We start from the raw sequence: 57671 nt of genomic DNA, 5'->3' as shown, positions 1-57671 counted from the left end.
AATCAGGAACAGTTTTCTAAGTTTAGAGATATGGCAGACCTTAACTTTAGGTCGTCTGACTTTGCTTCAGAAGAAACAAAAGGAAACGTATTCTCTAGTATGATGTCTGGTATTAATCTGTTCTTGCAAGATAACATTGCTAAACTCACGTCTAAAAATTCTATTGACCTAGAATCAGTTGGTTTCCCACGTCGCTTATCGGTTAAGTTTCGTTCAAGTTCTAATGTAGCTATGCGTAACGAATACGCTCATAAAACTGCTAAGGTGACAATTACCAGTCAATCGGCTTGGGGTAAAACAACTAGACAAGTTCTTCACGTAGATGCTGCAACGGCTTTGATAGATGGTGAAGGTTATCTTACCTATGTGATTGAACCAAAACTTCCTGATCGGTTCATAGTAACGATAGATTTCAACCATGAAAATAATGGTGATTCAGCTATCCGTAACAAGACCTTCCAATTCTCAGCTGAGAAAGTCTATAAGAAGCGTGGTAAAATCATTGCGCTGGATGAATACTCTAGGAAACCTATTTTGGATTATATCAAAGTTACTGTTCTCAATGAACAAGATGATAACCTTCTCCAAGAAGGAGATATCGATTTGATTTATTCAGACAATCCTAAAGTGATTTACCTGGTAACACCACCAAACCGTACTGAATATAATAGTATTGTGTCGCTGTTCTTGGATCAGCTGTTTAATGCCAATTATGAGTTAGCTCTGTCAAATGGCCGTAAGTGCGTTAACAGGATTCTTCATATCCTGGATGAGTTCACAAACATACCAGCAGTTCCTCATATGGATACTAAGATTTCTATTGGGCTTGGTCAAAACATTTTATACTATCTCTGGATTCAAAATCTGGAGCAGTTGACCGATAAATATGGTGAAAATATCGCAGCAACTATTCAAGATAACTGTTCGCTTAAAATCTACGTTAAATCTACCTCTAATAAAACTAATGAACGCTTCAGTAAGGATTTAGGAACACGGACAATCACACGTCGCAGACGTTCTAGCAATATCTTAGATGAAGCTAACCCTAACGTGTCTATTGAAAATCCTAAGCAAGAATTGCTAACACCTACACAATTAGCCAAACTCCAGGAAGGTGAAGCGGTTATTCTACGTGGGGTTAAAGGTCGAGATAACGTTGGTCGTAAGGTAACGACAGATCCAATTTTCTTGCACGAGAAGACCAGCCTTCCTTACCGTTATATGTTCCTTCAAGATGAGTTTGATCACTCTACGACATTGGCTGATATTCCAGTAAATAGTGAGCATAGAGAGCTTGATCTTCAAGATATAGCAGTAGGAGCACAAAGCACTTTTAATAAAATTATTGATTGGCGTACGGCACTAACTGATCGTATGAGAAGTAACGGAGAACCTCCTCAATTAGCTACAAGAAAGCAGCAACCAAAACCTTTATCTCAAGCTCAGTTCACCTCTCCAGATGAACTAACACATGCTATTATTGCAGATGTTTTTGATGAAGAAGAGGATGACGATATCTTCTTTGTAGATGATGTAATCTAACTTAGAAAAAAAGCTCTTAGAGTTTATCTCTAAGGGCTTTAAAATAGAATAATTTAGATATTGCCTAAAATTTTTCGAAGTTTGTTTAAAACAATAACACCATACTCTACGTCTATCTCCCTTCTAGAGGAAAGTAACTGATAGCCTAAATTTTTAAGTTTGTAGGCATGGCTATTAGTAGTATCACTTCCTGAATCGAAATGAATTTGAGAGGCATACCGATTGTAGATTTCCTCTAATTCAGTATTTATATAGTTAACTGTTTCTTTGGCTTTAGGATCGTTAGATTTCCCTAACTCAATTAAAAGTTCGTCAATGTGATTAATGGTTTTATCTAATCGTTCTAATGGATTCATGAGGGCCTCCTATTTGATGATAATTCTACTATACTAAGTTCTTTGATGAATTTCAAATAAAAAATGAAATATTGACTTAATATAAAAATATTTACAAAAATAATAATTAAAATATGTATTTTAATATTGATAACAATAATAATTTATATTATAATAAATATATAAAATAAAAGAGGAGCATGGACATGAAAATTATTTCTTTTTCAAAAATTAAAGGTGGTGTAGGTGCTACAACAAATGCCTTGTTACTAGGTCAAGAGTTAGCTAGACGAGGGTTTAAGGTTTTATTTATGGATAAAGATCATCAGTGTAATCTAACACATTATTATGATATTTACCAAGAGAGCGGAACTATCGCAAATATCTATACAAAACAAGGAAATGTAGATATCTTACCTGTTGCCCCTAACATTGATTTAATACCTGGTTCTATGAGACTAGATGAAGTTGAACGTCAGCTGGAAACTAATCCAAACCAAAATATGTTTTTATATGACTGGTTAGATGATCACTATGACATTCGTGAACTAGGTAATTATGACTATGTTATTATAGACTGTCATCCAGACTTTGGGATTGCTACTAGAAATGCTATTGCAGTCAGTCATATTATTATTAGCCCACTTATTCCAAGTGACTTCGCTTTTGAGGCTAAAGAAAATTTAGAAATTCGTTTGGAAAATTACCGTAAACAGGAAATTGTTCGTCCAAGTCGTGAATCGTTGATAACTGCTAAACTCTATTTTCTTCCAAATATGATTAAGCATAATACTAAGAAATCAAAAGAGTTATTACAGGCTATTGATGGTGAAGTCAATATTTTAGGGCAAATCCCACATAAAGAACTTTTTAATAGAATTACAAAAGATCATACAATGATTGATATGATGTCTGATAAAGCGACTTATCAGGTGCATCGCTCTTTCTTCAGTCAGATTCAAGAGACACTTGAGCAAATGATTTCTATTATTGACGAGAGTTGATAAATGTATTAAAATAGTTATTAAAATAAATATAAAAATAGTTATATAAATCATGATTAAAATAGCTATCAAAATAAAAAGGAGAAAAGATGGCATTTACTTCAAAGAGAGAACGTATTGAGAAATCGCTTGGTGAAAAGATCCAAGCACCACCTCAATCAACTAAAACAAGACGAGCAGGAAGACCACCAGGTAAAATAAAACATCCTTACACGTTCACTTTAAAGCCAAAAAATCGTGAAAAACTAGATTTAATTGCAGCTGCTGAGGGTCATAGTGGGGCTTCAACTTTTTTAGATAACTGGATTGAAAACTATAAATTGGATTCTTAGAAGGTGAAATAAAAGGGATTACTAAGCGATTCATATATTTATTAAAATCATTATATAAATAATTATTTTTATTTTGGTAAGCTCCGTTTTTTAGTACCCTTAGACAAAGTAAACTGTATTTGTTATAATGTAATCAGCAAATTGAGGAGAAGGTTGTTATGAAAATGAAAAAATTGTTTAGTCTATTGATGCTAGGGCTTGCGCTTATTCTTCTAGCAGCCTGTGGTCAAAAATCAGCTGAAGATATTATCAAAACAGAATTAAAAAATAGTTATACAGGGTATTCAGAAAATCCAGGTGGCATTTATCCATTTAGAGCTGGTGATGATGTATTAACCTTTAATAAAAAAGATAATTCGATTACTAATAGGTATGGGAATATGAAATATTTTTCAGTTATTTCTGATCAGGAGCTTCCTTCAGGAATAAAAAATACTATTGATGAGTTAGAATCTGAATTAAAGGGAACTGATAATTTTACCATAATTGTTAGTCGTGAAAAGAATCCGACACGTAAAGATTCTGAAGGTGTTTATCAAATTGCGTTAACAGATAAGGGAAAAAGTATCCGTATTTTTGAGTTAGGTAGAGACCAACGAAGTTTTGGTTATTATGATTTTTCAGGAACATCTAAATAATGAGAGAGTCTCGCATAGGCGAGGCTTTTTTCATATTTCCTGTGACTTGTCCGCTTAACGCAGGAATTTTCATTATCCCTTATGATGGAGGTATCTTATAAAGAAAGTAGGTACCTTATGTGAAATATGATACTTATTCCGATTTAGTTAATGACCTAGAAACTGGTTTTCTAGATTGGAATGGTGCGACTAATGGGAATATCACAGGCGAGAATGCAGAAAAGATGGCTTCATTTTATAAATATTGGAGTAACTACCTTGATTCAACCCCAGCCTTTCTCTCCTTTTTAGCCTATATACCAGGTGCCATTGCCAAAGCTCTATATTCCATTACAGCGAGTCTAGAACATGTCTTTAATAATATGTTTAAGCTCTTTGGACTATTCGGATATTTAGGAGATAACAACACTGTTATCGGACAATTTTTCTTCTGGTTTCAGGTGATAGGAACAACACTATTTAGCTTGATTTTAGTTGTTTCTGCAATAGCTGGTGTTTTTACTAAGCCAGTCAAATACAAAGGGGTGATAACTAACTTCCTTCTAGTAACGATGGTTACGGCTGTGTTACCTTTGGCTTTAACATCCGTTTCATCGGTGATTGCTCAAGATGCAATGAATATTCAAACCGTATCTAGTGAAGCACCTGATGGAACTGAACACTATTCATCTTTGGCGATTCAACCAATGAAAAATAATGTGGTAGATCTTAAAGTATTGATTGATAATGATTTTTCAACAGAGCTTTTTCCGCTGGATTATTATGGGTATATCAAGCCCCCTAAAGAAGGCTCAACTCCAGTCAATAATATTACAGATAGCATTGACAAGAGAGATACTACTGACTTTGCGACACGAATTGATTTTGGGGCAACCTATGGAGCTTCAAATGCAGATTTATTAAAAGAAATGGAGGATAAGCAAAAAGGTTTAGAAGGTTTGTTTCTGCATAAGCTAAATGCAAATCAAAATGGTGTTGAAACTATTACTAAGCATCGAATTGTAGGTGAATTAAATGCCTTTGAACCAGTCTATATGCGATACAAGGTTAACTGGATAGGCATGTTCATGCAGTACATTATCCTGATTGTCCTATTGATTTCCATGTCAATCAAATTGGTTAAATCGGTCTTTGATATTGTGATTGAGGCTATGATTTCACCACTTCAGGGATATACTTCTCTATCAAACTCTAAGAAGTACAAAGAACTCCTACGAACCATAGGAGGAGCTCTTGCAGGTATCTTCTTTGAAGTAGTGATTATGCGTGTGACGTTGGAAATCCTACGTGACCTACCAACGTTATCGGTGTCCGCAGTCACTAAGCTATCAGGTGGTTTCTTTGATGGTCTTGGTATGTGGGAACAATGTCTTGCGGCTTCACTTGTTTATATTGGTGTCTTCTTTGCTGCTATGCAAGGGGTATCAATGATTGAACGTTGGCTTGGCGTTTCTACTGGTCATAGTGATACAGCCCAACAACTCCTTGGAGCGATGATGATGGGTAATGCCTTTGCGACAGGTGCTGGAGCTATCGGTAACGGAGCTATGGCTATGGGAGGCTTTGGACTTGATATGGCTAAGAAAGCTCCTGGAGCAATGGTAGCAGGAAGTAAAGTTCTTGGAAATAGTCTGGCAACAACTGGTGGTGGAATTCGAGGTGCTTTCAATGCTGCTAAAGATCAAGGTGCTTTGAATGCAGTTAAAGGTGGCTTGAGTAACATGTATAGTGCTGCTGACCTTGCAGGTAAAGAGGCTGTCGGTAAAGCGAAAGACTTTGCAGGTGGTATAGCAGATAACTTAGGTCAAAAAGAGCAGGCTGCCCATGATGCTGTTTATAAAGGCATGAAAAATGATGCAGTTCCGCCACGTGCAGGATTTGATTCAACAATCAATCCAAATGCAGAATTTACCTTAAATCCTTCTGGACAATATGGAGGGGAAAGTTTATTCTCAGATGAGCCTAGCCCATTTGAAAATACAGATAGTGGCCCAAGTGGTGGTGGTATTACAGATCCAACAGTGACACCAGCAGAACCGTCTGGCGAGGCCTTCGGTGGCATTAGTGATCCAACTCCACCAGCTAGAGACATTCCTCAATCTATTGAAAATAATCCACTTCCCAATGTTACCCATGAAGCACCCAAAAAAACTGAAGGCTCAACGGTTTCTAAACGTAACTTCCAACAATCAATGAACCAAATGCAGTACATGAACCAACAAATGCAACAAGCAGGTCAGCGTATGCAAGGACAATCTCATATAAGAGGTGCTGAAATTGATGAAAGTGAAGAGTAAGCTCTATGTGTGATGTTGCAGGTAAGGTTGTTGTGATTACAGGAAGTTTACGACCAATGAGCCGACAAGATGTGATTACCTTCCTGGAGAAAAAGGGAGCAATCGTTCAAGGATATGTCTCTGCTCAAACAAATATTCTTCTTGCAGGTCATAAACAACTAGATCTTTTTGAACCAGATAGACGGTCTAAAAAGTATGAAGCTGCAATATCCAGAATAGCAGAAGGGCAAGAAATCACAATTTTGTCAGAAGAATCATTCTTCAATATGGTTAAGAAGTCTCAATCTTGAGGCTTCTTTTTTATGTAAAAAGTTATATAACTTTTTGTATAAAAACGGCTCTTCAGTTTGAGATGATACAATTTGTCCGCTTAACGCAAGAATTTTCATTATCTCTTATTATGGAACTATACAAGAAAGGAGTTAGATAAATGGATGAAAAATACGGTGTTCCACGTGACATCTATGCCAAAGTAAAAATCATAGGACTATTCATGGCCGATATTGTTTTTGTAGGAGGCTCAGCGGTTGCTGCGGTTTCTATTGGAACTAAGATATTCCCAACGAGTCAATGGGCACAGTTACTTGCCTTTATTATTTTGACACCGCTTATGTGTCTCTATCTAGTTTTACCAGCCAATGGCGGAAAGAAAAATTGGCATAGCATGCTTCTCTTTTTCAGGAGACGACGGAAACGATACATTAGTTTGAATTATCAGAGAGGAGAGAAACGTTAATGGCTATTAAACAAAATCAAAAGCAGCCTGAAGTTAAACGACAATTAGGGCGTAAGCAGGAAAAAAAGCACAGTCAAGAATATTTTGACCTTCATTCATGTGTAGAATTGCTTGATGTAAAGTCAATTATTGATAATCGTCAAGCTTACATTCAATTAGTTGATTACGGTTATCTTCAGTTGATGGAAATACCAGGAAAAGACTTAGGATCACTTTCCTATAATGAAATTCGACGAACAATTGATATTTTTGAGAAATGGTTGACTGACTTTAACACTGATATTCAGATTGAAACAACAACCTTGCCAACTAATACAGATACTCAGATTATGGATCTTCGTCATCATTTGAGCCTCGTTCGGCAAGAAAAGGCAAAATTACTACCTAATTCACGTCGGTACTTACAGCTTCTTGATCGTGAGGCCTTACTGATCAATGAGATTCAAGTTGAAGAGAGTATTCAACAAGAAATCTACAATACAGAGTTTATTTTGTGGCTCTTTGCACCAACTACAACGGAGTTAGATGACCTAGTACGTAAGGCTAAGTCTTATGGGAATAATGATTTTGTTCCTCAAGAAATAACCAGGGTTAAGAAAGAACAAATTATCAAGCAATTCAATAACATGAACGAAAAAGTATAGGAGGATAACATGCCAGAACTTTCAAAACGCAGACAAAGACAGTTAAAAGCGCAAGGTTATGATCTTGCTTTTCTCAGTCGCATACAACCACAAGGTAACATTGATTTCAAAAAGGATGATCGCTCCTGGATCAGTGGGGACGGTTATCATACAGCACTTCATTATTACGAATACCCCTCAGAAGATTTAGACCGTTTCTGGTTATCAGATTTAATGCTGATTCCAGGCACACGTTCGTTTTTATCTCTCTATCGAGCAAATAACAAAGAGCTGAAGCAAGAAATCAAAGATGCTATTGAGGAAAAATCAACTCGTATTACTGGAAACAGTAAGATAGTTGATAACCAACAAGAACTAGATGAAATCAAAGACTTAACTCAACTGGATAGAGACATTACCAAGAAGAATATTGCGATGCTAGGAATGTATGTTCGGAACTATTCTTCTGCATCAACTAAAGAAGCTCTCTTCAAGCAAGTAGAGGATATTAAAGACAAGACTTCTAACTTTAAGTCAACCATCCTTTCAGGTGAACTTGACTTTGAATATCATGCTCCATTCATACCAGCCCAATATCAAATTGATTTACCCAACCATAGACGAGGTATTCCTATTAGGGCGCATGATTTGGCCGGTGGTTATTTCTTCAATCACACCAAACTAGAAGATTCTAAAGGTGTTTACATGGGATGGACACCAACCAAAGGAGCCGTTAATTTTAACTTTTTGCAACGTGATCAACGTCGAACTCGTTCCTTTATGATTATTTCAGGGAACCCTAAGATGGGGCAGCGTTCTTTTCTGTTGAAGCATACAGATGGCCTTTATGCCAAAGGAAACTATATTCGTAACTTTGATGCAAATGGGACATTTCTCGATCAGACGAGACACCAGCATGGTCTGATTCTTGATTTATCAGGTGAAGCTAACCGTATCAATATTTTCCAAGTGTTCCCAACAGTAACAAATGAAGATGGAACAGAGATTGATAAGAAGAAATCCTATAATCTACATATTCAGAAGTTAAAGAGTATCTTGAAACTACTTAATAGTGAAGTAACAGGGGATGATTTAACAACCTTCGGTAAGATGCTCAATGAGTTTTATATTGAAGAAGGTTTGTGGGCACGTAATCCTAAGTTGAATCCAGAGAAGTTAAAAGCGACTGATTTAGTAAATGAGGAGTATCCAGTCCTAACAGATTTTATCCACTTTGCGGAAGACTATAAGCGTAGTTTATTGGCACAAAGTCAACCAGATGAAATTGAAATTAAATCTGTTAACCGTATTCATAATACTTTTGATGAACTGCTAACAACAAACTCAGAGATCTTTGAAGGCACAACTGAGTTCCAGGATATTTCGTCTGAGCAAGTTGTTACTTTTGACTTCTCAGGCCTTAAAGGAACCCCTCACTTACTTAATGCACAAATCTTTTCAGTGCTATCCCTGGTTTCAGCTGATATCGTCAATAATGGTAAACGCTGCAAGCAATTATTAAAAGCTAATCCTAATCTAACAGAAATGGATATGGAGCATTATATTGTTAATATCAGTGAAGCTCAAACATTGATCAATCCTAAGTATGAAAGCAGCGTTGAACTACTAGCTGATATGATTGACTCGATGGGAGAGAACTTTGCAGGTGTGGTACTATCGGTTAACTCTCTACGAGGAATTTTATTTGAATCAGGAGCAGGTAGTCATAAAGATCCGTATGTCACTGCTGTTCAGCGTATCTTTGGATTGATGCAGTACCGTGTCTTTGCTCAAACTGATGAAACAAGTATTCCTTTGCTTGCTAATGCCTTGGTAGGCTCTATGAATCAATCAGAGCTGGAAACATTGCCACGCTTAGTAAAAGGGCAATTATTTATGAATATTGCTGGGGTAGGCAATCTGGTCTTTAACCAGCAGTTATTAACGCCAGAAGTACAGAGATATGGTGGTATTCAGTAGAAATAGAAAGGTGACGGATATGTCAAATAAAAATCCAAATAAACTTGGACCAATTGAAAGACGGAAGCAAGCAATCAATAACTATGTGACCGTACGAAAAATTAAGAGTCAGGAAATTAGAGATTATTTTGCCTCGGATGGTGAGTCTGATCCAGAACGCTTAGTCGCTCAAAAAGCACGTGATCAAGAATTTTTAAGAGGATTAAAGAAACTTGGTATTGGGTTCATCGTCTTCTTAGTGTTCTACGCTATTCTAAAGACAATTCTTGGTCTTTGGTAGAAGGGGGAATTATGTGAAAAAAGCAGTTCTATTTAAGATACTAGCACCGCTTATCTCTCTTGTGTTTCTAATTAGTATTGGTGTAACCATACTAGCAGGTATTTTGGGGGCTGTTAGTAGTTCTCAAACGAATTGTACAACTGAAGTAGCAATATCTACCTCTACAGAGTCCTCTATTTCTTCAGGCGATGGATCAATTGATTCATTTGTTAAGGAGCACAAAGAGGCTTATATCTTGTCTTGGAAAGCTGGTGGCTTCTTACCGTCTGCATCGATCACGCAGACCATGATTGAGAATGGATTCAATTTCTCTAACCCTAACGGAACATCATTCTGGCAAGCCCATAACATGGGTGGTGTTAAAACATCTAGCAAGAGCAACTTCCCTGTTACTCTAGCAACTTATGGTGAAGATAGTGTTGACCTAACAGGAACGAAATCAGGAGCTAATGTAGGAGATGGTACAGGTGGAGCTTACACCTGGTTCTCCAGTTATGATGCTGGTATTGTTGGTAAAGCAGAGTTTATGGCTCACCAAACACTCTATACTAAGGCTATCAACAATACGGATGGCATAGCGACTCTAAGTGCTATTGCAGACGGTGGCTGGGCTACTGACGGTACTTATAAAACTAAGCTTATTGACATGTACAATACGCTTGGCAAAAAGTATGAATGGCTGGATAAGGAAGCTATCAGCTCTCATGGTGATAAACCTTATAAAGCAGTCACAGCTTCAGCTGGAGATACTGGTCCATCTGATACTTTTACAAGCAATAGTAAAGATTGTAGCGATTCTTCTTCAGGTGGTGCCACTGATGGTACAGGAACAGTTCCAGCTGATGCGACAGCCTGGGGATATAGTCCTGATAACTTACCAGAGAGTCTAAAGCAGTATATCATTGATCCTAAATCGCTTGGCATGGCCTATGCAAGCTCTTCTGGATGGTTTAATCCAGGTAGTGATTATTTAGCTGGTCAATGTGTTAATTTGACAATTAGCGTGGGAAACCATCTTTGGGGACATTCAGGGTCGGTTACTGGAAACGGTAAAGACCAAGCAGCAGCATGGGCTAGCATCTTTGGCAATTCTGTCAAAACTACTCCTAAAAAAGGAGCTATCTTTTCTACACAAAACGGAGGTGGTGGTTATGGCCATACTGGTATTGTGTGCCATGTTTTTGAAAATGGTTCAATTTTGATTGTAGAGCAAAATACACCACTTTCAGGGGCAGATTATTTCAAAAAATCTTATACCTGGAACTATCGTATCTGGACACCAGAGCAACAAAAGGCAGAAATTACTACCTTTGCTTATCCAGATGGAAAAGAACCAAAACTTGGAAAGTAAAAGGATAAATCAATGAAAGAATGGATAAAAGTTAATATGATTTATGTTATTGTGGTTGGACTATTGCTTATTTTCTCTGGATTTGCAGTTTATAGAAATCTAACCAGTAGCAAACCACAGGAACATAAAAGCGAACAGACGGAGACGACAGTGGAGGATGATGTATCACAATCAACTCCAGAAACAGTTGATGAAAAGAACTATCGGACAGCAAAATTGAAGCTAGAACACCCTTATACTGAAGGGAGCGACGAGCATAAGCAACAAGTACTTAAAGCATTTGATGAGGCAACAAACGCTATTAAGAAGGCAGACCATTTATCAAATGTTCGTGGCACACTAGAAAATCATCTTTCTATGAGTCAAGATGGAATGGTTCAAACTTTTGCGATGGCGCTCCTGGTAAATCAATATGAGTATCAATCAGATAAGCTAGAAGTTATGCCATCTGAAAATGAGGACGTTGTTCAATTTCTAATCGTCCTGACAAAGGAGGGAGAAGATAACTGTTATTTTGTAGGGAACTTCAATACAACGGTTAATCAGATTCAGCTGAAAGCCTATGTTGGTGGGAATATTGGTGGTTCTTTTGGATAGTAACTAAAAAATAAAACGCACAAAAAGTTATACAACAAGTTGTGCGTTTTTTATTGACAGTTATGGCTTTTTTATATAAAATATGTTTGTAAAAGTTATATAACTTTTTATATAACAAATTATAATAATCAATATTTGAAAGAGTTTATTTATGAAGAATCAAAAACCTCTTACTAGTCAAGAAATAAGTGATAATAAATTACCGAAAAATAACAAAAAGGGGCGTTATCCTTTTTCACTTCACTATGATGTGCGCTATCAGAAACTAGAGGAATTAGTAAAATTTCATGGTTCTAAATCTGCTTCAGACTACTTAGAAAATTTAATTATTAAAGAATGGAGCAAGATGCAGAGAAAACTAAAAACTAAAAAATAAGGAGCTTAATCATGATCATTTTTGTTTCTCTCAAAAAATTAGTTCAGACTTTTTGGTGGTTGATTGCAGCAATGGCTATCTATATCTTTTACCAGACAATCGGATTAAATATGTTTTTCTTGTTGGTTGTCGGACTGTTGGCACTGAAGTTTGTTCCTGTCCTAGTATTACCTATTATTATAATTGCTCTAGGAGTTCATTTCTCAGGTGGCTTTTCGTTCATTGCAGACTTTTTAGAAATAGGGATTGTTATGCTTATAGGTTTTCCTTTTGTCTTCATGACTTGGCTGTTTATTGATGAGCAGATAAGAGCCGTCAAAGAGGCCAAAAAGCTAAAAAAACATAGGGCTGTCTATGGAAAAAGGAACTAACATGGCGAAAATTTTAGAATTACTGAATAATCATTGAAACATAGGAGCCTTTCATTTTTGGAAGGTCTTTTTCTTTTCGGAGCAGAATCAAGATAAACTTGAAAAGGCATTAGTAAATTTATAAAATAGGGCACGTTATTCTAATTTAAGGGAGAGAGTCAATGAACTTTGATGAACGAGAACTTAAAGAGCAACTATTTGCCCAAAATGCACTTGATTTTTATGATTTTGTAGCTAAATATGATGAGCAAATGGTTCCAGTTATGAAAGCGAGAGGCTATACCTGCATTCATTCAACTGAGCGCACTGTGGCCTTTACCTTTGGAGATTTTACGTTTCGTCGTCGTAGATGGAAAAAAGGTGATCAGTGGTCTGTTCCAGTGGATGAGAAACTTGGATTAAAAAAGAATGTGCGATTCTCCTGGGAATTTATGTACCAGGTTGCTAGACTATCTACGATGATGCCCTATGAAAAGGTAACTCAGGTTATTCAGATGACCTATCATATTAGAATTACAAAGCCTACCGTAGTTCAAGCTGTTAAACTATGTGATAAATTACTGGCAGAACGAGCTGCTTATCGGTTCTATGAAGAGAATGAAGAAGTAGAGAGGCAGAAGGTTGATGTGATTTATATTGAAGGTGATGGTGTAATGGTCAAGGCACGTGACGTTGATACAGATAACCGTCACTATGATTTATCTCATTTCGTAGTTCATACAGGAAGTCACAAAATTGGAAGTAATCGCTTTGAGCTAAAAGATAAAAAGGAGTTTGTTGGTTTGGATAATCGGTTGGCTAGAGAACAAGTATTAGATTATCTCTATAACACCTACGAGATAACAGATAGAACTCTACTTATTACAAACTCTGATGGAGGTCATGGTTATACTCCATATGTTTTTAAGGAGATTGCCAAGGCTTTGAAAATCAAACGTCACGAACATTTTTGGGATGAGTACCATGTTAACCAAAAGTTAAAATCCTTTTTTAAATCTTATTCAGAAGAGTTACTTGAGGGAGCTTTTCAAGCGATAAAGCAACATGATAAAGGGAAATTACGCACTGTATTAGACACAACAGAGGCATTGGTGTTGACTGAAGAAGAAATGGAAGAGTTTAAGAGTTTCAAGAGAAAGCTGTTAAATAATTTTCAATACACTAAGCCGGCTGAATTAAGGGGGTTCACTCATGCAGGGATAGGTATTATGGAGTCTCAACACCGTAAAATTACTTACAGGATGAAAAAACGTGGTATGTATTGGACAGTTTGGGGTGCAGAGACAATGAGCCGTATAATTGTTCTCAATTATGAGGAACAACTCAGAGATTTATTTTTTGGTTCTTGGAGAGAGGAGTATGAAAAAATGACTGAACTAGAATCTGTTTCAGCAGGTCTAATTAAGTCACAATTGAATCAAATTGAGCGGGAATATAAGCTTCATCGCCTAAATAAAAGAGAAGGAAAAAGAGGTCTTAGGTTCGATAAATAAATCAAAAAGTTATATAACTTGTTATATAACAAATTACCTTTCAAAAGAAAGGTTTTTTGTGCTACAATTCTAAAGAAAATACTTGCTTGGTATGCCTATGTGTGTTATAATTTATATAACTTAATCGAATAAAAAAAGTGGCACGCCTCCTACAGCGTACCACTTACCGAGTAAGAACCATCACTTCTTACTCAGTCTCTAATTTATGATACAGGATAAACGTATCACTGTCAAGGGCTGAGCAAGAAATTGTTCAGCTTTTTCTTTACATCTCGGTAACAAGTTCTTCTCTGACAATACAGAATTGGCCATTCTAAAAAATTCTACCGCATACAATTTAAGAAAACTACTTGACGCCATTTAGATTTTAAGGTAGAATATTATTAGTTATGGCGGTATAGCCAAGTGGTAAGGCACGGCTCTGCAAAAGCTTGATCGTCGGTTCAAATCCGTCTACCGCCTTTGTATAATGTGTTTACACACAAAAAGCCCGATTCTTTCGGGCTTTTATTTTCGTAATAAGGGAACAATAATTTATCATGGCAGATATTTTATGATAGGAAGTATGCAAAAATCTTTACCAAAATACTTTAAAGAAAAGCTTTTTTAAGGTCGCATTTGACTTGTCAAAATGGGGCTTTTATGGTAAACTATGACAGTTGTATTATGCAACAAATACTCATTCTGGATGTATTGTGAATCTGTTGCTCTTTATGGGTGGGTTTGCAAGATGAAGTCTGGGAGAGGAGAAAACAATTTTTTAAGGAGAAATACTCATGGCAGTAATTTCAATGAAACAACTTCTTGAGGCTGGTGTTCACTTTGGTCACCAAACTCGTCGCTGGAATCCTAAGATGGCTAAGTACATCTTCACAGAACGTAACGGAATCCACGTTATCGACTTGCAACAAACTGTAAAAATGGTTGAGACAGCTTACGAATTCGTTCGTGAAGCAGCAGCTAACGATGCAGTATTCTTGTTCGTTGGTACTAAAAAACAAGCAGCTGAAGCAGTTGCTGAAGAAGCAACTCGTGCTGGTCAATACTACATCAACCACCGTTGGTTGGGTGGTACTCTTACAAACTGGAATACTATCAAAAAACGTATCGCTCGTTTGAAAGAAATCAAACAAATGGAAGCTGACGGAACTTTCGAAGTTCTTCCTAAGAAAGAAGTTGCACTTCTTAACAAACAACGTGCACGTCTTGAAAAATTCTTGGGTGGTATCGAAGATATGCCTCGTATTCCAGATGTAATCTACATCGTTGACCCACACAAAGAACAAATCGCTGTTAAAGAAGCTAAGAAACTTGGTATCCCAGTTGTAGCAATGGTTGATACAAACGCTGATCCAGATGAGATCGATGTAATCATCCCAGCTAACGATGATGCTATCCGTGCCGTTAAATTGATTACTTCAAAAATAGCTGACGCTATCATCGAAGGTAAACAAGGTGAAGACGCTTCTGTAGATTTCCAAGAAGCAGCTGCAGCTGATTCAATCGAAGAAATCGTTGAAGTTGTCGAAGGTGACAACAACTAATCTTTAAGATTGGTTAGGGCGTGTTGCCCACTAAAGATACGACAAACACCTAAGGGGCGGGGCTCAGCCCAGCCCCTTAGTCTTATAAAATAAATTTGGAGAAAAACAAAATGGCAGAAATTACAGCTAAACTTGTTAAAGAATTGCGTGAAAAATCTGGTGCTGGTGTCATGGACGCAAAAAAAGCATTGGTTGAAGTTGATGGCGATATCGAAAAAGCGATTGAATTACTTCGAGAAAAAGGTATGGCTAAAGCAGCTAAGAAAGCTGACCGTATTGCAGCTGAAGGTTTGACAGGTATTTACGTTAGCGGTAACGTTGCAGCAGTTGTTGAAGTTAACGCTGAAACTGACTTCGTTGCGAAAAACGCTCAATTCGTTGAGTTGGTAAACGAAACAGCTAAAGTGATTGCTGAAGGTAAACCAGCTAACAACGAAGAAGCACTTGCATTGACTATGCCTTCAGGTGAAACTCTTGAAGCTGCATACGTAACTGCTACAGCTACTATCGGTGAAAAAATCTCATTACGTCGTTTTGCAGTTGTTGAGAAAACCGATGCACAACACTTCGGAGCTTACCAACACAACGGTGGACGTATCGGTGTTATTTCAGTTATCGAAGGTGGAGATGAAGCTATTTCAAAACAAATCTCAATGCACATTGCAGCGATGAAACCAACTGTTCTTTCATACTCTGAATTGGACGAACAATTTGTTAAAGACGAATTGGCACAACTTAACCATGCTATCGATCAAGATAACGAAAGCCGTGCAATGGTTAATAAACCAGCTCTTCCACACCTTAAATATGGATCTAAAGCTCAATTGACTGATGCAGTTATCGCTCAAGCTGAAGAAGATATCAAAGATGAGTTGGCTGCTGAAGGTAAACCAGAAAAAATCTGGGATAAAATCATCCCAGGTAAAATGGAACGCTTCATTCTTGATAACACTAAAGTTGACCAAGCGTACACTCTTCTTGCCCAAGTTTACATCATGGACGACAGCAAAACAGTTGAAGCTTACCTTGAATCAGTAAATGCTTCAGTAGTAGAATTCGTTCGCTTTGAAGTTGGTGAAGGTATTGAAAAAGCATCTAACGACTTTGAATCAGAAGTTGCAGCTACAATGGCAGCAGCTCTTAACAACTAATTTTAGTTGCTAGATAAAAAGAAAAGAAGTTACGTGAATCAATCGTAACTTCTTTTTTGTTGTAATTAGAAAACGTCTGAGCAATTCTCCAGATATCTAAACATTTCTATTAATGAGCAAGAGTGTCTACTCCAAATAGAAGAGAGAGAGTTCCCATAATGATACCTGCGAGGATAACTCCGAGCATAACAGCTAGAACACTGCGCTTAAAGTCCCAGTCTAGGATAGATGCTGCAAGCGTACCAGTCCAAGCTCCTGTTCCTGGAATTGGAATTCCTACAAAGAGCAGAAGGGCCCAGAAGATACCCTTGTCTCCAGCAGCTTTTTCAAGCTTTTGACCCCCACTATGGCCTTTTTTTAGACACCAGGTAAAGAAACCACCGATAAAAGGTTTGTCAGCACCCCACTTGAGAACACGGCGGGCGAAGAAGAAAATAATTGGAACTGGAAGCATGTTCCCAATCACACAAAGGACAAGGGCCTGCCACCAAGGAATACCTGAGGCGATAGCAACAGGAACTGCTCCACGGAGTTCAACAAGGGGAATCATAGAGATTAAGAATGCAATGATGTATTTCATGAGTAACCTTTCATAAGGAAATGGAATAAGAGATAAAATTCAAGGAATGTGAGTTTTATCGTGGTGTTCAGGATATTTCAGTAAAAAAATGAGACATCTACTATTTTTAATCTTATCTATTATATCTTATACGTTCTCTAATGGCAATTTTAAAAAAGCTATTCGAGAGTATAGTTTCCCATGTGCTAACATTTTTGGTATAATAATAGTCAGTTATAGTCAAATTAGACTGGAGGAATTAAGTTGGCAAGAAATACATCAGCAAAAAATACATCAGATAGTATAGAAGAATATATTAAAGAATTGCTGGGCCAGTCTGGAACTGCTGAGATTCAACGCTCGAACTTAGCAGATGCTTTTCAAGTAGTACCAAGTCAGATTAACTATGTTATCAAGACTCGTTTTACAGAGAGTCGTGGGTATATTGTTGAGAGTAAACGTGGTGGTGGCGGCTATATTCGCATTGTCAAAGTTAGATTCTCCGACAAACACCATATGATTAATGATTTGCTGCAAAATTTGGAAGATCAGCTCAGCGAACAAGTCTTTACAGACCTCATTCAGTTGCTTTTTGATGAAAAGATTATCACTGAGCGTGAGGGAAATTTGATTTTAGCGACTGCTAGTGATGATGTTTTAGGCGAAGATGCGGCTATCATTCGTTCGCGTATTCTACGCTCGCTATTACTTAGATTGGATAGAAAAGGGAATTAGATGACGATATATTCAAGAAAAATGCAGGCCATTTTCCATCGTGCTCAGCTTGAAGCGGAGCGTTTTGAAAGTCCTTTCTTGGAGACTTGGCATGTGCTTCTGGCTATGGTTGAGATTCCGGGATCTGTAGCCTACTTAACATTTACTGATTTTGAGGACCGTATTCATTCAGAAGAGATTGAGACAGCTGCTGTATTGGCTATGGAGAAGAGGCCAAAAGACTTGTCGGAATCAGATATTATCGATTTACGTGCACAGTCACCTGCGCTAGAGGCTATGTTGCAAGAGGCGCAAGGAATCGCTAGTGTGACTGGTGCTGTAGAGGTAGGGTCTGAACATGTATTGATGGCCTTCCTTCTTCATAAGGATTTAATGGTTTGTCGCCTCCTTGAAGTGGCTGGTTTTCAATATAAAGATGATAGCGATAAACCTCGCATCATAGATTTACGACGTTCTTTGGAGCGTAATGCTGGTCTTAGCAAGCAAGATTTGAAGGCAATTCACGATCTTCGTAAACCTAAGAAATCAAAAGCATCTGGGAATTTTGCCAATATGATGCAACCTCCTCAATCATCTACTGGTGAACTGGCAGATTATACCAAAGACTTAACTGCATTAGCGGAGTCAGGAAATCTTGATCCCGTTATTGGACGCGATGAAGAAATTTCACGCATGATCCAGGTTTTGAGTCGTAAAACGAAGAATAATCCCGTCTTGGTAGGTGAAGCTGGTGTCGGTAAGACAGCACTTGCTCTTGGTTTAGCGCAACGTATTGCTTCAGGCGAAGTACCATTTGAATTGGCTGATATGCGTATCTTAGAGCTTGACATGATGAGCGTTGTTGCAGGGACACGTTTCCGTGGTGATTTCGAAGAGCGTATGAATCAGATTATTGATGAGATTGAAGCTGATGGGAAAATCATTCTCTTTATTGACGAACTACATACGATTATTGGATCTGGTTCAGGTATTGATAGTACCTTGGACGCGGCTAATATTTTGAAACCGGCCCTTGCGCGCGGGACACTTCACATGGTTGGAGCAACCACGCAAGCTGAATACCAAAAGCATATTGAGAAAGATGCGGCTTTATCCCGTCGTTTTGCTAAAATTACAATTGAAGAACCAAGTGTATCTGAAGCAATCGATATTTTAAACGGTTTGCGTTCGTCTTATGAAGACTATCATCGTGTGACAATTACGGACGAGGCAGTTGAGACGGCAGTCAAGGCAGCGCATCGCTATTTGACGAGTAAGAATTTGCCTGATTCGGCAATTGATCTTTTAGATGAAGCGAGTGCAACTGTTCAAGTTCGTATCAAAAAAGAGGCCAAACGTGAGATAACACCTTTGGATGAAGCACTTCTATCTGGGGATATTAGGGCTGCTGTTGAACAGTACAAGGCTAATCAAAAGGCAAAATTTCCTAAACCTGCTTTGGTAGATGCGGATCAGATTATGCAAACTCTTAGTCGTTTATCAGGTATCCCTGTTGAGAAGATGACGCAGACTGACAGCAAGCGTTACCTGAATCTTGAATCAGAACTCCACAAACGTGTTATTGGTCAAGATGAGGCGGTTTCGGTTATCAGCCGTGCTATTCGTCGTAATCAGTCAGGTATTCGTACTGGAAAACGTCCTATTGGCTCCTTCATGTTCCTTGGACCTACTGGTGTTGGTAAGACAGAATTGGCCAAGGCTTTGGCGGAAGTTCTCTTTGATGATGAATCAGCTTTGCTTCGCTTTGATATGTCGGAATATATGGAAAAATTTGCGGCTAGTCGCCTTAATGGTGCTCCTCCAGGGTATGTCGGATATGATGAGGGTGGAGAGCTGACAGAGAAAGTTCGAAATAAGCCCTACTCAGTTCTTCTCTTTGACGAGATTGAGAAAGCTCACCCAGATATCTTCAACGTTCTCTTACAGGTTTTGGATGACGGTGTTTTAACAGATAGCCGTGGTCGTAAGGTTGATTTTTCAAACACTATCATCATTATGACCTCAAATTTGGGAGCTACAGCTCTTCGTGATGATAAAACTGTTGGTTTTGGTGCTCAAACTATTTCTCATAATCACCAAGCCATGCAAGCACGCATTATGGAAGAGCTTAAGAAGTCCTATCGTCCAGAATTTATTAACCGTATTGATGAGAAGGTTGTCTTCCACAGCTTAGAGGAAGAACAACTACATGACATTGTCAAGATTATGGTTAAACCATTAATTTCAGCTCTAGCCGATAAAGGTATAAGCTTAAAATTCCAACCAGCTGCTCTTAAGCATTTGGCTAAGGATGGCTATGATATTGAGATGGGAGCTCGTCCATTACGTCGTACGATTCAAACTCAAGTGGAGGACAAGTTGTCTGAGTTATTACTAGGTGGCCAAGTTGTTAGCGGACAGACCCTTAAGATTGGTTGCTCGAAAGATAAATTAACCTTTACAGTAGTGTAAATATTAAACATCAAAGACAGATTACACCCATAATCTGTCTTTTTGTGTCAATAAGAGTCAAGATAGAGTCAACCTTTCCGTAAAGCAGGCGTAAAAGAAAAAGCCGAGCCACGCTCGACTGTAAGTATTAGAGTTTCTCGTTGACAAAGGTTACAAAGTGATTCCACCAAACCTTGAGGAAGAAGCTCTTCTTAACTTCTTTACCAGCAACCAGTTCTATGCTTGGGATGCCTTGATTAGGTAGGTAGCCATTTCCTACAAGAGTCCTATCTTCAAAGGTGGTTGTTCCCACCTTGTCTCCTAACTTGACAGGGGCTTGCATCTGGTTGGTAGTGACTTTAATGTGTTTGTTATTGTTAGCATCTATTTTTTGGATAATATTAAAGTCAGACTTAGCGACAGCAGACACTTGCTTGGATTTACCATCGAGGACATCTGCTTGGCCTTTGCTGATGGCTTGTCCTTTCTTAGCAATAGTCTTACTTTCCCAATGGTAGACCACGTAATTAAGGAGTTCATTGGTTGCGGTAAACCGGGCATAGTCATCCGTATCGGTGTGTTCAGCGTTTATGATGACTGTGATAATACTCATCCCACTTTCATTTGAATGGGCTACGAAGGAGGCTCCGGCCAAATCAGTGGTACCCGTTTGGAGCCCATCAACTCCCTTGCGGTAACTAGGCTGTCCTTTAAGCATATAGTTAAAGGTTTTGAGTTTATTGACACCATCAAAATTAGCTTCTGTCTTTTTAGTGATGTCGAGGATTTCGGGATATTCTTTAATCACATGTTGTGCAATGACAGCAACATCCTTGGCACTCATGGTGTTTTCTTCGTCTGATTTAGAACCTGGATAAATATTATTACCTAAATAGGAATTATTAAGTCCAGAGGCATTGACAATCTTGGAATCAGTGATACCCCAGTCTTTGAGTTGGGCTTTCATCATATCAACAAACTTACTCTCAGTACCTCCGATTTCCTCGGCTAGGGCAATGGCTGCGCTGTTGGCACTGGCAATAAGAGTTGCGTCGAGGAGCTGTTTGACAGTGTACTTACGGGCATCTAGTGGAATATTGGAGACTCCGACACTGACAGTCAATTCAAAGGGATAGTCAGAAATGTCAACTTTAGTGTTCCATTTGAGGTCTCCTTGGTCTACCGCTTTATAAACCATATAGGCTGTTAGAAGTTTGGTAATAGAGCCAACCCCATTAGGGGTAGTCGCATCTTTTTCGTATAAAATCTTACCGGTAGTTGCTTCGACAGCAATAGCATGCTTGGCTGAGGCATCAAATCCTTTTTTCTTATCTGCTGCAAAAGTAGGAGTTACGCTTCCCAGACAGAGTAAGAAGGTCATAATAAGTGTAATCAGTTTTTTCATGGTTTGTTCTTTCATGTGTTTTGGGTATTTATTATACCACATTTTGAGAGGAACTTAAGGTGTTGAGAAGGAGCTTTTACGATTATACCACGATTTTCAAAGCAAATAAAAACTATCTTTTGATATCAAAAGATAGTTTTGTGTTTACTTGCTTCCTGTGAAGAAATTAAGGATATGATTCCACCAAACTTTTAAGAAGAAGCTTTTCATAATGGACTGGTTGGCTGTGACATCAACTTGAGGTGGATCAGAAATATAACTTGTTCCTACGAGATCTTTATCATCATATATTGCTGTTCCAATGGTATCTCCTTTTTTGATAGGAGCTGTCACGGTTTTTGCTTGTATTTTTACTGAATCATTTTGGCTATTTCTTTTTTGGACAACTGTAAGATCTGATTCGAGCCTAGCAGAGATGTTTTTTCTGTCTCCATCGGCTACCTTGATATCATTTTTCTTGACGATTTGTCCCTTAGTGTTGAGGGTTTTGATTTCCCAGTTTTGTGTCACATAATCTAGCAACTCATTTGTGGCTGTGAAACGTGCAGATTCATCGTCCCCACCATTGTACGCATTCATAACGACTGTAATCAAGCTCATGCCATTTTCATTGGAGTGGGCTACGAAGGATGCCCCAGCTAGTTCAGTTGTTCCAGTCTTAAGTCCATCAACCCCCTCACGGTAGTTTTCTTGGCCTTCTAACATGTAGTTGTGGGTAGTCAATTTGTTGTCACCCTCGAAATCAACCTCGGTTTGTTTGGTGATTTCGAGTACTTGGGGATAGTCTTTGATGAGATGGTCTGCGATAATCGCAATATCTAGAGCACTCATGGTATTTTCGTCATCTGGTTTAGAGCCAGGATAACGGTTATCTCCTAGATATTTATTGTTCAGACCCGAAGCGTTAAATAATTTAGCATCTGTAATGCCCCATTCTTTTAGTTGGGCTGTCATAGTGTCAACAAAGGTACTCTCTGTTCCTGAGATTTTTTCAGCTAGAGCAATTGCTGCACTGTTGGCACTACTAATGAGGGTGGCATCTAAGAGTTGTTTAACAGTATATTTTCGAGAGTCTAGTGGGACGTTTGAAACTTCTGGATCAACTGTTAAGTTGAATGGATAATCTGAGATACCTACCTCAGTGTCCCAAGTAATTTTACCTTGATCAACGGCTTTGTAGACCATGTAGGCTGTCAGGATTTTCGTCATTGAAGCAACACCATCAGGAGTTGTAGCATCCTTTTCATAGAGCACTTTTCCTGTAGTGGTTTCGATAGCGATCGCATGTTTTGCAGCAACATCGAAGGAATCAGTCTGATCTTGTGCTAGGGCAGGTGTTGCTAGACCTATTAAGATTAAGGCAATCATAATGCTGTGTTGTAATTTTTTCATAGTCATTCCTTTGTCTCTCATAAGCGTTTATTATATCACAAAACCACCTAAATATCTGAAATCGAGAAAAGCTTGGAGCGCAACTTATGCCGAAGCTCTGCCATTTTCGACTATAATATGGTAAAATGGAAGTTATATCAAATGAATGATATAAAGTTGACCAGTTCGTTTTTGTGGGGCTGGTTATGGATAAAAAGAGGGATCAAACATGGCTAAACAAACTTTTGAGATGACCTTTGAAGGACGCCCACTTGTTGTGGAAGTGGGACAAGTAGCCAAGCAGGCTAATGGTGCTGTTGTAGTACGTTATGGAGATACAACCGTATTGTCAGTAGCTGTTATGTCTAAAAAGATGGCAACTGCAGATTTCTTTCCTTTACAGGTTAATTATGAGGAAAAAATGTATGCGGCTGGTAAGTTCCCAGGAGGCTTTAGCAAGCGTGAGGGACGACCTTCAACTGATGCCACCTTGACTGCTCGTCTTATTGACCGTCCTATTCGTCCCATGTTTGCGGAGGGTTTTCGTAACGAAGTTCAAGTCATTAATACTGTTCTCTCTTATGATGAAAATGCTAGTGCGCCAATGGCCGCTATGTTTGGGAGTTCTTTAGCACTTTCTATTTCGGATATTCCTTTCAATGGTCCTATTGCTGGGGTTCAAGTGGCTTATGCAGCGGAAGATTTCATCATCAACCCAAGTGCATCAGATAAAGAAGTTTCACATTTAGACTTGATAGTGGCAGGTACCAAGGAAGCCATCAATATGGTAGAAGCAGGTGCTCAGGAATTGTCAGAGGACATCATGTTGCAAGCACTTTTGAAGGGACATGAAGCTATTCAAGAGTTGCTTGATTTCCAAAATTATATTGTTGCGGCTGTTGGTAAGGAAAAGGCTGAGGTTGAACTGCTCCAAGTGGATGCTGATTTGAAGGCTGAAATTGAAGCAGTTTATTATGATCAGTTAGCTAAGGCTGTTCAGGTGGAAGAAAAAATGGCGCGTGAGGCAGCAACCCAGGCTGTTAAAGAAGAGGTCCTCGCTTCTTATCAAGAACGTTTTGCAGAAGATGAAGATAAGGAAACCATTCTACGTGATGTGGTAGAAATTCTTGAGCAGATGGAACATGCTGAAGTGCGCCGTCTGATTACAGAAGACAAGGTTCGTCCTGATGGTCGTCGTTTGGATGAGATTCGTCCTTTGGATGCTGAAATTGACTTTCTGCCAAATGTTCATGGATCAGGTCTCTTTACACGTGGGCAAACCCAGGCCTTATCAGTCTTGACTTTAGCCCCTATGAGTGATACACAACTCGTTGATGGTTTGGATCCAGAGTATAAGAAACGTTTCCTTCACCACTACAATTTCCCTCGGTATTCGGTGGGTGAAACAGGGCGTTACGGTGCACCAGGCCGTCGTGAAATTGGTCACGGAGCTTTAGGTGAACGTGCCCTTGCTCAAGTGCTTCCAAGCGTTGAAGAGTTTCCATATGCTATCCGTTTGGTATCCGAAGTCTTGGAGTCAAATGGTTCTTCTTCACAGGCTTCTATTTGTGCAGGCACTTTGGCTCTTATGTCCGGTGGGGTGCCGATTAAGGCACCTGTTGCGGGGATTGCCATGGGTCTTATTTCAGATGGAACCAACTACACTGTTCTAACCGACATTCAAGGTTTAGAAGATCATTTTGGTGATATGGACTTTAAGGTGGCTGGTACACGTCTAGGTATTACAGCTCTTCAGATGGATATTAAGATTTCAGGAATTACACCTGCTATTCTTGAGGAAGCTTTAGCTCAAGCTAAGGTGGCACGTTTTAAAATTCTTGATATTATTGAGTCAGCGATTGCTGAACCACGTTCGGAATTGGCCCCAACAGCTCCTAAGATTGATAGTATTCAGATTCCTGTTGACAAGATTAAGGTTGTCATCGGTAAGGGTGGTGAAACCATTGACAAGATTATCGCTGAGACAGGTGTCACAATTGATATCGATGAAGAAGGGCTCGTTCAGATTTTCTCTAGTGATCAGGATGCTATTGACCGTGCTAAAACAATTATCTCTGACCTTGTACGTGAAGCTAAGGTTGGCGAGGTCTACACTGTACCAGTTGTGCGTATTGAAAGGTTCGGTGCCTTTGTCCACCTCTTCAATAAGACTGATGCCTTAGTCCACATTTCAGAATTAGCTTGGAATCGCACTGAGCATGTTGAAGATGTGGTTAAGGTTGGGGATATGGTAACCGTTAAAATTATCAAAATCGATGAAAAAGGTCGTGTTGATGCTTCAATCAAAACCTTGCTTCCTAAACCTGAAAAAAATGAAGACAGGGAAAATGGAGAAGAGCGTCTTCACTGTTGTTGTTCTCATCATAAACCAGACCATCATAATGAAAGTGTGGAAGCACCGAAAAAAAGTGATGAATCAGAAACGAAAGAATAAGTAGAAGAATGACAGAAAATCAAGAATTGCAAGCCTTTGATGAAACCTTGAGAGAGTTTTTAACGGAACCAGACCATTTTTTGACTAGTCTGTCCTTGGTTAATCACTTCCAACATACTCCGGTATTGGCAACTAAAAGCCTTTATGCAGTTGAAGTAGAAGGGAAGAAAGTTGTTCCAGTCTTTACAAGTGAGCCGGATTTGCAAGCCTTTAAAAATACTCAAGATAGTGCCAAAGAGCAGACTTGGGTAAAATGTTCAAGTTTAGATATTCTATCTCAGCTTGTTGAGGCAGAACTTTTTGGCCTTGCTTTTAACCTTAAAGAGGTGGGTGACTTCTCGAATACCACTCTTTTTGCAAGCAGTGAATTAATTCAATTCATCAACTATTTTACTCAGACTCTTAATAATCTTCTGGGTGAGAAAAATCAAAAGGCAGATCCTAAGGATAAGATTTATCTTGTTCCAGCCTTCGTTCACAAGCGCGAGGAAGATGGTCAGAATGACCGTTTCTTTGCGACTATGTCGAATGCAGAGGGGCAGAGCTATGTGCCTGTGTTTACAAACTTGACGAGCTTTGCTAAATGGTACGGGAGCGAGACTTTTGGTTTACCTTTCCGTAAGGCTAAAGGGACCATTCTGCAGTGGCCATTGGCAGAAATTTACCAGCCTTCAAGTGGCGAAAATGAGTTGGACAAGGTTCAAGGTGTTGTCATCAATCCTTTTGATGAGCATCCTGAGTTAGTCAATTGGGCTTATTTTGAGGATGATAGCAAGTAATCCTGGTATTATCAAACCTCTGAAAAGATAATAAGGCGACAGTAAACAATAATGATATAAGGAGTGACCTATATGGGGTGGTGGAAAGAAAGTATTGATATTGTAAAGAAAAATGATCCAGCGGCTCGGACAAGTTTGGAGGTTCTTTTAACCTATCCTGGTCTCAAAGCCTTGGCCGCTCATCGTATCTCACATTTTCTCTGGCGCCACAATTGTCGACTCTTAGCTCGTATGCATAGTCAATTTTGGCGATTTTGGACTCAGATTGAGATTCACCCTGGGGCTCAGATTGCTGAAGGTGTCTTTATTGATCACGGTTCTGGCCTTGTCATTGGTGAAACAGCTGTGGTTGAAAAAGGAGCTATGCTCTATCACGGTGTTACTTTAGGTGGTACTGGTAAAGATGTCGGAAAACGTCACCCAACCGTTCGTGAGGGTGCATTGGTTTCAGCCCATGCTCAGATTATTGGGCCTATTGAGATTGGAAAAAATGCCAAGGTAGGTGCAGGAGCTGTGGTTGTTGCCGATGTCCCAGAAGATGTTACGGTAGTTGGTGTCCCTGCTAAGGTCGTACGTGTTCACGGTAAAAAGGATGAAGAAGTGATTCATGACATTGAGGAAGGTCGTGAATACTATAGCGAAAAGCTAGAAGATCTTCTAAAAGCAGCTAGCTTTCACTCATCACGTCTATAAGGAAAGAAAAAGATGAGACTCTTTAGTTCAAAGGTGACTTGACTGACCGTTGTAGGTCCACTCGCTCTTGTTTACATTGCTTTACATAGAGGGGATTATAGCAGGGCTGCTTTATGGTTTTGTATCTCTTTTTTGTGGGCTGGTATTGTCTACAAGCAACGTCACAAGTGAGACTTGAGTTGTGAAAAAAATTGTTCAAAAGTAATCCTTTTTTGGTCTTTTATTTTATATAGTTGGGAGCTTTGTTTCTGCTATGTTTCTTTTGGCTCAAGGTCTGCTAGTTGCGGCCATGGGGATTATCATTCTCGTTATACTCTTATGTTTATACTTAAACCATTTTAGGGATAAAAAATAGTTTCCAATTAATTGAAAGGAATCTCTAGTGATAAAAATTTATGATACAATGACACGTTCGCTCCGTGATTTCGTACCTTTGACAGAGAACACTGTCAATATGTATGTTTGCGGACCAACCGTCTACAATTATATTCATATCGGAAATGCCCGTTCAACAGTAGCTTTTGATACCATTCGTCGTTATTTTGAGTATCGTGGTTATACTGTTAACTACATTTCTAACTTTACAGATGTAGATGATAAGATTATCAAGGCGGCCAATGAAGTTGGTATTTCGACCAAAGAATTATCAGACAAGTTTATCACAGCCTTTATGGAAGATACCGCACAACTTGGAATCAAACCAGCGACACAAAATCCTCGTGTTATTAACTACATGGATGAAATCATTGCATTTGTATCAATCTTGATTGATAAAGGTTTTGCTTATGTTTCTGAAGGTGATGTATACTTCCGAGTAACTAAGTCAAACAATTATGCTAAATTAGCCAACAAGACCTTGGAAGATCTTGAAATTGGTGCTAGCGGACGTACGGATGCTGAGACAGATCGTAAGGAAGATCCTCTGGATTTTGCCCTTTGGAAAGCTGCCAAAGAAGGAGAGATTTCTTGGGAAAGTCCTTGGGGACCTGGACGTCCAGGCTGGCACATCGAATGTTCTGTTATGGCAACTGAAATCCTTGGGGATACTATCGATATCCATGGTGGAGGTGCGGACCTTGAGTTCCCACACCATACTAATGAAATCGCACAATCAGAAGCCAAGACTGGTAAGACCTTTGCTAATTACTGGATGCATAACGGTTTTGTCAATGTGGACAATGAGAAAATGTCAAAATCCTTGGGTAACTTTGTGACTGTTCATGATATGCTTAAGACGGTTGATGGGCAAGTGCTTCGCTTCTTCCTAGCGACACAACAGTATCGTAAACCAATTAACTTTACCGAGAAAGCTATCCATGATGCTGAAGTCAATCTCAAGTATTTGAAAAATACGCACAGTCTACCACTAACAGAAGAGGTAAGCCAAGCCGAATTGCAAACTTATCTTGATGCTTTCCAGGCGGCTATGGATGATGACTTTAATACGGCAAATGGTGTGACTGTTCTGTTTGATATGGCTAAATGGATTAATTCAGGCAACTATGATGAAACTGTTAAAGATGCTTTTGAAAAAATTCTACAAGTCTTCGGTATTGTTTTCGAAGAAGAAACTCTTGATGAAGATATCGAAAAACTCATTGAAGAGCGTCAAGCAGCTCGTGCCAACAAGGACTTTGCGACAGCAGATCGTATTCGTGATGAGTTAGCTGCTCAAGGTATCAAACTTCTTGATACCAAGGAGGGCGTGAGGTGGACACGTGACTAAACACATTGATGTAAATCTTATTAATGGTATTGCACTCGCCTTTGAGGGAGATGCTGTTTATTCCTTATACATTCGCCGTCACCTGATTTTTCAAGGACAGACTAAGCCAAATCAATTGCATCGTCTAGCTACACGCTATGTTTCCGCCAAGGCTCAAGCTAGCCTCATTGAAAAAATGCTAGAGCGAGAGCTTTTGACTGAAAAAGAGCTGGACATCTACAAACGAGGTCGTAATGCTAAGAGTCATACCAAAGCTAAAAATACGGATGTTATTACCTATAAAATGTCAACAGGCTTCGAGGCAGTCATGGGTTATCTTCATATGACCGAGGATATCGACCGTCTAGAAGAGTTGGTTGCTTGGTGCATTGATGAAGTTGAAAAAGAAATCTAAAAATTCTGCTGAGAGCAGGATTTTTTGTTGTTTAAAATTCATCTAGATTGTGAAAAATAAACGATGTCTAAAAATCAAGATTGTTTGAGAATCAAAGTAATTCAGTGTTTTAACAATAAAAATAAGATAAAACTGATATTTAGAGGCTTTAAAATGAGGAAATTAAGGAGTGTCTGACACGTGTAATCCCGATACTATAACGTTTTTTAATAAAACTCTTTTAACAGAAAGTTAAAGAAGTCTATAATGTTAGTAAATGAGTCTATATCAAAAATGAGGAGGTGAATGAAATAGCTAAGGAAAAAGTTTTCTATACAACTTTTGTTGTTTTGATTTTGTCTAGTTTTATGTTGCAAACAGGTAAAGCAGACGAAGTTCAGGTGAAATCTGATGAAGCTAAAATAGATTATGTTAATAGTGAGGCATCAGCTCCGTAAGTTGATTTTTCTTCAGTTGAAGCCCAGGCAGAACCACCCAGTCAAGTAAGCTCAGTGGTAACCTTAACGTCACTGATGGTTTTCTCTTCAAGTGAGACAGATGAGGCGCTTCTTGAGGTGCATTCTCAAGTTGATATTGTAGAAACGAGTGTTTCTATGGCTAAACCTCATTCAGAAGAGGCTCGTGTCCAGGATCTTGGTGAGGACCGATCAGTAGCTGGATCTGAGCGAAGATATTCAAGCCCAATATCTGAAGTGGTTTAAGAAACTGATAGCTCTCTTGTATAGACAACTGCAGAAATAAGTCAGTTGGATAAAAATATAGATTGAGAATTTGATCTATTCGTCAGAAGTAACCTTTACAGACGAACTTATCTCAGAGATTTCCGGAAACAGTTCAACAAGTGCAGGCTCAATTGACATCTTACAAGCAGCAGGTAAAACCATTACCCAGGCTGCGAGAAAGATTGCGGAATCAATTGCAGATCTAGATACAATTGGTAAGCAGACTTTGGCTGCTGCAAGGGTTGTTTTATTTCTTCTAGTGCTTTACCTAGCGGAAATTACATTTATTTAATACGCTTTGCCCTCGTAAGAGTGCTTTTTTTATGATAGAATAGGCATATGAAAACAACTAAAGAATCAATCCTGGACATTGTTTATGGTGTGCATGCTGTAACGGAGAGTCTAGAAGCTAATACTGGAAACAAACTCTATATTCAAGACGATCTTCGAGGGAAAAATGTGGATGCTATTAAGGCCTTGGCAGCTGAAAAGAAGGTTTCCATCTCTTGGACACCAAAGAAAACCTTGTCTGATATGACAGGTGGGGCTGTTCATCAAGGTTTCGTCCTTCGTGTGTCAGAGTTCGCTTACTCTGATCTCTCAGTTATTATGGATAAGGCTGAGCAAGAGGAGAACCCTCTGATTCTCATTTTAGATGGACTTAATGATCCTCATAACTTTGGTTCCATCCTACGAACGGCTGATGCTACTCAGGTGACAGGAGTCATTATTCCCAAGCATCGTGCTGTAGGGGTAACACCTGTCGTTGCCAAGACATCAACAGGAGCGGTGGAGTATATTCCGATTGCAAGAGTGACTAATCTTAGCCAAACCCTTGATAAGCTTAAAGAAGCAGGTTTTTGGGTATTTGGTACAGATATGAATGGTACAGCATCTCATAAATGGAACACAGCTGGCAAGATTGCTCTTATCATTGGTAATGAAGGTAAGGGGATCTCCGCTAACATCAAGAAACAAGTTGATGAGATGATTACTATTCCTATGGGTGGCCATGTGCAGAGCCTAAATGCCAGTGTGGCAGCTGCGGTTCTTATGTATGAAGTTTATCGAAACCGATTGTAACTATGAAAAAAAGAATACTTCTGGTTGATGGTTATAATATGATTGCCTTTTGGAAAGAAACCCGTCAACTCTTTAAGACCAATCAGCTTGACGAAGCTCGTGAAACACTGCTTCGTAAGCTTAATCATTATGCCAACTTTGAGCATATTGATATCATCTGTGTGTTTGATGCCCAGTTTGTTCCAGGGAATCGTCAGCGCTATGATCAGTACCGTGTCAGTGTTATTTTTACTGAGGAAGACGAGACAGCTGATAGCTATATTGAGCGCTCAGCAGCCGAGATGAATACTATTCAAAATCTAGTTGAAGTAGCAACTAGCGACTTAAATGAACAGTGGGCCATCTTTTCTCAAGGAGCTTTACGTGTTTCAGCACGTGAGTTGGAGGAGCGTGTTAATACCGTTAAGTCTGATTTAGACAAGATGTCAGCACATATTGACTTAACAACCCCCAAGTTACGTCCATGGGACGAAACACAATTAGGAAAATTACAGAACCTTTTAAATGAAATAAAATAGAGGGATATATGACATTTAAAATTTTGACAGATTCAACAGCAGATCTAGATGAAAAATGGTCTCAGGAGAATGATGTTGAACTTATTGGTCTAACCATTACGCTCGATGATATTACTTATGAGACCGTTGGCCCCAATCGATTAACGAGTGACCGTCTGTTGGAAGCTATGCAAGAAGGAGGTCAACCGACCACAAGTCAGGTGAATGTTGGTCAATTTGAAGAGGTTTTTCGTCGTCACGCTCAAAATGGTGATGATCTCCTTTATCTGGCCTTCTCATCAGTGCTTTCAGGTACTTATCAAAGTGCCGTTATGGCGCGTGACATGATTTTGGATGAGCATCCAGAAGCTGTCATTGAGATTGTAGATACCCTGGCGGCAGCAGGTGGAGAAGGTTATCTCTCTATCTTGGCGGCAGAAGCTCGTGACCAAGGTAAGAGTTTAGCCAAAACGAAAGCCATGATTGAGGACATTTTGCCACGTTTACGAACTTATTTCTTAGTTGATGATCTCTATCATCTTATGCGTGGGGGCCGTCTTTCTAAGAGCTCAGCAATTATTGGTAGTTTGATTAATATCAAGCCCCTTCTTTGGCTAGACGATTCGGGTAAGTTGGTTCCTTTGGCTAAAATCCGTGGACGTAAAAAAGCCATTAAAGAAATGGTGTTGTATGCTACTCAGGATATTGGACATAGCACAGCGATTGTCGCTTATGCTAATGATTTAGAAGCTGCTGAGAATCTAAAAGAACAATTGTTAACAGTTAACGGCATTGAGCAAGTTCTTATTATGCCACTAGGTCCAGTTATTTCTACCCACTTCGGACCAGGGACGTTAGCCGTCTTTACGATTGGTGAGAAAGCTAGATAAAGTTAAAGTAAAAAGAGTAGTAAAATGCTGCTCTTTTATTGTAAAATGGGACTGTCAAGTGAATTTGACACGATGTAAAGGCACCTTAGCTAATATGTCAAGGATATTGGATAGTGTTTCAAAACGAAAAAGGAGATAATGTACTCGTTACGTCAGTAGCGAAAGGAGAGTTTTATAATGAATATCAATGAATTAAGAAAAAAGAATAATCTTAGTCAAGATGGGTTTGTTAATTTATTCCATGTATCTTGACAAACGGTTTCTAGTTGAGAAAATGGGAAAAGTTATTCCGATGTTGAAATGCTCATTAAAATTAGTCAACACTTTGGAATCTCAGTTGATGACTTAGTCAAAAATGAAATGCAATTGACGACTAACAACAAATCCAAGACAAACTCTCGCTTATGGTTGATTGCTCTACCAATTTTTGTCCTCATTTGTGTAATAGCTGTTGGTATTTGGAATAAACACAATAGCCAATCAGTTAATTTTTCCATGAAAGATGATAAAACTTATAAAAGTAATGATGCGGCACAAACCTCTCTGACAGTGGCTAAAGGGTATTTTACAGTTCCAAAAGCTGGTAAATTAGAGGTCAAGGTTAATGCGACGACAGATAATGGCAACCTTCATCTAACTATCGTAGATAATAATCATCATCACTATTATCAAATAGATGGTGATGACTTAAAAGATTCACAAAAGCTCTATTTTAAAAGTGGAGACTTATTGTATTCGCATTACAGCCGATGCTTATACAGAAAAAGTTGTTAGTTTGGATTACAATATTAAAGTTAATAGTTAGTGACTTGTTTGAAAAAGCACATGAAATCTTTCATTGCTTTATTTATAGCTAGCCATAAGAAAATTTTATACCTGATTTCCTCCATATTCGACTGATGAAGTGATATAATTTTTAAAATCAAAGGAGGAAAAGACATGGCTTTGACTTATGCTGTACTTGGAAGTGGTGCAATGGGACTACGTTTTGGGCTGCTATTAAAAGAACATCTCGGTGCTAAAGTGGATTTTATTGATACGTGGGAAGAGCAAATCGACACGGTTAGAAAACAAGGTGGTGTTTATCAATCACGTGATGGTAAAAATCGTCATCTGATTCCAATTAGCATTCAGACACCAGAAGAATACCAAGGGAAACCAGATGTTTTTATCATTTTTGATAAACAAATGCATTTGTCACAGTTGATCGAACGAAGTAAGCATTTCTTCCACGAAAATCAATATGTTTTCACAGGAATGAATGGCATGGGACATATCGAGAAAATCAATCGCTATTTTGCGCCTGAAAAAGTTTTAGCAGGAACTTGTCTGATTGGAACGGTCTTGAAAGACGCAGGAAATGTTGATTTTATTGGAAAAGCAGGTGCTGGTTCTATTAATCTTGCCGCTCAATCAGGGATGGTCGATGATGTTCAAAAGCAGATAATAACTGAATTTGAAGCCTCAAACCTCAATCCAAATCTGACTGATAATTTTTTAGGAACACTTTACACAAAAGTTGTGTTCAATTCTGTCATCAATACCATTTGCACCCTTTTTGAAATTCGTATGGGACAATTCATTGATTATGAAGGTGCCGAAAAACTAGGACGTCAATTAATTGATGAAGCTTATAACGTTGCCGAATTAGCGGGCATTACTCCTCTGAATAGTCGTGATGAAGAATGGGAGACTATTAGGTATGTTAGCGCGGAAACAAGCCCTCTGCATTATCCGTCAATGTACCAAGATATGAACAAAGGACGTCAGACAGAAGTTGATTATATCAATGGTTATATCTATGATTTAGGCAGGACTTATGATTACCAAGCAAAAACGCATGACTTTTTACGCCACTTAGTTCACTTAGCAGAAAATACCCGTAAATTCCGCTAAGCGTTTTCTATGAAAAAGAAGAAAAAATCGCTAAAAAACTAAGAAAAGATGGTAGGTAAGTGTTGCCTTGGACTTCTTTTTTTGATATTATGTTAAACGGTATTGTTTACCCCATTTGAAAGGCCCCGGAACCTTCCAAATACTTTTCGATGGGAAGGGACACCCATCACTCGTAAACAAAAATCGAACTATATATAGGAGAAATCATGAACAAAACAACATTTATGGCTAAACCAGGCCAAGTTGAACGTAAATGGTATGTCGTTGACGCAACTGATGTGCCACTTGGGCGTCTTTCTGCAGTAGTTGCTAGCGTACTTCGCGGAAAAAACAAACCAACTTTCACACCACACACTGATACAGGTGATTTCGTAATCGTTATCAATGCTGAAAAAGTTAAATTGACTGGTAAAAAAGCAACTGATAAGATCTACTACACTCACTCAATGTACCCAGGTGGTTTGAAACAAATCTCAGCAGGTGAACTTCGTTCTAAAAACGCTGTTCGTTTGATCGAAAAATCAGTTAAAGGTATGCTTCCACACAATACTCTTGGACGCGCACAAGGTATGAAATTGAAAGTCTTCGTTGGCGGTGAGCACACTCACGCTGCACAACAACCAGAAGTACTTGATATCTCAGGACTTATCTAATTCTAAGAGGAAAGGAGCACTAATATAATGGCACAAGCACAATATGCAGGTACAGGACGCCGTAAAAACGCTGTTGCACGCGTACGTTTGGTTCCAGGTACTGGTAAAATCACTGTTAACAAAAAAGATCTAGAAGAATACATCCCACACGCAGACCTTCGTCTCGTTATCAACCAACCTTTCGCAGTTACTTCAACTGAAGGTTCATACGACGTACATGTTAACGTTGTAGGTGGTGGATACGCTGGTCAATCAGGTGCGATCCGTCACGGTATCGCTCGTGCACTTCTTCAAGTAGACCCAGACTTCCGCGATTCATTGAAACGCGCTGGACTTCTTACTCGTGATGCACGTATGGTTGAACGTAAGAAACCAGGTCTTAAGAAAGCACGTAAAGCTTCACAATTCTCAAAACGTTAATCAAAGCGATTATATCAACGTTTCAAGGCACTCAAGAGTTCACCTCATGGGTGCTTTTTTCGTGTTTTTTTGAAAAGTTCACCTCAAAATTTACCTTATTTTCACCTTATTGTTTTAGTGATTTTAAGGCAAATTCACCAACTGCCATAGGAACGACATTAGAAGTATTGACATAAATCTGAGTTGTTCCTGTATCGCTATGAGTCAAAGCTTCTGAAATAGCTTCTAAACTCATGCCGGCTTCTTTAGCTAAAGTTGCTCCTGTATGACGTAACTTGTGCGGTGTAGCGTGTGCAAGTTCAGGGTGTCGCTTTCTGATAGTCTTCATCTTATTGTTGAGATAGTCAGCGTGTAAAGGCTTATTGACGTTTCCTTTGGTGTCTATATAAGTGAAGACAAACTGCTCAGGATTAGTCATAATTCCAAAGCGAGCTAGCTCATACTTTTGTTGCTCTTTCCAAGAAGAAAGGAGTTCAAGCAGGTCATTAGAAATTGAAAATATAGTTTTCTTGTTTCCCTTGGTTGATTTGACTTCTCCATACCTATCTAAGGCTTGAATCAGTTGGATTTGAGCTTTGGAAAAATCAATATGTTTCCATTGCAGAGCATAAGTTTCGGATTTTCTATCTCCTAAAAAGAAGGTCAGGTAGAACAAAACATAGTCTTTAAGAGAAATCTTACCATTATCCAAATCCTCTTTAAAAGCAGTAAACCATGCTTGTAACTGTTCCTGAGTCAGATAGAGGTCTTCATCTCGTCTTGCCTCAGATAGTTGAATTTTCTTTGTTGCCTTGATACGGCGTAAGGTTTTAGCTAGGCGATTAGTCTCAATATATTCAAGTTCCTCAGCCCAATCAAATATGGAAATCACATAGCTTCTCAAGGTCTTGAAGTTGGCGTATTCGTTAGCTTTAGCAGTCATCAAGTTTAGAATAACTTGCTTGTTCTGATTTAGAAATTGAATAGTGTAGTTTCCAAGTAAGGGAAGAAGGTGTTTTTCAAAACAAGTTTTAGTATTAACTACCGTTGATTTGCTAGGAGGTCTAGTTGTTGAAGTGGTCTGACCTGCCTTGTAGGCTTCCCACCAAATTTGTTCATAGAAATCCTTGAAAAGAACCTCTTGTTTATTCAATCCTATGAACTCATTATCTTCAATTTGATTGAGTTTAGTTAGTAAGTCTATTTCAGTTTGTCGGGCTTCCTTTCTTGTCTTAAATCGCTTATCGAAGTAGCTATTATTGACGATGCCGAGGGGCATGCGTGCTTCAATAGGAATGTAAATTTTTAAGCGATAAGTTCCGTTTTTTGTCTTAGTGATAGTCATGACATTCTCCTTGTATATCGAACCAGAAAATATCATGACCATTATAAAACAAAAATCCTGATTTTTCTAGTTGCGTGGGGTTAGCCAGCGGTCGATAGAGTCCTTATGAAATCGAATTGTTTTCCCTATTTTGATAGCAGGAAATCCTTTTTGAATCCAAGCATCCAGTGTGTTATTAGAGATACCTAAATAGTTGCAGGCTTGTTGTTTATTTAGATAAGGACTATTCAAGCCACTTTGTTCTAGTTGCTGTTCAATTTCCTTTTGGATAAGTTTTGAAAGCAGTAACTGAATTTGGTGAATTTGCTCATCAGGAAGAATTACTTGCATTCTTTATCCTCCTTCATGATGTTATTACGTTGAGGGTTACATCTTCTTGAATCGAGATACTTGGCGAAGAAGTAGGTATGTTCAATGATAAGCCCAAGTAACGGTGTATGATTGGTACGAGCGAACCATACCAACTCTTCAAACTCAGTGAAGTCATTTTGTTCAATGATATCCACGACTTCATTCATAAACTCATTTTGATTCATTTCTACAAGAAACTTGTCGAGGTTAAAACCACAACCTACCTCAATATCATTCACATCATACTGAGTTTTATTTTTATTCTCGGCGTGGGTGAAGTAGTCGAAAAGTCCCTTGGGCGATTGGACAGCTTCTACATGAGCAGGACCATTCAATTTGTTCTTGATTAACTCGGATACTTGCTTATAACTCTTGAGAGAATCGAAGAAGAATGCTCCATGCTTATGAGACTTTTTAAATTCTCCGGTTTCTTTATTGATATCCTTGTCATGCCATGGACTGAGTACAAATGGCACATGCATGCTTTCAAGAACTTCTAAGTAGTTAGCAGGGGCACTTTCCTGATAGAGCAGGAATGCCCATTTATTTGAGCGTCTTTCTTTTGTCATTGTCTTTCTTTCTTTGATTAGTGATTATTGGTGTAATGGGGGTCGTAGTAACCCCATTACATGGTTGCGATAGGGTTTAAAAAGGCGGTACTTCTGGCTCTCACTGCGTGAGCCAAGCACCGCCTTTTCCTTAGCGTTTAGCTCCTGTGAACCAAAGCGTCTGTTTGACCCGATGAGCAGATGAAAAATAATAACTCGGATTACGGCTGGCAATTTCTTCCTTGATATGCCCTTCCATCTCTTTTAAAAGTTTCTGTGCCTGCTGGGTTCTTGGCACCTTGATAAAGAGATTGATAGACTCTTTCCTCACGTCCACAGTGCATTTTGAAACAGCCTGATTAAAGCTCTTCAAAATGGGATTGAAACGGGTAACGGTCTGATTTTCAGCAGTGATAATGGGTTCAGACTGTTTCTCTTGTTTGAGGAATTGTCGCATGCGAAAGGTCTGATAAACAGACTTGACATAGTTCCAAAGTGAATCTTTCGTCAGTCGCTGAATGAGTTCAATGCCAATCAAAAAGATTGGGATTAGGACAAGACAGAGGGCACCTAGCTGAATATAGTGTGCAAGGAGACTTAACTTCTCACTAATAAGATTAAAGACCTCATAAGTAGCTGCTAGTCTAGAAGTTTCGAGCAACTGAATAAGGAGACTCAGACCAAATTTCAAGAAGAAGCACAAGGAGCCAAGCACTAAAAGAGTGACATTGAGATTAAACGTTTTTTGAAAGAAAGTTTTTTTCATTATAGAATGCCTTTCTTGGTGAAGTAGGTTGGGCAAAGCAGCGGTAAGACCTGATAAGGGTGTTCATTATCAATAATCTGAATCAGCCCGGTTCCTTTGCCTATTGGAATGACAATCCCTTCAGGGTCAAGGTCAGGAAAAAGAAATTGCGTTGTTTTCTTGTTAATATTGCCAATCTGAATGAGGACATTGAGCTGTTCACGAACTGAGATAGGAATGGTGTTGTGGTCAAAACGCTGGCTCACCAAGAGCAGATGGACTTTGGTAGCTCGTCCAAGCAGAGCAATTTGTGATAAGAGAGAGAAGAACGACTCTTTAATAGCCTTATTGACTCCTTCTGAGAGTGCTAAGACTTCATCAATGACAATTGTCAGATGACTAAAGATGTGTTCGGGATTGTCATAGAGAATCTCTTGCCGCTTCTGAATGAGTCCTAAACAGGCGCTAAGATTTTCATTGACTTCTGAAACAAAGTCTGACTTAGAACGGTTTTTCTGAGGGTGAATCACGGCGATGCCCTTCTCACGAGCCCAACGTGACGGGGTGTCAAACTTAGGGTCTACAATGATAAGATCAGAAATAGGCTGCAAAAGACTTAAGAAGTAAGTCAAAGCATAGGACTTCCCAGAACCGCTGTTCCCAGCGATAGCTAGTGAGGTCACCTTATTATAATCAAGGGATAGATTCTTCATAATGGGAATGAAGGTGTCCTTTTGGGAGACTGTGAATTCTTCCAAATCCGGAATGACCAGCCGTTCAGAGACACCTTTTTTCCAAGGAAAGAAGAGTCCACGCTGTACATGAATATCGTCAGTATCAAGCGCCATAAAATAGGCAGAGTTTTGCTTAAGCAAGGTATAGCGTGGATAGAGCGCAGCATTGGCAATTAAGAAGATTTTCTGATAGAGGTCGTCATCAATGATGTAGCCTGCTGGAAGACGTGGAATAAAGAGAAAACCATCAGACATAATCTTGACATCAAAACTATTGGTATAGCTGGTCTCTCCCTGCATAAGTGCTCCAAGCCCCATATTGAGGCTTTGAAGCAAGTATTGCGCCAGTTCCTTATTAGTCATTATTTGACCTCCTTGAGATTGTCGGCTTTGAAGTAAACATTGAAGCCTACCTCGCAGGCTTGAAGATTATCGAATTGCACCATTGTCATATAAGCAGGCAATTCTACTTCTGATTCAAATTTTACTTGAAATGGCGGAAGTCCTTTTTGAGTGAACCAAGCTTTATAAGCCATAATCTCCCCAGTTGGCTGATTATCTTCAAACTTAAGTTGTGGTTCGAGTTCTGTGCTTAAGCAGTAAATAGCTTGTTTGTTATCAATGTATTCATTTGCAGTATTGGCTGAATAGCCGCCTTTACGGTTATGTGTTTTCATAAGTTTTACCTCGTGTATTTATAATTGTCTTAGCTAAGAACAACTTTAGTTTATAGAAATTCGATAGGGTTCACTGTCAAAAATTCTGACAATTTATTTTTAAAATTATAATAAGAGATAGGTCGTTTTTTCAAATTTAAAGAAGATAAGACAATGCTTTAAATATTTCTTTATAAATGGACTTTATCTAAATTCAGTATAAGTAGATATGGTTAGGTAGAAGTTGTTTGTTGTAGTGATTCTATAAATATCATTTTATAGTTGACATTTATATATAATTAATATATATTAATTATACTAATTAGATGAAGGAGTTGTTATGACCGAAAAATTGAAACAAGATTCGTACTTGACTGTTTGTTTTAATAATAATAGGAATACAGAAAATTTTAAAATTACTGGAAAAGAAGAATTCTTAATATTTCATTATATGTTAGGCAAACATGCAGTATTATCAGAGAGAAATAGAGTTGAAGAATATTTACAGGGTAAAGAAAAATTCTTTAGTACAAAAAATATTCTTTTAAATACGAGAAATCTGCTACAGTGCTTAGAGAAAATTAACTTGAGTACTTTATCAAATGAGTTAGATTTGCCTATAGACAAAGAGTTAGTACATAAAACATTACAGGAAAACGTGATGGTTTCAGAAATTAATTTACCTTTAGATGTAAAAATTGGCCTATTTTCTGGTGATGTAACTCATACATGTGAGATTAAGCTTGATCATCTGAATTCAGAACATACAGAAGCTGTGTTTTTAACTGAACTATGTAGACAAGCAAGTATGGTTAGCTTATCAAAATTTCTAGGTTCAGATTCTGAATACTATATCATTGAAGAATTTAAAAAGTTCAAACATTTTGTTCAAAGAGATAAAGAAATTTTCGTGCATACTTTACCTGTAACAAGTAGAAAAGCTAAAGGAAGAGGTCTTTGCCTTTATACGATTTATCAAGATAACAACCTTTGCATGAGTGGATATTATCAGATTGTATATACCAAAAAAGGAGATAAAAATGTTTAAAAAGAAAAATATTATTATTTTTGCTATGTGTCTCGGAGTGTTTTTAACACTAATCGACACTACAGTTATGAATATTGCAATGACAAGTATTCAAGCTAGTTTACACACAACTCTAACAGGAATGAATTGGGCACTTAATATTTATAGTTTATTGTTCGCTGCTTTAGCTATTCCACTAGGACGATTTTCTGGGAGTATTGGGACACATAAAGCCTTTATATTTGCTAGTTTGTTATTTTTAATTGGGTCTTTTATATCTGGTGCTTCCAATAGCATACAATTACTTATTGTTGGCCGTATACTACAATCAATTGGAGCAGCTGTAGTGCTCCCATTGGGTATGGCTATCGCTTATTCAACAGCAGAAACGGTAGAAGAGCGGGAACCAATTGTAGCAGTGGTTGCGTTAACTCAAGGTTTAGCCGCCGCTTTAGGCCCTAGCTTGGGTGGTGCTCTAACTCAGTATTTTTCTTGGCGTTGGGCGTTCTTTATTAATATCCCCATTGTTATATTCATTGTGGCCATATCTCTAATGACACTTGAAATAAAAAATGAACCTGTTAATAGCCAGAAGAATGACCTTGTGGGTTCTATTTTATCAATGTTCGGCTTGTTTTCATTAGTCTTGGCTTTGATTCAGGGAAGTAGCTGGGGTTGGACAAGTTTTAATATTATTGCTCTATTTACTTTCGCATTATTGGATTTATTATTCTTTATTTGGTATGAAAGACGTATTGATTACCCGATGATTCCAATGGAACTTTTTTCATTCAGGAATTTTAACGCTGCTTCGTTAGTAATGATTATTTCTACTGTCTTTCAGGTGGGTATTTTTATTGTACTTCCGACCTATTATAGTAAAATTTTAGGACACTCAGTAGTATCTTCTTCAGTACTCTTGATGGCTGTTTCGCTTACATTGACAATATGTTCACCAGTAGCTTCAATGGCTCTGCGAAAAGTAGGTCCACGTATAACGATGTTTACAGGATTTATTTTAATGGGAGTTGCTTATGCTCTTTTTGGAACAATAACAGAAAGTAGTAACATTCAATTATACATTGCCTGTCTTTTTTTGGGTGCTGGTTACGGTTTATTATTAGGTCCTTCACAAGTTCTTGGAGCAAGTGATTTTAAAGGTTCTTTACTGACAGCTTCTCAATCTGTTATCTTTGTCTTTAGGCAAGTAGGATTAGTTTTAGCTTTTGCAATTTTTCTTTCGTTATTTAACAGTCACATTGAACAAATCGGAACAACATATACTAAAATTACTGCATTTACTTCTATTTATAAAACTGCTGTGATTATCGTTTTTGCTAGTTCTTTACTAAGTTTATTATTTAAAAGAAAAATAAAATGAGTAGCTTGAAAGGTATAAAACATGAAGGCAGTAATGTATCATAAGAAATTCAGAAATAAATACCACTTAGAAGTTACTAAGATAGATAAACCTGATATAACGTCTGAACAAATTCTTATTAAGGTATATTCTTCTTCCTTGAATATTAATGATTATGAAAGATTTACTCGTCCCTCTTCTTTATTGTCAAAATTGATTAGAGTGAATCAAGGAAGAGATGCATATCCACTTGGAGGAGAAATTTCTGGTAAGGTAGTTGCTGTAGGCAATCGGGTAAATCAATTTCAAGTAGGAGATAGTGTAATGGGAGTGCTATCAGGTGTATTTCCTAAAGGAGGCTGGTCAGAATATGTAGTTTGTAATGAACAAAATTTAATCAAAAAGCCTACTAATATAAGTTACAGTCAAGCTAGCGTTATACCTTTATCAGGTATTGCAGCATTGGCAGGAATTAATAAGCTAAATATTCAGCCAGAAGATGAAATATTAATTATTGGGGCAAGTGGTGGAGTGGGTCTTTTCGCTCTACAGTTAGCAAAAACTAAAACTTCCCATATTACAGCAATTTGCAGTCAAAAAAATATTGAGCTAGTAAAGTCTTTTGGTGCTGATTGTGTTTATGATTATAACAGTTTTAGTAATCTTTCTGATATTGATAGAAAATTTGATAAAATTATTGGTATCAATGGTTGTTATACAATGAAACAGATATATAAATTATTAAAGGTCAGAGGGCGCTATGTAGCAGTTGGTAATGTAAAACAACTATTAATAGCTTTGATGTATTCTTTAAGTAGTTTTATAAAGAAGAAAAAGGTTAATGTTAGTTCGGCTATTTTTGTAGATATAGCAAAATAACTAGATGAACTTGAAAAATATATAAAAAAAGGAATCTTAATTCCTCACTTAGATGGTGTATATACAATTGATGAAATTGAACAAGCATTAGATTACGTTATAAACAGTCACCCTCAAGGTAAGGTTGCTGTACTTTTAGATTAAGACTGCGCTTGTAAGAAAGATTTATTAACAAAAGAGACTATCTGTTGATTTATTGATATAATTAAACTAGCTAAATAATATTAATGATGAAAGAGGTATACATTATGTCATATTCAGCTGCATTCTCTCAGGCGGTAGAAATTGTCTTATACATTGGTATTAAAATGGAAAATGGCCATACGAAGTATTTATCAATAAAAAGTATTTCTGAGAAATTAAATATTCCTGTTCCAAGTATTAAGAGATTAGTTGGAATGCTGAAAAATGAAGGAATTATCATTTCTAAAACAGGCTCTTCAGGAGGACTAATACTTGCGAGAGATACTAAGAATATTAGCTTATTTGATATTTTTAGGGCTATAGAAGGGGATAAAAGAACTTTGTTTAATTTTTATGGGAATTTTGATCTTTCCCAATTTAAAAGTTCGGAAGATGTTAAAAAGCAAATTAATCAGCTAAAATTCACATTGGATGAAGCTGAGACTGCTATGTTAAATGTTTTGAAAAATAAAAGTATATATGAAATTATGAAACATTAATGGAGGTAAAATGAATAGATTAAAATTAATTGCTTGCGATATAGATGGGGTGCTGTTGGAGGATACATTTAGTCCTGTTCTTAGAAATTTAGCCAAAAAGTATAATGTAGATTATACTGCAGAATTGGAAAACAATACCTTTTCTCAGAAAAGAAAAGAGGCTGCTGAATTTTTAAGAAAGTATTTTAAAATATTCAATAAAGTGACAAACGAAGAGATTTTACATGAATATTTTGAAGAACGTAATAAATTTCTTAAAGATGATAGAAATCCAATAATTGATGGAGTTCCGGAATTTTTGAACATGCTAACAACTTTGGATGTTAAATTAGTGTGCTACGGGGGTCTTGATGAGAGTGAGATTGATGATAGATTTAAACCTTATCTAAAATATTTTGATTGCTATATATGTACAAATTCCTTTAGGCCTGGAGTCAAGGAGATTGTAAAAAAATATGACTTACAATTTAATGAGGTTCTATTTATTGATGATGTCAATAGAGTAGCTGAGGAAGCCAAAAAATATAATATTCCCTTTATTGGTGTACCAGCCAGTTATTCTTGGGGATTTCAAAGTAAAGAAATGGAAAAAACAGGAGTAAAGTATACAGTCCATTCTGTTAGTGAAATTTCTAAAAATTATTTAGATCAAATTGATTCTGATAATTCAATTTGGCAAGAAAAGAATTGAGGTATATAGCATTGGATTCTAAATATAAAATAGGTGAAAATCAGTTAGCAAAAATGTTAGGAGATTCTGCAAATCAAACCAGAGAAATGTTGAAAGGAGACTTTTCTGATATTGAGAGGTATATCCTAGAGGTATCGTTTGGAGATATTTATAATCGCTCAGGGCTTGACTTAAGATTAAGAGAAGTTATAACTCTTTCTTCATTGATTTCTCAAGGTGCTTCTTCGGGACAGATTAGGCTTCATATGATCAGTCTGTTAAATTTGGGCTTTGCGAAAGAAGAGTTAATAGAATTAATTATTCAGTGCATACCAAATGTTGGCTTTCCAAAAGTATTAGATGCTGTGACGATAGCTAAGGAAGTATTTGATAGTTAAGATGAATCATGAATTATATTTATTTAATAAGACATGGTGAAACTCTTGCTAATGTTGAAAATGAAATTCAGGGAAAATCAGACTTTCATCTAACACTAAAGGGTAAAATAGCAGTTAAAGAGTTAGCCCTACAGTTTAAAAGAAGAAAAATTAAATTTGATCTGGCCTATTCAAGTGATCAAATAAGGGCAGTTGAGACAAAAAGAATTATTTTATCAACTCTGGGACTGAGTAATTCTATATCTAGGATTGACAAAAGACTTAGAGAATGGGACTTTGGTTCATTTGATGGGAAAGATATCAATTCAGTATTTAATGATATAGTAAAAGTCAATAATATAAGAGACAAGTCAAATTTATTATTAGAAGATGTAGCCAACTATTTGTATGAAAACGATGTTTTAAACGAAGTAGAAAGTTGGGAAAACTTAAAAAAGAGAATCTGGCTGTCATTTTTAAATATAGCCAGACATGTGACAGATAATAATATTTTGATAGTTAGTCATGGTTTAACGATATTAGTTTTACTCTATCTGCTTGATAAGGAAAATTTATATTTTAGAATCATTAAAAATGGATTCGTTGCAGTTATAAAATATGAAAATGGACTTTTTAAAATAGACAAGTTGTTGTCGGACTTCTAAAATCTTTTCTATCATCTGTAATATTGGGTCTGTGTTAACTACAATAGTGATATAGATAAACAGTTAAAAGGGAATTAATTTAGTTCCCTTTTGCTGTTTATTTTAGGATTTCATGCAATTCCTTAACACATTCTAAAGTTGTGATAGGAGACATGCAAATTCTGAAAGCCAATCTATTAATTTTTCAGCGATTTCATAAGAGCTGGACTCTTCTGGAAAGTCAGGAAAAAAGTTTGAGAGAGAGTTGCAAAACAATTTCTTGTGAGATTGAATAAAATCTGTGATATTACCTTTAGAATAACTATTAATCTTTTTGTTTAAAGTGTGTTTTAAAAGTGTATTATCAAAAGTAGAATCGGTTGTAATAAGCGTAGTTAATTGAGATAATAGCTGAATTTTGAAAGAGTCATCTTGTAAGAAAAGTTGTTTAGATGTTGGATAATTAAGTGTAGTTTGAAATGCTAATGAAGCGTTAAAACTCATGTTGCGTTTTCCTTTTATAATTTGGCTTACGGTTGTTTCAGAGAGAAGTTCGACCTCTCCGTCAAAATCATCATAGTAGCCAATTTGATTTTGTAAAATACTTAATTCCTTAAGTTGTTTCCTGATAAAATTACCTAAAAGTTTAGAGTATACTGGTCTGATAGTGTTTTTATATGCCACTGTTGGCTCCTTTCTCTAGTCCATCGACAGAAAGAAACCAGTTAGCTAAGCCGAAAAGAGTATGAAAAAAGCACACCAAAGAAACGGCGAAACTGTATATATAGAGTAAGTCTGTTTAGCGACTGTCTATACTATGAGTTTCGATCCGTCCTCTAGTGCGCACTATTTAGGACTAAATTATTTATTTATAAGGGTGGGATTCCTTATATGAAAATATTATCAAATCTCTAAAACTAAAATTAAGTAATTTTTTGGATAATTGGGATTTCATTGATATAATAAACTCATGATAAATAAACAATTTTGTGATTTACTAGCTGTATTTTTAGTAGAAATAAAAAAGAAGTTTGGTATAACCGCTAAACTTCTTACTGATGAATTGAATTTGTCAAAAAATACACTGACAAATTGGAAAAAAGGTGCTTATAAACCGAATGGAAAACTATCAAAAAGATTTTTAAACTACTTAATACAGTTTAAAAATGAGCAATATGAACTTATTAGTAAAGATGATACATTCTACAACTTGATAGAGGAACTTATCGAAGTGCTATATGATGAACTTAACAGTCTCTTAGAAAGGAGTAATTCATTTGATAGGAACTTTGAAGAAAGACGTCTGAAGGACCGGAAGAAAAATTTTCAAAAAAGTTTTACAAATTTTATTGAATTTCTATCAAAAGTGGCAAGATTATATGATTTAGAATATGAAAATGCTACATCTAATTATTTGAAAACAAGGGATTATCAAAAAAAAGAAGTATTTGATAATTTATTAGCATTGAAGTTAATTAATAAGAATAAAAGAGGTACCTTTTCAATCCAGAAAAATTTAGCTAAACTTTTGAATGTGAGTCAGGCACAGATTTCTCGATGGAAAAAGGGCATAGATTACCCATCGTCAACTAATTTCAAAAAAATAGGTGAGTTGTGCAATTTTAACTCAGATGCTCCACTTGCCGTATATGAATTTAAAGAAGAAAATTTTGAGTCTATGTTCTTAAAGACTCCAATGTTAAGTTACGAGTTACGTCAATTTGAATATGAATATCTTGAAAAAATAAAGTTATTTATAGAAAAATCAGGATATAATAAAATTTTAGAATCTAAGATAAAACGGTAGTGTAAAATAAGTTGTGTAAACACAAAAAGGAATAAATCCGTTATAGTAGAGTTGCAAAACATTACTAGAAAGAGATTTATTCCTATGACTCAGTTTACCACAGAACTACTTAACTTCCTAGCCCAAAAGCAAGATATTGATGAATTTTTCCGTACTTCTCTTGAAACAGCTATGAATGATCTGCTTCAAGCAGAGTTATCAGCCTTTTTAGGGTATGAACCTTACGATAAATTAGGCTATAATTCTGGGAATAGTCGTAACGGAAGCTATGCACGGAAATTCGAAACCAAATATGGGACTGTTCAGTTGAGTATTCCTAGAGATCGTAATGGGAACTTTAGTCCAGCTTTGCTTCCCGCTTATGGACGTCGAGATGACCACTTGGAAGAGATGGTTATCAAACTCTATCAAACCGGTGTAACGACTCGAGAAATTAGTGATATCATCGAGCGAATGTATGGTCATCACTATAGTCCTGCCACAATTTCTAATATCTCAAAAGCAACTCAGGAGAATGTCGCTACTTTTCATGAGCGAAGCTTAGAAGCCAATTACTCTGTTTTATTTCTTGACGGAACCTATCTTCCCTTAAGACGTGGAACCGTTAGTAAAGAATGTATTCATATCGCACTTGGCATTACACCAGAAGGACAGAAGGCTGTTCTTGGATATGAAATCGCCCCAAATGAAAACAATGCTTCTTGGTCCACCCTGTTAGACAAGCTTCAAAACCAAGGAATCCAACAGGTTTCTCTTGTAGTGACCGATGGCTTCAAGGGGCTTGAAGAGATTATCAATCAGGCTTACCCATTAGCTAAACAACAACGTTGCTTAATTCATATTAGTCGAAATCTAGCTAGTAAAGTGAAACGAGCAGATAGAGCGGTTATTCTGGAGCAATTTAAAACGATTTATCGTGCTGAAAATTTAGAAATGGCAGTGCAAGCTTTAGAGAACTTTATCTCCGAATGGAAACCAAAGTATAGGAAAGTCATGGAAAGTCTGGAGAATACGGATAATCTTTTAACTTTTTATCAGTTTCCCTACCAGATTTGGCATAGCATTTATTCGACAAACCTCATTGAGTCTCTTAACAAAGAAATCAAACGTCAAACGAAAAAGAAGGTTCTTTTTCCTAACGAGGAGGCTCTGGAACGTTATTTAGTTACCCTGTTTGAAGATTATAATTTCAAGCAAAATCAACGCATCCATAAAGGGTTTGGCCAATGTGCTGACACACTTGAAAGCTTATTTGATTAACATTCTTCAACTCTACTTGAGTGTTTACACATAATTATTGACAGTATCGATAAAACAGGATGATTATTTAATTTTATATGAAAATGAGGATTTAGAAGAAGCTAGAAATAAGATATATACGGATTGTATAATGCTGTTATGGAATGCTTTTACGGGCTTAAATATAACAGGTTCTTTCAAAGTTTGGCTATTCCAAAAAATACGAAGTAAAGAATTAACTAAACTGATGTATGGGACAATAGGATGTCAGCTGGAGGAAGTTTCATATTGTAATGAATTTGCGAGAGAGGTGGATGATGGATATAAGTTTTTAAGAAATTATTTAATCTATGATGGGAGTTTCGATTTGGTGCAAATGTTTGTACTAAAAAATGAAACTTTATTTGTACTTGCAAAGGTATTTGTGGAGTCTCTTGAGTCTCAGGGGAAGACTTTCGAAGAATGGTTTGAAGAAACTGTAAACAGATTGAAACAGTGTGGTCAAGAGGGGCTTTTCAGACATCCATGCTCAACAATATGTACTTCTCTAAATAAAAGAAACCACGATAATTCACTCGATTACTTAGAAGCATTTTATAAACAATTAAAAAACCTTATAAACGAGAAATCAAGTCCAATTGGTGCAGATGCACTTTCACCTGATAAGCGATGTTTAGCAGAGATAGGAGAAGAAGGGGTACGGGATAATCTGCAAAGGGGCTATTTACTGTTAAACAATATACTAAAACAAATATATAAGGAACAGCAAGGAACCATAGCTCTTTATTGGATTAAGGACTATTTGGGTAAAGGCGAAAAGGTGTTTAAAGACGTCCTATGTAATCACTGTACTATGGAATTTAATAAAAAATACAATAGCAGTGGTTATGATTTTGAAATAATTAACGAGATACGGAGATTACATAATAAGGTTAGTGCTTTTCGGAACAAATGGTCATAATACTTAATATGAAGGGATATCGTAGATGATAGTTATTACTTCTTTAGTTGAAAATTTATTGACAGAGATGCTTGGAAACTATTTCAAGGGTATTTTAGGTAAGATTAAATTAAAGTGCTTCACAAAAAGACTGAAAGATGAGATAGGGGACTCAATATTAAAACAATACGGAAAGAAAGAATATTATCTTGATTTTGATAGATTTTTAATTGAGCAGAATGTTCTTGATAAAATAATAAAAAATTTTCTTAATCAGGATATTTTACAATCAAAAACAGTAAATCAATCTGTAGATTATTATCTTAATTTGTTTATTGAAGACTATCCAAAATATAAATTATACAAAAATGATTTCAAACAAATTATTCAAAAGTACTTTGAAATTATATTTAAGCAACTTAACAAACTAGATACGCATGAATCACAAGCACTTTCTAGAATCATTAAAGAGATTAGTAATGGTTTAGATCAACAACTACAATACTTAAAGCTTATTGTGGATGATAATAATGCAATGTTAAAACAGGTTGTAAATGGTAATTTTAGAATACATCCTTACATTGAAACCTTGCTGGCAACATCTGGTGAGTCATTTGTTCAGTCCGACTATTTTGAGCGTTATCTATTCCAGGATACCGAAGGTAGCAAGGAGAAAGACTCATTAGATATCCTTTTGCAATATCATAAAGTTGTATTAGCAGGCGAAGCAGGATCCGGAAAAACATTTGAAACCTTTAAGCTAATAAATCAATTATGTACAAAATACTCTAACTATCAATTAATTCCTATCTATATTCCGTTAATGGAGTACGAGGATAGTTTAGGAACATTATTCGAGATCATTCAATCAAAAATGGAGCCTTTCTGTGAAGGAAATTCTAAAGAGGCTATTAATCAGCTATTCGTTAATAATCAATTGGCACTGTTCTTTGATGGTATTGATGATATTATTGATGAGAGAAAGAGATTGAAATTTTTTTCCGAAGCAAATCTATTAATGGCACAATATAATCAGAATTTTTTCTTTTTCACAACACGAAAAAATCGTTATCAGCATGAGCTTGGAGAAGAAAAGAGTTTCTTTCTAACGAACCTTTCTGAAAGTATAATTCAAAGTGATTTAATTAGACTTGGATGGTATAGTAATCTTCCTAAAGCATATCTTGAATTGTTTAGAAATCCTTTATTATATAAAATTGGGAAAACTATTCTGGCTAATAGGAAAAATAAGGAGTTGTTCAATAGAACCCAAATTTTCACACAGTATTTCGAAAAAAACTATCGCTACAAAAATAGTTATTCAGAATTATCCTTGCATGAAACATTAAATCTTTTTGGTAAATTTTCTTATGAGCATTTTGATCAATCTAGTTTTACATACAGTGAAGTAGATAAAATAATAAGTGCTTATCCAGTTTCTACACAGAATAAAAGAAATATAATTGATTATTTTATAAATTTTGGAATTTTTAGTACTTCAGATAGAATTACTTTTTCTCATAAGCTATTTAAGGAGTTTTGTGCAGCATACTATATTACGAATAGCCTAACAGTTTCATCAGATACCGAACTTCTCGAAAAACTTATCTACAATGAAGAATGGCGAGAGGTAGTCATTTTTATCTCAGGATTATTTTCAACCATTGAGGAACAAGATAAATTTTTAGATTTTATTCTTCAACATAACTTACCTCTTTATATTGAATGTGTTAATTCTAAAAATGATTTATTGAGAAATAATGGAAAAACAGATGTTTCTATTGATAGTAGTATGGAAAGAATTTTATCAGAAATTCATAAAACTTATACATTTATAGTAGAAAACTATTTTCGTCCTATATCAGAGAAATTTGAACCATTTATAACAGAAAGTCAAAAGTCGGGATATAAAATTGGGATTACTGGAGGTATAATAAAAAATAGTCTTTATTATTGGTTTGATATCGTGGATAAAGGTACCCCAAATGCAAAAATTGTCAGCCCTAATCTGCTGGGGCAAGTTAGCCAAGAATATCAGGCTACTATCTTTTTAAAAACCACTCGAATGGTTCAGCATAGTACAAACTTAGAATTGTCAGGACTTGTAGGAGATAGTGGACGAAAAATTGCGTTAGACCTTATTAAAAGTAACCTGAAAGATATATTGGAAAATAAAAGCTTGGTATCAAGTAATTATATTTTATGTGAGCTTTTAAAAGAAATAAAAAATAAATTACCTTGGCTCAAAGAAATTGATGATATCTCTTTAATGAGTATAGAGGTTAGAAAAAAGATAGATGAAATTCTTAAAAATTTCCCAGAAGTTACAACTTCAGAAGGAATAGAGTTATTTAGTCTAAACAATCTATTGGATATTCTTTTGAATTCCGGTATTAATTATAAGAGTTCAATCATTCCTGGTCGTGATAAAGAGTATTCAGAAGCAGGCGGTTTAATGTTGAACCTATATTCTACGAAAAGAAAAATGGAAATAGTTGAGACATTTTTTAATTTTGCTGAAGCAAGTTATTTGGAAATGGTGAAATATAACTTTCCAAATATTTATAGATGTTTTTCAAAATTTCAAGATATGCCATACAAATTACTTATTACTTACAGGGACGATGAGAGAAATCCATGGATAGATTATTATCATGTGGCATCTGCAGAAGATGAAAATTTAGTAGAGGTATCACAATCTGATGTAAGTAAAGATTGTGAAGAAATATATAAGGAAGTGCTGCAAAGTTATCATTCGTTAGATAGAACTCCTAAAACTGTATCTATAAGGGGCTGCGCTTTTTTAACTCTGCTATCTTCCAGAAGGTTAGGCTTAGGAGAAAACACTCCGCTAAGTGATTTTGTTTATAAAGAGATAAAATCTAGTTTGGAAGAGATTTTGGGAAAAATTTGAAATAATATTTTGAACTGTTAGCTATTATTGTATTTAATTTTTAATGCTGTTTTTGAAAGATAAGTTTATTTAAGAGTATTAGTAACAGGAATAAGAACACTAGAAAATAAGTATATTTTAAATAGTCTAATAAGGTAAACTTTGTATTTTCTGGTTCGATTTTTGCTTATTTTAGTTGAAAATTTACCTTATTTTGATGAAATTAGTTCAAATTGAATGAAATTAATCATTTTGAAAATCGTGAAAACCCTTTTATTAGTCGCTTCAAGTTTTGCGTTTGAATAGTCCGTTTCTAGTGCGTTTTTGATGTATTGCTTGTGTCTAAGAAAAGTCCTAAAGACAGTTTGAAAATAATGATTGACCTTGCTCCTATTTTCCTCTACCAGTTCAAAGAACTCATCTACTCTCTTCTCCTGAAAGTGAAAAAGCAAAAGCTGATAAAGTGTATATAGTCAGTAAGCTCTTTTGAAAAGACTAGTGTCTTCGCAACAACTTCATGTGGTGCTAAAGTTTGGCGGAAAGTCTTTGAATAAAAAGAGTTGAGAGATAGTTTACGGCTGTCCTTTTGGAAGAGTCGCCAGTGATTTTTCAAGGCTCGATAGGGTAGTGACTTCTTATCGAACTGGTTCATAATTGCAATTCTTGTCTTTAAAAAGGTACGTCCAAGGTGCTGGATGATGTGGAAACGATCAAGAACGATTTTTGCGTTTGGAAAGAGCTTGCGAGCCAGTGGAATATAAGCTCCAGACATATCCATCGTGATAAACTGTACCTGTTGTCGGACTTTCAATGAATACTTCAAAAAGTATTTTTGTATAGTAGTTTGGCGGCGATTATCAAGGATGGTTATGAGTTGGTTTGTCTCATAATTCTGCGCCACAAAAGCCAATTCCCCTTTCTTTAACCCAAACTCATCCCAGGACATAACAGCAGGGAGTTTGTCATAATGTTCCTTGAAAGTAAACTGATCAAGCTTACGATAGACAGTGGACGTCGACACGCGAAGTCTTCTTGCAATATCAGTTAGTGACACTTTCTCAGTTAGGAGTTGTGTAACTTTTTGTCGGACCAGATTAGAGATTTGGCAGTTTTTCTCAACGATAGATGTCTCAGCTACCGTGACACTTCTACAACTTTTACACTGGAAACGACGTTTTTTCAGACGTAGTAGAGTTGGCGTTCCCGCTTGCTCGAGAAGAGGGATTTTAGAAGGCTTTTGAAAGTCGTACTTGATCATCTTTCCATGGCAATGAGGACATGATGGTGCAGGGTAATCGAGTTTTGCTTGAATCTCGATATGAGTGTCAGTTTCAAAAACAAGTGAAATCTTGATATTTTGGTCTTTAATTCCGATTAATTCTGTGGTATTCTTAATAGGTCTCATAAGTTCTTCCTAATGATGGTTTGGTTGCTTTTCATTATAGTTCTTATGGGACTTTTTGTGTACACTCAAAAAGCTCTATAATCTCTACAGTAGTTTTACCCACTACAGAAATTATAGAGCCGATTTTTATCTTGGGTGTCTTTTTTTATTCAAAATTCGATAGTTTCCACCAAAGTTTCCACCAATTTTCCACCATTATTTTTTCAAGCTACGAAATGCAATATCGCCTACTGTCCGATTAACTATATCTTTTGTATTTACATAAGTCTTTGTAATTTGCTTATCACTATGAGTTAGAGCTTCTGAAATAGCTTCAAGAGAATAACCTGCTTGTTTGGCAAGAGTAACACCTGCATGTCTTAGTTTGTGTGGTGATGCTGGTGCAAGTTCTGGATGTCTCCGTCTGACTGACTTCATTCTATAATTTAGATAATCCACGTGAAGAGGTAAATTAATGTTGTTTGAACGATCATTATAGGTGAATACAAACTGCTTTTGAGTTTGACGCAATCCAAATAATTTTAACTCCTCTTGTTGTCTTGCTTTCCAATTAGCTAATAGCTCAATTAATTCAATAGGTGTTTTAAAAAGAGTCTTCTTACGACCTTTGGTGGGTTTTATATTTCCGAAACGATCTAAAGCTTGTTCTATCAGTGTTTCTCCAGTAGAGAAATTGATGTGTTTCCATTGAAGAGCATAACTTTCTGATTTTCTATCGGATAAAAAGAATGTCGTATAAAAGAGAGTGTAGTCTTTTAAATCAATAAGTCCTTTCTCTAAGTCTATGTCAAAAGCTTGTAACCATAATTTCAGCTCTTCTTTATCGAGAGATAAATCTTCCTCTCGTTTGCTTTCTTTAAGGAGAATCTTTTTATTAGCTTTAATTCTAGTAATTGTTTTGCGGAGTTTATTTGATGGAACATATTCTAGTTCCTCAGCCCAATCGAAAACAGAATTAACATAGCTCCTAATTACTTTGAAATTAGCATAGCTATTTGCTTTGGGAGTAAGTAATGAAAGAATAAGTTGTTTATTATTATTTGGGTATTCGATAGAATATTTACCCAGAATGGGTAAAATGTGTAGCCTGAATATATTTTCTGTTTGGAAAACTGTTGCTTTTGTGGGTGGTTTTATTGTTGTTGTGGTTTGACCTGCTTTGTATGGTTCGAGCCAAATATCTTCATAAAATTTTTTGAATATGATTTCTCCTTTATTTTTTATGTTTATATGGCTTTTTCCAGACTTAGCATTTTTAATGTCGATAGAAAGTTTTAATTCTACTTCTTTGGCTTCTCGTCTGGTTTTATATTTTCTTTCAAAAAGTTTACCTAAACCCAATTTTGCTTGAACATCTTCTGGAATGTAAAGTCGTAATTGATATGTTCCATTTTTTTGTTTTCTTAATAGACATATTTACCTCCTTATGCGCTGATTTCTAATCTTGTCATCCATTGATTGATACTTTTCTTGTTGAAACGAATAGATTTTCCGATTCGGATATAGGGTAATCCCATTGCAATCCCAATATCAAGTGTATTATTAGAGATACCTAGGTAGTTGTAAGTCTGTTTTTTGTTTAGAAAAGTGCTGTCAGCCCCAATATCCTCTTTAAAATGATGAATTTCATTCTTTATTAGTGTTGCAATCATTTGCTGAATTTCTTGAGTTTGTTCTTCTGGCAATTGTACTAGCATATATTATTCTCCTCTTAAAAATAAAAAGAAGAGTAAAATACTCTCCTGCTGTTAAAAAGATTAATTCTTCTTATTTATTATTTTGTTGAAAAAAACTAGCAAAGCGACCCCGACCACTGTCAATTGTTTGCCCTTATTACGACATGCATCACAAATTGGTATTGTTTTAGGTGATGAGATTGTTTTTTTACAAGTTTTACACTTCTTCGTTTTTAGAGTCATTTTTTTCTCCGTTTCGATTTTTGCTGTTTCGGTATTGCTTAAGTTAACGTTACTATCTTGGTGGAATTCAATTAATTTAGTATTAATATTAATAAATAAGTCAATATTGTTTTTTGAGTAGCTGTAATGATTATGAATTAATTCTAACAAACTCACTTTTGGGATACTATTATTCTTTATCCATTTTGATTTTTTTACATAAAGAAGTTTTTTTGCTAGTTCTTTCAAATAATTTGTTTTGTATGGAATGTCTTGCTTAGAAACTAATTCCATTGAACCCTCAAAAGATAGTAGCCTATCATGTGCCATCTCCTCATTATTTAATGTTAAATCGATATAAATTTGCATACCAACAATTTTAGTCATAATTTCTATGTCTTGAAGTAAAAAATCAGCATGTGTTTGTAAAGAGGCTTGACGGTATGTTGGCTGGCTGATTTTCTTAATAATTTCATCTCTATTTGAAATTATATCAGATTTAATAGCACTTACTGATTCTTCAAATAATGTATTTGCATCCTTTAGTGACTTAACTTTTTCTCTGAAATATTTGCTATTGTTGGCTTCTATAACTTTTGTACGAGCTGAATAAAATGGAGCTAGTATACTATTGTTTCTTTCCCATCTAATCTGATAATCTTGATTTTCTTTGATATCTAACAGTAAGTTATAGATTTGTTTAAGTTGAGCTTGAGCGATTAGATCACTAGGAACTTGATTTTCGTTGTTATTGGTCATTTTCCTTAATGTCAAATCTTCAACACGATTCTTCTGATCGGTTGTGTCTACAATTACAGCCCTAAGATTTCCTTCTACTTTTCTAGATTCCCCAATTTTATAAGCGACCTCTTGAAGTTTCGCTTTGGTGTCAGGAGATAGACTGTCAAAGTCAACCTCATATAGAGTAGCATTATTGAAATCTAGTATTTTAGTGTTAGGATTAAGATATTGGTTTGAAAAGTTGAATAGGGGGGTCCTTTAGTATCAAATAAGTTTAAGATATCAAATGGGAAACTTTCTTTAATCATGTTGGGGAGAGCTTGTTCAAAAGGACTACTTATTTCAAAGATATCTGTTGTTTTGATATCTGTCTCATTTTTAAATAAATCAAAAGATTGTAAGTTTTTTTGATTGATTCTTCTTTTTGATTTTCTGATTTAGCAACTTCGTTCATTAGATCGCCTAGTCATTTTTGTATTAATTATAACATTTAGTATTGATTTTAAACGTATCTAAATTAATAATACTAAAAATTAATATTATTAAAACCATCATCAGTGTCCAATGACATAAGTAAATTGTTTTGCTGTTTCTGCATCAAAAGTGCGGTAGCTAACGACTCCTAGTCCTTTGATGTTTGATTCAGAGATGAGGATGGAGCCATCTGATTTGACTTGTTCCACAAAGGCGATGTGGCCATAAGTTGGATCTGCTCCAGCTTGCCCTGGGCTAAAAGATAGAGCGGAGTGTTCGGTTGGGGTATGAGTTGTCTGATACCCTGGGGCACTCATCCATTGGCCACCATTTCCCATATACTTTCCGAAGCTAACACCGACTTCTTTTCCTCGGTTATAGACAAACCAGGTACATTGTCCCCAAGGATAAGACAGTCCTGTGTGGCTTGAGGTATTGATTTCTTTGGTGAGGCTATAGCCTTGTGGGACATCCCCTGTTGTGACACCACCTCCGTCTCTGGTTTTTCCTGTCGTCTGTTCAGGGGCTTTTGGTGTACCTCCATGCTCATCGATATAGGTATCGAGTTTTTGCATGGTTTCAGCACGCCTTTTCCTAGAGCCAGAGGTATCGGTGAAGTAGACGCCACCATCTGTTGACGTGTTGAGAGAACCACTCGCAAATTTTTGCGCTTTGTCATCTTGGACTTTGAAGGTTTCATTTTTATTGCCAATGATGGTCTGCTTTGTGAGTCCAACAACGGCTACTTCATCGTTAAAATTATTGGCATTTTCTGGATTAGAGTCAAATGTGGTTCTGTTGCAAAGTTTTAAATAAAGAATAAAATCCCTTACGGTATCTATGATTTAGGCTGTTATTCCCATTAATACCTTGATTTCAGTAGACACCGAAAAGCCGAAGAGAGTGCCTTCTTTTCGG

Annotated in this window: 60 protein-coding genes, 1 tRNA gene and 2 pseudogenes (2 of these 63 running past the window's edge); 46 read left to right on the top strand and 17 right to left on the bottom strand. The window is 36.7% G+C overall.

What is annotated here, in order from left to right; translation table 11 throughout:
- Positions 1-1542: the 3' portion of a VirD4-like conjugal transfer protein, CD1115 family gene (locus NSQ85_RS00910; protein WP_340780937.1), read on the top strand. It extends 1608 nt beyond the left edge of the window; only the last 1542 of its 3150 coding nucleotides appear in the window; the start codon falls outside the window, past its left edge; the stop codon is at positions 1540-1542.
- Between the two features lie 53 nt (positions 1543-1595).
- Here the strand turns inward: NSQ85_RS00910 and NSQ85_RS00905 are convergent, their stop codons facing one another.
- Positions 1596-1898: a hypothetical protein gene (locus NSQ85_RS00905; RefSeq protein ID WP_340780936.1), complete on the bottom strand. Its 303-nt coding sequence runs from the start codon at positions 1896-1898 to the stop codon at positions 1596-1598.
- Positions 1899-2083: 185 nt separating this feature from the next.
- Here NSQ85_RS00905 and NSQ85_RS00900 point away from each other — a divergent pair, with 185 nt between their 5' ends.
- From NSQ85_RS00900 to tsf, 17 genes are all read left to right on the top strand, one after another.
- The gene (locus NSQ85_RS00900) at positions 2084-2881 is read left to right on the top strand and encodes a ParA family protein (protein ID WP_340780935.1); all 798 of its coding nucleotides are present in this window, start codon (positions 2084-2086) and stop codon (positions 2879-2881) included.
- Positions 2882-2970: 89 nt separating this feature from the next.
- A complete protein-coding gene (locus NSQ85_RS00895; protein ID WP_027974260.1) occupies positions 2971-3213 on the top strand; it encodes a hypothetical protein in 243 nt (80 codons plus the stop codon).
- A 158-nt stretch (positions 3214-3371) separates the two neighbouring features.
- Positions 3372-3851 carry a hypothetical protein gene (locus tag NSQ85_RS00890; protein WP_340780931.1) on the top strand — a complete coding sequence of 160 codons (480 nt, stop codon included), beginning with the start codon at positions 3372-3374 and terminating at the stop codon, positions 3849-3851.
- Between the two features lie 119 nt (positions 3852-3970).
- Positions 3971-6148 carry a pLS20_p028 family conjugation system transmembrane protein gene (locus NSQ85_RS00885; RefSeq protein ID WP_340780930.1) on the top strand — a complete coding sequence of 726 codons (2178 nt, stop codon included), beginning with the start codon at positions 3971-3973 and terminating at the stop codon, positions 6146-6148.
- 5 nt (positions 6149-6153) lie between these two features.
- Complete coding sequence (locus tag NSQ85_RS00880; protein ID WP_003045958.1) at positions 6154-6438, top strand: BRCT domain-containing protein; 285 nt, start codon at positions 6154-6156, stop codon at positions 6436-6438.
- Between the two features lie 140 nt (positions 6439-6578).
- Positions 6579-6884 (top strand): hypothetical protein, encoded by a 306-nt coding sequence (locus tag NSQ85_RS00875; RefSeq protein WP_003045960.1) that lies wholly within the window; start codon positions 6579-6581, stop codon positions 6882-6884.
- On the top strand, positions 6884-7528 hold the full coding sequence (locus NSQ85_RS00870) for a hypothetical protein (protein ID WP_340780929.1): 645 nt from the start codon (positions 6884-6886) through the stop codon (positions 7526-7528). The genes NSQ85_RS00875 and NSQ85_RS00870 overlap by 1 nt, the downstream gene beginning before the upstream one ends.
- A gap of 9 nt (positions 7529-7537) precedes the next feature.
- A complete protein-coding gene (locus tag NSQ85_RS00865; protein ID WP_003045965.1) occupies positions 7538-9487 on the top strand; it encodes a hypothetical protein in 1950 nt (649 codons plus the stop codon).
- Positions 9488-9506: 19 nt separating this feature from the next.
- Complete coding sequence (locus tag NSQ85_RS00860; RefSeq protein ID WP_340780928.1) at positions 9507-9767, top strand: hypothetical protein; 261 nt, start codon at positions 9507-9509, stop codon at positions 9765-9767.
- Positions 9768-9780: 13 nt separating this feature from the next.
- Entirely contained in the window at positions 9781-11118 is a 1338-nt protein-coding gene (locus tag NSQ85_RS00855) for a CHAP domain-containing protein (RefSeq protein WP_340780927.1), read from the top strand.
- 12 nt (positions 11119-11130) lie between these two features.
- Positions 11131-11715 (top strand): hypothetical protein, encoded by a 585-nt coding sequence (locus tag NSQ85_RS00850; protein WP_340780926.1) that lies wholly within the window; start codon positions 11131-11133, stop codon positions 11713-11715.
- A gap of 151 nt (positions 11716-11866) precedes the next feature.
- Complete coding sequence (locus NSQ85_RS00845; protein WP_050204117.1) at positions 11867-12091, top strand: hypothetical protein; 225 nt, start codon at positions 11867-11869, stop codon at positions 12089-12091.
- Between the two features lie 11 nt (positions 12092-12102).
- Complete coding sequence (locus tag NSQ85_RS00840) at positions 12103-12462, top strand: hypothetical protein (protein WP_340780924.1); 360 nt, start codon at positions 12103-12105, stop codon at positions 12460-12462.
- Positions 12463-12623: 161 nt separating this feature from the next.
- Positions 12624-13955 (top strand): ISLre2 family transposase, encoded by a 1332-nt coding sequence (locus NSQ85_RS00835; RefSeq protein WP_340780923.1) that lies wholly within the window; start codon positions 12624-12626, stop codon positions 13953-13955.
- A gap of 391 nt (positions 13956-14346) precedes the next feature.
- Positions 14347-14417: transfer RNA gene (locus NSQ85_RS00830), tRNA-Cys, on the top strand.
- Positions 14418-14731: 314 nt separating this feature from the next.
- Positions 14732-15499, top strand: coding sequence for a 30S ribosomal protein S2 (gene rpsB, locus NSQ85_RS00825; protein WP_084830432.1), 768 nt, complete (start codon positions 14732-14734; stop codon positions 15497-15499).
- 110 nt (positions 15500-15609) lie between these two features.
- Positions 15610-16650: a translation elongation factor Ts gene (tsf, locus tag NSQ85_RS00820; RefSeq protein WP_084830433.1), complete on the top strand. Its 1041-nt coding sequence runs from the start codon at positions 15610-15612 to the stop codon at positions 16648-16650.
- Between the two features lie 109 nt (positions 16651-16759).
- On the opposite strand, the gene NSQ85_RS00815 is transcribed toward tsf, so the two are convergent.
- Positions 16760-17230, bottom strand: a complete 471-nt coding sequence (locus tag NSQ85_RS00815) for a COG2426 family protein (RefSeq protein ID WP_100285118.1) — start codon at positions 17228-17230, stop codon at positions 16760-16762.
- A gap of 243 nt (positions 17231-17473) precedes the next feature.
- Between NSQ85_RS00815 and NSQ85_RS00810 the strand changes: the two genes are divergently transcribed.
- Both NSQ85_RS00810 and NSQ85_RS00805 read left to right on the top strand, forming a co-directional pair.
- Positions 17474-17944, top strand: coding sequence for a CtsR family transcriptional regulator (locus tag NSQ85_RS00810; protein WP_340780919.1), 471 nt, complete (start codon positions 17474-17476; stop codon positions 17942-17944).
- Entirely contained in the window at positions 17945-20395 is a 2451-nt protein-coding gene (locus tag NSQ85_RS00805; protein WP_340780917.1) for an ATP-dependent Clp protease ATP-binding subunit, read from the top strand. It abuts the gene before it with no gap.
- Positions 20396-20522: 127 nt separating this feature from the next.
- Here NSQ85_RS00805 and pbp3 (NSQ85_RS00800) read toward each other — a convergent pair whose 3' ends face one another.
- Both pbp3 (NSQ85_RS00800) and pbp3 (NSQ85_RS00795) read right to left on the bottom strand, forming a co-directional pair.
- Positions 20523-21779 (bottom strand): D-alanyl-D-alanine carboxypeptidase PBP3, encoded by a 1257-nt coding sequence (gene pbp3 / locus NSQ85_RS00800; RefSeq protein WP_340780915.1) that lies wholly within the window; start codon positions 21777-21779, stop codon positions 20523-20525.
- 144 nt (positions 21780-21923) lie between these two features.
- Positions 21924-23171 (bottom strand): D-alanyl-D-alanine carboxypeptidase PBP3, encoded by a 1248-nt coding sequence (gene pbp3, locus NSQ85_RS00795; protein ID WP_340780913.1) that lies wholly within the window; start codon positions 23169-23171, stop codon positions 21924-21926.
- 208 nt (positions 23172-23379) lie between these two features.
- On the opposite strand from pbp3 (NSQ85_RS00795), the gene pnp reads away from it, so the two are divergent.
- The 15 genes from pnp to rpsI all read left to right on the top strand — a co-directional run bounded on the left by pnp (position 23380) and on the right by rpsI (position 35358).
- Positions 23380-25605, top strand: coding sequence for a polyribonucleotide nucleotidyltransferase (pnp, locus tag NSQ85_RS00790; RefSeq protein ID WP_340780912.1), 2226 nt, complete (start codon positions 23380-23382; stop codon positions 25603-25605).
- Between the two features lie 8 nt (positions 25606-25613).
- Positions 25614-26384: an SseB family protein gene (locus NSQ85_RS00785; protein ID WP_340780911.1), complete on the top strand. Its 771-nt coding sequence runs from the start codon at positions 25614-25616 to the stop codon at positions 26382-26384.
- Between the two features lie 72 nt (positions 26385-26456).
- Positions 26457-27077: a serine O-acetyltransferase gene (cysE, locus tag NSQ85_RS00780; RefSeq protein ID WP_002948444.1), complete on the top strand. Its 621-nt coding sequence runs from the start codon at positions 26457-26459 to the stop codon at positions 27075-27077.
- A gap of 382 nt (positions 27078-27459) precedes the next feature.
- Positions 27460-28803 carry a cysteine--tRNA ligase gene (gene cysS, locus NSQ85_RS00775; protein WP_065972795.1) on the top strand — a complete coding sequence of 448 codons (1344 nt, stop codon included), beginning with the start codon at positions 27460-27462 and terminating at the stop codon, positions 28801-28803.
- Positions 28796-29197, top strand: coding sequence for a Mini-ribonuclease 3 (locus NSQ85_RS00770; protein ID WP_011680620.1), 402 nt, complete (start codon positions 28796-28798; stop codon positions 29195-29197). Before cysS ends, NSQ85_RS00770 begins: the two co-directional genes overlap by 8 nt.
- 281 nt (positions 29198-29478) lie before the next feature.
- On the top strand, positions 29479-29634 hold the full coding sequence (locus NSQ85_RS00765; protein ID WP_002948458.1) for a hypothetical protein: 156 nt from the start codon (positions 29479-29481) through the stop codon (positions 29632-29634).
- Positions 29635-29709: 75 nt separating this feature from the next.
- Positions 29710-29898, top strand: a complete 189-nt coding sequence (locus NSQ85_RS00760; RefSeq protein ID WP_100262597.1) for a hypothetical protein — start codon at positions 29710-29712, stop codon at positions 29896-29898.
- Between the two features lie 70 nt (positions 29899-29968).
- Positions 29969-30211 carry a hypothetical protein gene (locus NSQ85_RS00755; protein ID WP_084828425.1) on the top strand — a complete coding sequence of 81 codons (243 nt, stop codon included), beginning with the start codon at positions 29969-29971 and terminating at the stop codon, positions 30209-30211.
- A 47-nt stretch (positions 30212-30258) separates the two neighbouring features.
- Complete coding sequence (gene rlmB / locus NSQ85_RS00750; protein WP_100262598.1) at positions 30259-31002, top strand: 23S rRNA (guanosine(2251)-2'-O)-methyltransferase RlmB; 744 nt, start codon at positions 30259-30261, stop codon at positions 31000-31002.
- A gap of 2 nt (positions 31003-31004) precedes the next feature.
- A complete protein-coding gene (locus tag NSQ85_RS00745; RefSeq protein ID WP_084828427.1) occupies positions 31005-31520 on the top strand; it encodes an NYN domain-containing protein in 516 nt (171 codons plus the stop codon).
- A gap of 8 nt (positions 31521-31528) precedes the next feature.
- The gene (locus NSQ85_RS00740; protein ID WP_084828428.1) at positions 31529-32389 is read left to right on the top strand and encodes a DegV family protein; all 861 of its coding nucleotides are present in this window, start codon (positions 31529-31531) and stop codon (positions 32387-32389) included.
- Between the two features lie 300 nt (positions 32390-32689).
- Entirely contained in the window at positions 32690-33163 is a 474-nt protein-coding gene (locus NSQ85_RS00735) for a hypothetical protein (RefSeq protein WP_340780910.1), read from the top strand.
- A 165-nt stretch (positions 33164-33328) separates the two neighbouring features.
- On the top strand, positions 33329-34285 hold the full coding sequence (locus NSQ85_RS00730; protein WP_340780909.1) for a ketopantoate reductase family protein: 957 nt from the start codon (positions 33329-33331) through the stop codon (positions 34283-34285).
- A 206-nt stretch (positions 34286-34491) separates the two neighbouring features.
- On the top strand, positions 34492-34938 hold the full coding sequence (rplM, locus tag NSQ85_RS00725) for a 50S ribosomal protein L13 (protein WP_002886374.1): 447 nt from the start codon (positions 34492-34494) through the stop codon (positions 34936-34938).
- Between the two features lie 27 nt (positions 34939-34965).
- Positions 34966-35358, top strand: a complete 393-nt coding sequence (rpsI, locus tag NSQ85_RS00720; RefSeq protein WP_002947796.1) for a 30S ribosomal protein S9 — start codon at positions 34966-34968, stop codon at positions 35356-35358.
- Between the two features lie 106 nt (positions 35359-35464).
- On the opposite strand, the gene NSQ85_RS00715 is transcribed toward rpsI, so the two are convergent.
- From NSQ85_RS00715 to NSQ85_RS00690, 6 genes are all read right to left on the bottom strand, one after another.
- The gene (locus tag NSQ85_RS00715; RefSeq protein WP_340780907.1) at positions 35465-36682 is read right to left on the bottom strand and encodes a site-specific integrase; all 1218 of its coding nucleotides are present in this window, start codon (positions 36680-36682) and stop codon (positions 35465-35467) included.
- Positions 36683-36748: 66 nt separating this feature from the next.
- Positions 36749-37012, bottom strand: coding sequence for a helix-turn-helix domain-containing protein (locus NSQ85_RS00710; protein WP_014621055.1), 264 nt, complete (start codon positions 37010-37012; stop codon positions 36749-36751).
- Positions 37003-37602, bottom strand: coding sequence for a replication protein (locus NSQ85_RS00705; RefSeq protein WP_014621056.1), 600 nt, complete (start codon positions 37600-37602; stop codon positions 37003-37005). The genes NSQ85_RS00710 and NSQ85_RS00705 overlap by 10 nt, the downstream gene beginning before the upstream one ends.
- A gap of 130 nt (positions 37603-37732) precedes the next feature.
- Entirely contained in the window at positions 37733-38347 is a 615-nt protein-coding gene (locus NSQ85_RS00700; protein WP_014621057.1) for a hypothetical protein, read from the bottom strand.
- Positions 38347-39423, bottom strand: coding sequence for an ATP-binding cassette domain-containing protein (locus NSQ85_RS00695; protein ID WP_084828429.1), 1077 nt, complete (start codon positions 39421-39423; stop codon positions 38347-38349). Before NSQ85_RS00695 ends, NSQ85_RS00700 begins: the two co-directional genes overlap by 1 nt.
- Positions 39423-39737 carry a hypothetical protein gene (locus tag NSQ85_RS00690; protein ID WP_014621059.1) on the bottom strand — a complete coding sequence of 105 codons (315 nt, stop codon included), beginning with the start codon at positions 39735-39737 and terminating at the stop codon, positions 39423-39425. The genes NSQ85_RS00695 and NSQ85_RS00690 overlap by 1 nt, the downstream gene beginning before the upstream one ends.
- 319 nt (positions 39738-40056) lie before the next feature.
- On the opposite strand from NSQ85_RS00690, the gene NSQ85_RS00685 reads away from it, so the two are divergent.
- From NSQ85_RS00685 to NSQ85_RS00655, 7 genes are all read left to right on the top strand, one after another.
- Positions 40057-40764 (top strand): AfsA-related hotdog domain-containing protein, encoded by a 708-nt coding sequence (locus NSQ85_RS00685; protein ID WP_100273249.1) that lies wholly within the window; start codon positions 40057-40059, stop codon positions 40762-40764.
- Entirely contained in the window at positions 40757-42124 is a 1368-nt protein-coding gene (locus NSQ85_RS00680) for an MFS transporter (RefSeq protein ID WP_014621061.1), read from the top strand. The genes NSQ85_RS00685 and NSQ85_RS00680 overlap by 8 nt, the downstream gene beginning before the upstream one ends.
- 21 nt (positions 42125-42145) lie before the next feature.
- On the top strand, positions 42146-42982 hold the full coding sequence (locus NSQ85_RS00675; RefSeq protein ID WP_340780903.1) for an NAD(P)-dependent alcohol dehydrogenase: 837 nt from the start codon (positions 42146-42148) through the stop codon (positions 42980-42982).
- Positions 42983-43230: 248 nt separating this feature from the next.
- Complete coding sequence (locus tag NSQ85_RS00670) at positions 43231-43665, top strand: RrF2 family transcriptional regulator (protein ID WP_014621063.1); 435 nt, start codon at positions 43231-43233, stop codon at positions 43663-43665.
- A gap of 10 nt (positions 43666-43675) precedes the next feature.
- The gene (locus NSQ85_RS00665) at positions 43676-44356 is read left to right on the top strand and encodes an HAD family hydrolase (RefSeq protein WP_014621064.1); all 681 of its coding nucleotides are present in this window, start codon (positions 43676-43678) and stop codon (positions 44354-44356) included.
- Complete coding sequence (locus NSQ85_RS00660) at positions 44338-44733, top strand: carboxymuconolactone decarboxylase family protein (RefSeq protein WP_231838385.1); 396 nt, start codon at positions 44338-44340, stop codon at positions 44731-44733. Before NSQ85_RS00665 ends, NSQ85_RS00660 begins: the two co-directional genes overlap by 19 nt.
- A gap of 8 nt (positions 44734-44741) precedes the next feature.
- Positions 44742-45377 carry a histidine phosphatase family protein gene (locus NSQ85_RS00655; protein WP_014621066.1) on the top strand — a complete coding sequence of 212 codons (636 nt, stop codon included), beginning with the start codon at positions 44742-44744 and terminating at the stop codon, positions 45375-45377.
- 132 nt (positions 45378-45509) lie between these two features.
- Here NSQ85_RS00655 and NSQ85_RS00650 read toward each other — a convergent pair whose 3' ends face one another.
- Positions 45510-46040: a hypothetical protein gene (locus NSQ85_RS00650; RefSeq protein ID WP_014621067.1), complete on the bottom strand. Its 531-nt coding sequence runs from the start codon at positions 46038-46040 to the stop codon at positions 45510-45512.
- A 286-nt stretch (positions 46041-46326) separates the two neighbouring features.
- Here NSQ85_RS00650 and NSQ85_RS00645 point away from each other — a divergent pair, with 286 nt between their 5' ends.
- From NSQ85_RS00645 to NSQ85_RS00630, 4 genes are all read left to right on the top strand, one after another.
- Positions 46327-47163: a helix-turn-helix domain-containing protein gene (locus NSQ85_RS00645; protein ID WP_014621068.1), complete on the top strand. Its 837-nt coding sequence runs from the start codon at positions 46327-46329 to the stop codon at positions 47161-47163.
- Between the two features lie 84 nt (positions 47164-47247).
- Positions 47248-48423 carry an IS256-like element IS1191 family transposase gene (locus NSQ85_RS00640; protein WP_340780902.1) on the top strand — a complete coding sequence of 392 codons (1176 nt, stop codon included), beginning with the start codon at positions 47248-47250 and terminating at the stop codon, positions 48421-48423.
- Between the two features lie 37 nt (positions 48424-48460).
- Positions 48461-49363: a hypothetical protein gene (locus tag NSQ85_RS00635; protein WP_144239070.1), complete on the top strand. Its 903-nt coding sequence runs from the start codon at positions 48461-48463 to the stop codon at positions 49361-49363.
- A 25-nt stretch (positions 49364-49388) separates the two neighbouring features.
- Positions 49389-52256: an NACHT domain-containing protein gene (locus NSQ85_RS00630; protein ID WP_014621070.1), complete on the top strand. Its 2868-nt coding sequence runs from the start codon at positions 49389-49391 to the stop codon at positions 52254-52256.
- A 188-nt stretch (positions 52257-52444) separates the two neighbouring features.
- Here NSQ85_RS00630 and NSQ85_RS00625 read toward each other — a convergent pair.
- The 6 genes and pseudogenes from NSQ85_RS00625 to NSQ85_RS00600 form a co-directional block, all read right to left on the bottom strand.
- Positions 52445-53640 (bottom strand): annotated as a pseudogene (locus tag NSQ85_RS00625) (ISL3 family transposase).
- A gap of 195 nt (positions 53641-53835) precedes the next feature.
- Positions 53836-55056, bottom strand: a complete 1221-nt coding sequence (locus tag NSQ85_RS00620; protein WP_340781509.1) for a tyrosine-type recombinase/integrase — start codon at positions 55054-55056, stop codon at positions 53836-53838.
- An 8-nt stretch (positions 55057-55064) separates the two neighbouring features.
- Positions 55065-55337, bottom strand: coding sequence for a helix-turn-helix domain-containing protein (locus NSQ85_RS00615; protein WP_024704300.1), 273 nt, complete (start codon positions 55335-55337; stop codon positions 55065-55067).
- Between the two features lie 60 nt (positions 55338-55397).
- Positions 55398-56297: a hypothetical protein gene (locus tag NSQ85_RS00610; RefSeq protein WP_340780901.1), complete on the bottom strand. Its 900-nt coding sequence runs from the start codon at positions 56295-56297 to the stop codon at positions 55398-55400.
- A gap of 536 nt (positions 56298-56833) precedes the next feature.
- Positions 56834-57541, bottom strand: a pseudogene (locus NSQ85_RS00605) (CHAP domain-containing protein); the annotation flags it as partial.
- 57 nt (positions 57542-57598) lie between these two features.
- Positions 57599-57671, bottom strand: partial view of an IS6-like element IS1216 family transposase gene (locus tag NSQ85_RS00600; protein ID WP_064355854.1) — the 3' portion only. The gene runs 608 nt beyond the window's last position; the window shows 73 of its 681 coding nt (coding positions 609-681); its start codon lies off the right edge, out of view; the stop codon is at positions 57599-57601.

It is taken from the genome of Streptococcus sp. FSL L8-0526, assembly GCF_038007145.1.
Lineage (GTDB): Bacteria > Bacillota > Bacilli > Lactobacillales > Streptococcaceae > Streptococcus > Streptococcus thermophilus.
Note: the sequence above shows the minus strand (reverse complement) of the source record. Positions and strands in the feature narration are given on the sequence as shown.

What these genes read in the sequence shown, in the direction of transcription:
- NSQ85_RS00630 (WP_014621070.1), top strand. Translation starts at nt 49,389, where the DNA reads ATGATAGTTATTACTTCTTTAGTTGAAAATTTATTGACAGAGATGCTT.
- NSQ85_RS00690 (WP_014621059.1), bottom strand. Translation starts at nt 39,737, where the DNA reads ATGAAAACACATAACCGTAAAGGCGGCTATTCAGCCAATACTGCAAAT.
- NSQ85_RS00615 (WP_024704300.1), bottom strand. Translation starts at nt 55,337, where the DNA reads ATGCTAGTACAATTGCCAGAAGAACAAACTCAAGAAATTCAGCAAATG.
- NSQ85_RS00815 (WP_100285118.1), bottom strand. Translation starts at nt 17,230, where the DNA reads ATGAAATACATCATTGCATTCTTAATCTCTATGATTCCCCTTGTTGAA.
- NSQ85_RS00785 (WP_340780911.1), top strand. Translation starts at nt 25,614, where the DNA reads ATGACAGAAAATCAAGAATTGCAAGCCTTTGATGAAACCTTGAGAGAG.
- NSQ85_RS00860 (WP_340780928.1), top strand. Translation starts at nt 9,507, where the DNA reads ATGTCAAATAAAAATCCAAATAAACTTGGACCAATTGAAAGACGGAAG.
- NSQ85_RS00655 (WP_014621066.1), top strand. Translation starts at nt 44,742, where the DNA reads ATGAATTATATTTATTTAATAAGACATGGTGAAACTCTTGCTAATGTT.
- NSQ85_RS00905 (WP_340780936.1), bottom strand. Translation starts at nt 1,898, where the DNA reads ATGAATCCATTAGAACGATTAGATAAAACCATTAATCACATTGACGAA.
- NSQ85_RS00680 (WP_014621061.1), top strand. Translation starts at nt 40,757, where the DNA reads ATGTTTAAAAAGAAAAATATTATTATTTTTGCTATGTGTCTCGGAGTG.
- pbp3 (WP_340780913.1), bottom strand. Translation starts at nt 23,171, where the DNA reads ATGAAAAAATTACAACACAGCATTATGATTGCCTTAATCTTAATAGGT.
- NSQ85_RS00640 (WP_340780902.1), top strand. Translation starts at nt 47,248, where the DNA reads ATGACTCAGTTTACCACAGAACTACTTAACTTCCTAGCCCAAAAGCAA.
- rlmB (WP_100262598.1), top strand. Translation starts at nt 30,259, where the DNA reads ATGAAAACAACTAAAGAATCAATCCTGGACATTGTTTATGGTGTGCAT.
- cysE (WP_002948444.1), top strand. Translation starts at nt 26,457, where the DNA reads ATGGGGTGGTGGAAAGAAAGTATTGATATTGTAAAGAAAAATGATCCA.
- NSQ85_RS00645 (WP_014621068.1), top strand. Translation starts at nt 46,327, where the DNA reads ATGATAAATAAACAATTTTGTGATTTACTAGCTGTATTTTTAGTAGAA.
- NSQ85_RS00700 (WP_014621057.1), bottom strand. Translation starts at nt 38,347, where the DNA reads ATGAAAAAAACTTTCTTTCAAAAAACGTTTAATCTCAATGTCACTCTT.
- NSQ85_RS00890 (WP_340780931.1), top strand. Translation starts at nt 3,372, where the DNA reads ATGAAAATGAAAAAATTGTTTAGTCTATTGATGCTAGGGCTTGCGCTT.
- NSQ85_RS00740 (WP_084828428.1), top strand. Translation starts at nt 31,529, where the DNA reads ATGACATTTAAAATTTTGACAGATTCAACAGCAGATCTAGATGAAAAA.
- NSQ85_RS00735 (WP_340780910.1), top strand. Translation starts at nt 32,690, where the DNA reads ATGCTCATTAAAATTAGTCAACACTTTGGAATCTCAGTTGATGACTTA.
- NSQ85_RS00730 (WP_340780909.1), top strand. Translation starts at nt 33,329, where the DNA reads ATGGCTTTGACTTATGCTGTACTTGGAAGTGGTGCAATGGGACTACGT.
- pbp3 (WP_340780915.1), bottom strand. Translation starts at nt 21,779, where the DNA reads ATGAAAAAACTGATTACACTTATTATGACCTTCTTACTCTGTCTGGGA.
- NSQ85_RS00760 (WP_100262597.1), top strand. Translation starts at nt 29,710, where the DNA reads ATGGTTTTCTCTTCAAGTGAGACAGATGAGGCGCTTCTTGAGGTGCAT.
- pnp (WP_340780912.1), top strand. Translation starts at nt 23,380, where the DNA reads ATGGCTAAACAAACTTTTGAGATGACCTTTGAAGGACGCCCACTTGTT.
- NSQ85_RS00880 (WP_003045958.1), top strand. Translation starts at nt 6,154, where the DNA reads ATGTGTGATGTTGCAGGTAAGGTTGTTGTGATTACAGGAAGTTTACGA.
- NSQ85_RS00850 (WP_340780926.1), top strand. Translation starts at nt 11,131, where the DNA reads ATGAAAGAATGGATAAAAGTTAATATGATTTATGTTATTGTGGTTGGA.
- NSQ85_RS00895 (WP_027974260.1), top strand. Translation starts at nt 2,971, where the DNA reads ATGGCATTTACTTCAAAGAGAGAACGTATTGAGAAATCGCTTGGTGAA.
- NSQ85_RS00865 (WP_003045965.1), top strand. Translation starts at nt 7,538, where the DNA reads ATGCCAGAACTTTCAAAACGCAGACAAAGACAGTTAAAAGCGCAAGGT.
- NSQ85_RS00715 (WP_340780907.1), bottom strand. Translation starts at nt 36,682, where the DNA reads ATGACTATCACTAAGACAAAAAACGGAACTTATCGCTTAAAAATTTAC.
- NSQ85_RS00685 (WP_100273249.1), top strand. Translation starts at nt 40,057, where the DNA reads ATGACCGAAAAATTGAAACAAGATTCGTACTTGACTGTTTGTTTTAAT.
- NSQ85_RS00675 (WP_340780903.1), top strand. Translation starts at nt 42,146, where the DNA reads ATGAAGGCAGTAATGTATCATAAGAAATTCAGAAATAAATACCACTTA.
- NSQ85_RS00835 (WP_340780923.1), top strand. Translation starts at nt 12,624, where the DNA reads ATGAACTTTGATGAACGAGAACTTAAAGAGCAACTATTTGCCCAAAAT.
- NSQ85_RS00665 (WP_014621064.1), top strand. Translation starts at nt 43,676, where the DNA reads ATGAATAGATTAAAATTAATTGCTTGCGATATAGATGGGGTGCTGTTG.
- rpsB (WP_084830432.1), top strand. Translation starts at nt 14,732, where the DNA reads ATGGCAGTAATTTCAATGAAACAACTTCTTGAGGCTGGTGTTCACTTT.
- rpsI (WP_002947796.1), top strand. Translation starts at nt 34,966, where the DNA reads ATGGCACAAGCACAATATGCAGGTACAGGACGCCGTAAAAACGCTGTT.
- rplM (WP_002886374.1), top strand. Translation starts at nt 34,492, where the DNA reads ATGAACAAAACAACATTTATGGCTAAACCAGGCCAAGTTGAACGTAAA.
- NSQ85_RS00695 (WP_084828429.1), bottom strand. Translation starts at nt 39,423, where the DNA reads ATGACTAATAAGGAACTGGCGCAATACTTGCTTCAAAGCCTCAATATG.
- NSQ85_RS00670 (WP_014621063.1), top strand. Translation starts at nt 43,231, where the DNA reads ATGTCATATTCAGCTGCATTCTCTCAGGCGGTAGAAATTGTCTTATAC.
- NSQ85_RS00845 (WP_050204117.1), top strand. Translation starts at nt 11,867, where the DNA reads ATGAAGAATCAAAAACCTCTTACTAGTCAAGAAATAAGTGATAATAAA.
- NSQ85_RS00805 (WP_340780917.1), top strand. Translation starts at nt 17,945, where the DNA reads ATGACGATATATTCAAGAAAAATGCAGGCCATTTTCCATCGTGCTCAG.
- NSQ85_RS00840 (WP_340780924.1), top strand. Translation starts at nt 12,103, where the DNA reads ATGATCATTTTTGTTTCTCTCAAAAAATTAGTTCAGACTTTTTGGTGG.
- NSQ85_RS00875 (WP_003045960.1), top strand. Translation starts at nt 6,579, where the DNA reads ATGGATGAAAAATACGGTGTTCCACGTGACATCTATGCCAAAGTAAAA.
- NSQ85_RS00710 (WP_014621055.1), bottom strand. Translation starts at nt 37,012, where the DNA reads ATGCAAGTAATTCTTCCTGATGAGCAAATTCACCAAATTCAGTTACTG.
- NSQ85_RS00705 (WP_014621056.1), bottom strand. Translation starts at nt 37,602, where the DNA reads ATGACAAAAGAAAGACGCTCAAATAAATGGGCATTCCTGCTCTATCAG.
- NSQ85_RS00900 (WP_340780935.1), top strand. Translation starts at nt 2,084, where the DNA reads ATGAAAATTATTTCTTTTTCAAAAATTAAAGGTGGTGTAGGTGCTACA.
- NSQ85_RS00870 (WP_340780929.1), top strand. Translation starts at nt 6,884, where the DNA reads ATGGCTATTAAACAAAATCAAAAGCAGCCTGAAGTTAAACGACAATTA.
- tsf (WP_084830433.1), top strand. Translation starts at nt 15,610, where the DNA reads ATGGCAGAAATTACAGCTAAACTTGTTAAAGAATTGCGTGAAAAATCT.
- NSQ85_RS00610 (WP_340780901.1), bottom strand. Translation starts at nt 56,297, where the DNA reads ATGACCAATAACAACGAAAATCAAGTTCCTAGTGATCTAATCGCTCAA.
- NSQ85_RS00745 (WP_084828427.1), top strand. Translation starts at nt 31,005, where the DNA reads ATGAAAAAAAGAATACTTCTGGTTGATGGTTATAATATGATTGCCTTT.